This window comes from Kitasatospora sp. NPDC127067 (assembly GCF_042724755.1).
Taxonomy (GTDB): Bacteria; Actinomycetota; Actinomycetes; order Streptomycetales; family Streptomycetaceae; genus Kitasatospora; species Kitasatospora lactacystinica.
The window spans coordinates 1-57,671 of record NZ_JBHXEM010000039.1; the positions used below are offsets into that span (position 1 = coordinate 1).

Annotated in this window: 25 protein-coding genes and 1 pseudogene (1 of these 26 running past the window's edge); 5 read left to right on the forward strand and 21 right to left on the reverse strand. The window is 75.0% G+C overall.

Annotation, left to right across the window (positions count from 1 at the left end):
- Both ACFWJ4_RS18075 and ACFWJ4_RS18080 read right to left on the reverse strand, forming a co-directional pair.
- A partial coding sequence (locus ACFWJ4_RS18075) for a helix-turn-helix transcriptional regulator (protein WP_380545031.1) occupies positions 1 to 279 on the reverse strand: 279 nt, incomplete at its 3' end.
- Between the two features lie 319 nt (positions 280 to 598).
- On the reverse strand, positions 599 to 3,247 hold the full coding sequence (locus ACFWJ4_RS18080) for a BTAD domain-containing putative transcriptional regulator (RefSeq protein WP_380545033.1): 2,649 nt from the start codon (positions 3,245 to 3,247) through the stop codon (positions 599 to 601).
- 325 nt (positions 3,248 to 3,572) lie between these two features.
- Here ACFWJ4_RS18080 and ACFWJ4_RS18085 point away from each other — a divergent pair, with 325 nt between their 5' ends.
- A complete protein-coding gene (locus ACFWJ4_RS18085) occupies positions 3,573 to 6,443 on the forward strand; it encodes a BTAD domain-containing putative transcriptional regulator (protein WP_380545035.1) in 2,871 nt (956 codons plus the stop codon).
- Positions 6,444 to 6,509: 66 nt separating this feature from the next.
- Here the strand turns inward: ACFWJ4_RS18085 and ACFWJ4_RS18090 are convergent, their stop codons facing one another.
- Positions 6,510 to 7,148 carry a sigma-70 family RNA polymerase sigma factor gene (locus ACFWJ4_RS18090; protein ID WP_380545037.1) on the reverse strand — a complete coding sequence of 213 codons (639 nt, stop codon included), beginning with the start codon at positions 7,146 to 7,148 and terminating at the stop codon, positions 6,510 to 6,512.
- 274 nt (positions 7,149 to 7,422) lie between these two features.
- Complete coding sequence (locus ACFWJ4_RS18095; RefSeq protein WP_380545039.1) at positions 7,423 to 7,800, reverse strand: hypothetical protein; 378 nt, start codon at positions 7,798 to 7,800, stop codon at positions 7,423 to 7,425.
- Positions 7,801 to 8,073: 273 nt separating this feature from the next.
- On the opposite strand from ACFWJ4_RS18095, the gene ACFWJ4_RS18100 reads away from it, so the two are divergent.
- Entirely contained in the window at positions 8,074 to 9,063 is a 990-nt protein-coding gene (locus ACFWJ4_RS18100) for a hypothetical protein (RefSeq protein ID WP_380545041.1), read from the forward strand.
- Between the two features lie 208 nt (positions 9,064 to 9,271).
- Here the strand turns inward: ACFWJ4_RS18100 and ACFWJ4_RS18105 are convergent, their stop codons facing one another.
- From ACFWJ4_RS18105 to ACFWJ4_RS18125, 5 genes are all read right to left on the reverse strand, one after another.
- Positions 9,272 to 9,523, reverse strand: coding sequence for an RICIN domain-containing protein (locus ACFWJ4_RS18105; protein ID WP_380545080.1), 252 nt, complete (start codon positions 9,521 to 9,523; stop codon positions 9,272 to 9,274).
- Positions 9,493 to 10,737 carry a S8 family serine peptidase gene (locus ACFWJ4_RS18110; protein ID WP_380545043.1) on the reverse strand — a complete coding sequence of 415 codons (1,245 nt, stop codon included), beginning with the start codon at positions 10,735 to 10,737 and terminating at the stop codon, positions 9,493 to 9,495. Before ACFWJ4_RS18110 ends, ACFWJ4_RS18105 begins: the two co-directional genes overlap by 31 nt.
- The gene (locus tag ACFWJ4_RS18115) at positions 10,734 to 14,084 is read right to left on the reverse strand and encodes a right-handed parallel beta-helix repeat-containing protein (protein WP_380545045.1); all 3,351 of its coding nucleotides are present in this window, start codon (positions 14,082 to 14,084) and stop codon (positions 10,734 to 10,736) included. The genes ACFWJ4_RS18110 and ACFWJ4_RS18115 overlap by 4 nt, the downstream gene beginning before the upstream one ends.
- Positions 14,085 to 14,181: 97 nt before the next feature.
- The gene (locus ACFWJ4_RS18120; RefSeq protein ID WP_380545047.1) at positions 14,182 to 15,657 is read right to left on the reverse strand and encodes a hypothetical protein; all 1,476 of its coding nucleotides are present in this window, start codon (positions 15,655 to 15,657) and stop codon (positions 14,182 to 14,184) included.
- A gap of 92 nt (positions 15,658 to 15,749) precedes the next feature.
- Positions 15,750 to 16,187 carry a hypothetical protein gene (locus ACFWJ4_RS18125; protein ID WP_380355891.1) on the reverse strand — a complete coding sequence of 146 codons (438 nt, stop codon included), beginning with the start codon at positions 16,185 to 16,187 and terminating at the stop codon, positions 15,750 to 15,752.
- A gap of 143 nt (positions 16,188 to 16,330) precedes the next feature.
- Between ACFWJ4_RS18125 and ACFWJ4_RS18130 the strand changes: the two genes are divergently transcribed.
- A complete protein-coding gene (locus tag ACFWJ4_RS18130; RefSeq protein WP_380545049.1) occupies positions 16,331 to 16,765 on the forward strand; it encodes a DUF4259 domain-containing protein in 435 nt (144 codons plus the stop codon).
- Between the two features lie 13 nt (positions 16,766 to 16,778).
- Here the strand turns inward: ACFWJ4_RS18130 and ACFWJ4_RS18135 are convergent, their stop codons facing one another.
- Together ACFWJ4_RS18135 and eccCa are read right to left on the reverse strand one after the other, a co-directional pair.
- Positions 16,779 to 19,259 carry a hypothetical protein gene (locus ACFWJ4_RS18135; protein WP_380545051.1) on the reverse strand — a complete coding sequence of 827 codons (2,481 nt, stop codon included), beginning with the start codon at positions 19,257 to 19,259 and terminating at the stop codon, positions 16,779 to 16,781.
- Positions 19,259 to 23,221, reverse strand: coding sequence for a type VII secretion protein EccCa (gene eccCa / locus ACFWJ4_RS18140; protein ID WP_380545053.1), 3,963 nt, complete (start codon positions 23,219 to 23,221; stop codon positions 19,259 to 19,261). Before eccCa ends, ACFWJ4_RS18135 begins: the two co-directional genes overlap by 1 nt.
- 170 nt (positions 23,222 to 23,391) lie before the next feature.
- Between eccCa and eccD the strand changes: the two genes are divergently transcribed.
- On the forward strand, positions 23,392 to 24,792 hold the full coding sequence (eccD, locus tag ACFWJ4_RS18145; protein WP_380545055.1) for a type VII secretion integral membrane protein EccD: 1,401 nt from the start codon (positions 23,392 to 23,394) through the stop codon (positions 24,790 to 24,792).
- Between the two features lie 65 nt (positions 24,793 to 24,857).
- Here the strand turns inward: eccD and ACFWJ4_RS18150 are convergent.
- The 10 genes and pseudogenes from ACFWJ4_RS18150 to eccB form a co-directional block, all read right to left on the reverse strand.
- Positions 24,858 to 26,353: pseudogene (locus tag ACFWJ4_RS18150) on the reverse strand (transposase).
- A 146-nt stretch (positions 26,354 to 26,499) separates the two neighbouring features.
- Complete coding sequence (locus tag ACFWJ4_RS18155) at positions 26,500 to 27,147, reverse strand: type VII secretion system-associated protein (RefSeq protein WP_380545057.1); 648 nt, start codon at positions 27,145 to 27,147, stop codon at positions 26,500 to 26,502.
- A 25-nt stretch (positions 27,148 to 27,172) separates the two neighbouring features.
- Positions 27,173 to 51,328, reverse strand: a complete 24,156-nt coding sequence (locus tag ACFWJ4_RS18160; protein ID WP_380545082.1) for an ADP-ribosyltransferase — start codon at positions 51,326 to 51,328, stop codon at positions 27,173 to 27,175.
- 117 nt (positions 51,329 to 51,445) lie between these two features.
- Entirely contained in the window at positions 51,446 to 51,745 is a 300-nt protein-coding gene (locus tag ACFWJ4_RS18165) for a hypothetical protein (protein WP_380545059.1), read from the reverse strand.
- Entirely contained in the window at positions 51,738 to 52,187 is a 450-nt protein-coding gene (locus tag ACFWJ4_RS18170) for a YbaB/EbfC family nucleoid-associated protein (RefSeq protein ID WP_359899436.1), read from the reverse strand. The genes ACFWJ4_RS18165 and ACFWJ4_RS18170 overlap by 8 nt, the downstream gene beginning before the upstream one ends.
- A gap of 141 nt (positions 52,188 to 52,328) precedes the next feature.
- On the reverse strand, positions 52,329 to 54,641 hold the full coding sequence (locus ACFWJ4_RS18175) for a hypothetical protein (protein WP_380545061.1): 2,313 nt from the start codon (positions 54,639 to 54,641) through the stop codon (positions 52,329 to 52,331).
- 94 nt (positions 54,642 to 54,735) lie between these two features.
- On the reverse strand, positions 54,736 to 55,104 hold the full coding sequence (locus ACFWJ4_RS18180; RefSeq protein ID WP_380545063.1) for a hypothetical protein: 369 nt from the start codon (positions 55,102 to 55,104) through the stop codon (positions 54,736 to 54,738).
- Between the two features lie 23 nt (positions 55,105 to 55,127).
- Entirely contained in the window at positions 55,128 to 55,436 is a 309-nt protein-coding gene (locus ACFWJ4_RS18185) for a WXG100 family type VII secretion target (protein ID WP_359899441.1), read from the reverse strand.
- 32 nt (positions 55,437 to 55,468) lie between these two features.
- On the reverse strand, positions 55,469 to 55,795 hold the full coding sequence (locus tag ACFWJ4_RS18190) for a hypothetical protein (protein WP_359899443.1): 327 nt from the start codon (positions 55,793 to 55,795) through the stop codon (positions 55,469 to 55,471).
- A 75-nt stretch (positions 55,796 to 55,870) separates the two neighbouring features.
- Entirely contained in the window at positions 55,871 to 57,412 is a 1,542-nt protein-coding gene (eccB, locus tag ACFWJ4_RS18195) for a type VII secretion protein EccB (RefSeq protein WP_380545065.1), read from the reverse strand.
- A gap of 203 nt (positions 57,413 to 57,615) precedes the next feature.
- On the opposite strand from eccB, the gene ACFWJ4_RS18200 reads away from it, so the two are divergent.
- Positions 57,616 to 57,671: the beginning of a flavin monoamine oxidase family protein gene (locus ACFWJ4_RS18200; RefSeq protein WP_380545067.1), read on the forward strand. It continues 1,480 nt past the right edge of the window; 56 of the gene's 1,536 nt are visible here — the first part of the coding sequence; its start codon is at positions 57,616 to 57,618; the stop codon falls past the right edge of the window.

Below are 57,671 nucleotides of genomic sequence, written 5' to 3' on the forward strand. Positions count from 1 at the left end.
CGCCGGGCCCGGCCGCACCCCGCGCGGGCGTCCGGACTGCGCGGCCCGGTCCAGCGCCTCCGCCTGCACGCCGTCCAGCCCGAGCGCCTCGGCCAGGGCCCGCACGGTGCGCCGCTGCGGGCCGCGGGTGCGACCGCGCTCCATGTCCCCGAGGGCGCGCAGGCTGACCCCGGCGGTCGCGGCGAGTTCCTCCTGGGTCAGGCCCGCCGCCACCCGGTGCCCCGCCAGCAGACAGCTGAACTCGTTCGCGTCCGTGTCCGTACCGCCCCCGGCCGCCATGCCCCGCCCCCACTCACTCGGTCCTGCGCAGTTCCGCACTTCTGCCTGGAGTCGCCTCCGGCGGTTCGTTCCAGGCAGAAGTATGCCCGGGCGGACGGATTCCTCCCAGTCGCCCCTCCCTCAGGATATCCGCCCAGGTCAGGAGGGATGCGTGCGGACGGGGCGACGCAGGCGGGGGCGGTTGCGCGGGAGCGGACCGCCGATAGTTCCGCCTGTGGTTCCGCCGGCCGATCAGCGGTTTTCCGCCACGGACGGCCGGTCTCCGGCGGCGGTTTCCCGCCGCCGGGGCGGCCGGGGCAGGGCCCGGCGGGTGGCGGCCCTACACCAGGCGTCTCGCCTCCGCGCCCTCAACGGTGCGGCCGAGGGCGTCCAGCAGGTCGGCGAGCAGGCCGTGGGAGCGGGCTTCGAGAGCCGGGTCGCCGACGGTGCGGCCGAGGGCGACGGCGAGCCGGGCCGAGGAGAGCGCGGCGTCCCGGCGGCCGAGCGCGTGCAGGGCGCGGGCCCGGCTGTGGGTGGCGAGGACGGCCTCGGCGCCGCCGGAGCGGGCGGTGGCGGCGCGCACCGCCTCGTCGGCGTGGCGCAGGGCGGGCCCGGGGTCGCCGGCCAGGACGAGCGCGTCGGCGAGGTCGGTGAGCGCGCGGACCAGCAGGTGGTCGGTGGCCGGGGTGCGGGCGGCGGCCACCAGGTCGCCGAGCATGGGCACCGCCCGCTCGTACCGGCCGGTCCGCAGCAGCGCGGCCGCCACCCGGCTGCGGCAGTGGTGGCGCAGCGCCGCGTCGCCGGCCCGGTCGGCGGCGTCGACCGCCCGCTCCAACTGGTCGGCGGCGGTGCGGTGGGCCGCGCGGTCGACGTGCAGGACGGCGAGGTCGGTGCCGAGCCGGGCGACCGCCGCCTCGTCCCGGTCCGCGTGCGCGGCGCGCAGCCCGGCCTCGACCACGGCCCGCCAGTGCGTCCGGTCGTGGCCGGTGGTCTCGTACAACCGGCCGACCCGGTGGGCGAGTCGCCAGGCCGCGGTGGGCCGTCCCTTCTGCTCGGCGCAGAGCACGACGGCGCGCAGGGCGCTCTCCTCGCGGCGGAACCAGGCCGCCGCCGACCCGCTGCCCCCGGCCGCCGCGCCCCCGGCCTCCGCCCCCTCGCCCGCCCAGTCCGCGGTGACGTCCAGGTAGTGGGCGATCAGCCGGTCGAGGGCCAGGTACCGCTCCTCGCAGGCGAGTTCGGCGGCCTGCGCGGCGGCGTGGCGGCGGACCAGCTCGCGCCGGGCGTACCGGCCGGGGCTGGTCTCCTCCAGCAGGTGCACGGCGTCGAGCCGGGTCAGCAGGGTGCGGGCGGTCGCGGGCGGGAGGTCGGCGAGGGCGGCGGCGGTGTCGGTGCCGATCTCCGCGCCGGGGTGCAGGCCGAGCAGGGTGAACAGCCGGGCGGCGTCCGGGGCCAGCGCGCGGTACGTGCGGTCCAGGGCGGTGGTGAGGCCGAGCGGGCCGCGGTCGGTGCCGGTGCCGGCGCCGGAGAGGGCGGCCAGGCCGGTCTGCTCGTCGGCGAGTTCGGCGGCGAGGTCGGCCGCGGACCAGTCGGGCCGGGCGGCGAGGCGGGCGGCGGCCAGCCGCAGCGCGAGCGGCAGGTGGTCGCAGCGCTCGGCGAGTTCGGCGACGGCCTCCGGCTCACCGGCCGTGCGGTCCGGGCCGAGGATGCGGGCGAGCAGGTCGGCGGCCTCGTCGGCGCCGAGCGCGCCGAGCGGCACCGGTATGCCGCCGGTACGGACCAGCAGGTGGCGCAGCCGGCTGCGGCTGGTGACGATCGCGACCGGGGCGGGCTCGCTGTCGGTGGCCGGCGGGTCGGGCAGCAGCGGGGCGAGCTGCTCGTAGGAGGCGGCGTCGTCCAGGACGACCAGCATCCGCCGGCCGCCGATCAGTTCGCGGTAGCGGCGGGCGCGGTCCTCGGGTTCGGCGGGCAGCGCGTCCGGGTCGACGCCGAGGGCGGTGAGGAGCTCCCCGAGCACCTCACCGGGTTCGCGCGCCCCGTCCGGGTCGAAGCCGCGCAGTTCGGCGCGGAGGACGCCGTCCGGGAAGTAGGCGTCGCCGTGCCGGGCCGTCCACTGCCGGACCAGGCTGGTCTTGCCGACCCCCGCGGGCCCGGTGACCAGGATCGGCCGGCCGTCCCGCGCGGCGGGCAACACCTGGTCCAGCCGGGCGAGTTCGGTGCTCCGGCCGACGAACCGGCGGTCGGCGGCGGGCCGGGCGCCGGCCAGCTCGCCGGCCCGGCGCAGTTCGGGGCCGGGCGGCCAGCTGAGCCGGGCCACCGCCCGCTCGTAGCGCTCCCGCGCCTCGGCGCTGCGCCCGTCCTGCTCCAGGCAGCGCACCAGCCGGGCGGCCAGCGGCTGCCGGGCGGGGTGGCCGTCGGCGGCCTCGTCGAGTTCGGCGGCCAGCTCGCCGCCCCGGCCGGCCCGGAGCAGGCCGTCGGCCAGGAGCTCCAGGGCGCGCAGCCGCAGGTCGGTCAGGTACGGGAGGGTCCGCTCGCGCAGCAGGGCGGAGCCGCAGTCGGCGAGCGCCGGACCGCGCCAGAGGTCCAGCGCGGCGCGCAGCAGGGGCAGTGCCCGGTCCGGCGCGGCGCCCCGCGGCGGGCCGGCGGGCTCGGGGAGCAGCACGCCCGCCTGCTCGCAGAGCCGGGCGAAGCGCAGCACGTCGATCCGGTCGGGCTCACCGGCCAGCAGGTAGCCGGAGCCGCGGGTGTCGAGTTCCAGCCCGGGGCCGTCCAGCAGTTGGCGCAGCGCCGCGACATGGCCCTGCAGGGCGGCCCGCGCGGTGGGCGGCGCGCAGCCCTCCCAGACCAGCTCGATCAGCTCCTCGGTGGCCACCGTCCGGTTCAGCCGCACGGCGAGCGCGCTCAGCAGCGCCCGGCGCTTGGGCGCCGAGGGCGTCACCGCCGTCCCGTCCTCCCGCCGCACCACCACCGGTCCGAGCAGATCGATGTGCACGCGCCCGTTCCCCTCCCCCGTCCTCGACTCCCCGGCCCGACCGAGGATAGGGCCGGTCAGGCCCTTCGCGCCGGTCCGGGGCCGTCCTCGGGCACCGTACCGCGCGGGTACGACACGGCGCCCCGGCCGAACCGAGGGGTACGACACGGCGTTCCGGCCCGATCCCCCGCCGGCGCAACCATCGGCCGCTCCCGACGCGTCAACCGGGGGCAGGGACGACCGACCGACATGACCGGACATCTTCTCGCACTACACTGCTCCACCCCGAGGGCCGATGGCCGCTTCGGGGCGTGATGCGCGGTTCTGCGGTGAAGTGGGGGTACTGGTGCGGATTCGGCTGCTCGGGCCGGTGGAGTTGCGGATCGGGGCAGGCGGCTTCACGAGCGTGGCGGGCGCGCAGCGGCGGGCCGTGCTGGCGCTGCTGGCGCTGCGGCTGGGGCACCTGGTCACCGTGGACCAGCTGTGCGAGCTGCTGTGGGACGAGCAGCCGCCGCCGAGCGCGCGGGCGGCCGTGCAGGGCCACGTCGCCGCGCTGCGCAAGGTGCTCGCCGGCACCCCGTTCGAGCTGCACACCCGGGACTCCGGCTACCTGCTGGCCGGGCCGGCCGACGAGGTGGACGCGCTGCGCTTCGAGGAACTCACCGGCGCCGCCGACCGGCAGGCCGGCCACGGCGACTGCGCCACGGCGGTCGCGCTGCTGGAGGGGGCGCTGCGGCTGTGGCGCGGCGAGGCGCTGGCCGACCTGCCCGACACCCCGCTGCGCTCCGCCGCGGTGGACCGGCTGCGGCAGTCCCGCACCGCCGCCCTGCTCCGCTGGGCCGGGCTGCGGCTGGGCCAGGGCGCCGGGGCGTCGGCCGTGCCGCTGCTGGAGCAGGGCGTCCGGATGGACGGGCTGCGCGAGGAACTGGTGGCGCTGCTGATGCGCTGCCTGCACCAGGCGGGCCGGCCCGCCGAGGCGCTGACCGCCTACCACCGGGCCCGGATGCGGCTCGCCGAGGAGCTGGGCATCCACCCCGGCCCGGCGCTGCGGGCGGCGCTCGCCGAAGTGCTGGCCGACGACCGAACGGTGGAGCCGCCGGCCGCCGCTCCCCCGGCCGCCGAGCCGGCGCCGCAGGCCCCGCAGGCCCCGCCGGTTCCGCCGGTCCCGCTGGTTCCGCGCCAACTGCCGCGGCGCCACCCGGACTTCGTCGGCCGCACCGGCGACCTGGCCCGTCTCGACCGGGCCTGCGGGCCGGGCCCCGACGGGGGCGGCCGGGCCGGGGACGGCCCGGTGCTGGTGGTCGGCCCGGCCGGGGTGGGCAAGAGCGCGCTGGTCACCGCCTGGGCGCACCGGGTCGCCGACCGCTTCCCGGACGGCCTGCTCCACGCCGAGCTGCGCGGCCTCGCCCCGGACGGCCCGGCCCGGCCCGAGGCCGTCCTGGCCGGCTTCCTGCGCGCGCTCGGCGTGCCGCAGGACGGCATCCCCGCCGGGCGCGCCGCCCGGGCGGCGCTCTACCGCGAACGCACCGGGGGCCGGCGGCTGCTGGTGCTGCTGGACGACGCCGCCGACGCCGACCAGGTCGCCGACCTGCTGCCCGCGGGCCCGGCCGGCACCGCCGTGGTCACCGGCCGGGGCGCGCTGGAGGGCCTGGTCGCCCTGGAGGGAGCGACCCTGCTGCGCCTGGCCGCACTGCCCGAGGACGACGCCCTGGACCTGCTGGAACGCGCGCTGACGCCCGAACGGCTGCGCGCCGAGCCGGAGGCCGCCGCCCGGCTCGCCGGGCTCTGCGACCGTCTGCCGCTCGCCCTGCGGATCGCCGCCGCCCGGCTGGCCGCCCGGCCGGACTGGACGATCGCCGAGCTGGTCGCCGAACTCGCCGACGAGCGGACCGGGCTGGCCGCCCTGGACGCCGACGGCACGCTCTCCGTCGCGGGCCGCCTCCGGCTGACCCACCGCCGGCTCTCCGAACCCGCGGCCGAACTGCTGACCGTCCAGGCCGCCCACCCCGGCCGCGAGCTGGATCCTTCGGCGAGCGCCGCGCTGCTCGGCAGCGACACCGCCACCGCCCACCGGGCGCTCGGCGAGCTGACCTCCCACCACCTGCTCACCGGCACCGCCCCCGGGCGCCACGTCCGCACCGACCTGGTCCGGCGCTACGGCGCCGGGCTGCTCGCCGAACGGCCCGAGCGGCACCGGCGGCTGCTGCGCGAACGCCTGGCCGACCACTACCTCACGGCCCTGCGGCACTGCGGCTCCTTCCTCGACCCCGGCCAGGAGGACACCGCCCCGCCCGCCGGCCCGGCGCAGTCCCTGCCGGCCGCCGTCGACATCCGCACCGCGCTCGACTGGTTCGACGCCGAGGAGCCGGCGCTCTCCGCGCTGGTCGCCTCCCCCGACACCGACCCGGCGCGCGCCTGGCGGCTCGCGCTGACCTGCGGCTCGCTCTACTACGGCGCCGGCCGCTTCACCGACTGGCTCGCCTGCGCCCGGCTCGGGCAGGCGGCGGCCGAACGGTGCGGCGACCCGGTCGCGCTCGCCCTGCTGCTCAACTGCCGGGCGCAGGCCCTGGTCGCGCTGGAACGCCGGCAGGAGTCCGCGGAGGCGGCCCGGCGGGCGGTGGCCGCCGCCGAGTCCGGGACCGGGCCCGCGGCCGTGTCCGCGCACGTCCGGGCGCTCGCCACGCTGGCCATGGTCACCGCGATGCTCGGCCACGGCGCCGAGGCCGAACGGCTGGCGGCCGGCGCCACCGCGCTCGCGCTGGAGTCCGGCGACCGCCGGCGGCTGGTCGACGCCAAGGTGCACCAGGGCTGGGTGAGCCTGGCCGTCGGGGACCGGGAGGGCGCCCAGCGCCGGTCCCGCGAGGCCCGGGAGCTGCTGCCGGCCACGCCCGTCACCCAGGTCCACCTCTGGTCGCTGCTGACCGAGGCGCAGGCCCTCCCGCCGACCGTCCGCGACGTCGCCGCCGACCTCGCCTGGCACCGGCTGCTCGCCGCGTGCGAGGAGGCCGGCCTGCTGTACCTGCACGCCCTGGCCGAACAGTCCTACGCCGCCCACCTGTCGGCCCGGGGCCGGGAACCGGAGGTGGGTGCCAGGCTGCGCTCGGCGCTGGAGCGCTTCCGCTCGCACGACCGGCGCGCGGGCTACCGGAGCGGGTTCACCACCGGCCTGGAGGCGTCGCTCAAGCTCCGTACCGGGCGGCGGCCGGCGGACGGCTGACCCGGGCGGCGGCCGGCCCTGGCGGAGGCCGGCGGGCCCGTGCCGCCCGACGGGACGGCGGCCCGGTCAGCCCGCGGCCGAGGCGGCCCCGCGCTCCGTCGGGGCGTACCCGTGCTCCGCCGCCAGCACCGGGCGCAGCGCCCGGATCGCGTAGAAGTTGCGGGACTTGACCGTCCCCGGCGGCACCCCCAGCCGGGCCGAGGCCTCCAGCACCGAGCGGTCCTTGAGGTGCAGCTCGACCAGCACCTCGCGGTGGTGCTTCTGCACCCGGCGCAGCGCCAGCGCGATGTCCCGGGCCACCACCACCCGCTCGTAGGGGTCGTCGGCGACCGGCCGGTCCTCCATCGGCTCGCCGATCACCTCCTTGGCGCGGGCGGCGGCCATCCGGTAGTGGTCGATCGCGATCCGGCGGGCGACCGTGAACAGCCAGGGCCGGCTCGCCTCCGGCCCGGCGGACAGCGCCTCCGGGTGCTGCCAGGCGCGCAGCAGGGTCTCCTGGAGGATGTCCTCGGCCTTGCCGCGGTCCCCGCCCGTGGCCCGCAGCAGCGCGCGCAGCAGGTAGCCGCCGTGCAGCCGGTGGATCTCGGCGAGCGTGTCCGGGTCGAGGGTCTGACGGGCCGGGGCGGTGACGCCTTCCGGCGCGTCCGCCGGACCCTCGGACGACGGGGTGACGGACGTGGGCTGGGCGACGGACGGCTTCGACACGCGCTACCTCTCAGGTCGGGCAGGGGCGCAGCACGGGCAGGGCGTGCTGGGCAGCGACCGGACATCCCCCGGCGGTGGCTGCAACAGCACACTGCCGGAGGCCGCCAAGTCCGCACCAAGGCAGCACCAACGCCCCCGCCCGGGGCACTCGGACCGGTCCCGGGTGCCACCGTTGGCGGGCGCCGACGACTGTTGGCCGGTCGTTAGCGGCCGTGAGCCGCGGCGCCCGCGCCGCCGCCCGGACGGCGCCCCCGACCGCCCGGGCCCGGCGGTGTCAGCCCCCGCCGAGCGCCCGGAGCAGCTCCTGCACCCCGTCCTCTCCCCGGTGCTCGATCAGCACCGCGACCCAGCCCGTCAGCCGCTGCCGCTCCGCCGCCGACCACTGCGGGGCCGACGGGTGCTCGTCCACCACCAGCGCCGTCGCCATGTCCAGCAGCGCCGTCGCGGGCCGCGGCCACCACCGGCCCTCCGGCACCACGCGCAGCGCCAGCCGTCGGGCGACCGCGATCACCTCCTCCGCCTCCGCCTCGGGCACCGCCAGCGCGGCCGGCCCGTCCGCGCTCGGCGCCCCGGCCCGCACCAGGGCCGCGACGAACTCCCGCGCCTCCGGCCCGTCCGCGGCCATGCCGCGTCCCTCCCCCGTCCCGTTCACGGGACTCACGCTCCTTCCGACTCGGTGGCACTCGGCAGGCGCCGGGTGCCACCGGATGACGGTACCGATCGGTAGCCGGTGGGGCGGAGGGTTTTCCGATGCGGACCTCCCGATGCGACCAGGGGTGCTCCGTGCACCCTGCCCCGCTCAACGGGCCCCCCACCGAGGGCGGTTCAGTGAACCGGAGCGGCGCCTTCAGCCGTACTCCCGGCTGTACGGGCCGGCCGGACCGGAGGCACCGGTCCGGCGCACCCTGGACCAGGAGGTCATCCGATGGCTTTCTCCGACGGCACCGCGGGCGCGGGCAGCACCACCCCGGCCGCACCCGACTACTCGCCCGCCGCCTGGCCCGAGCCGGTCGCCCTGCTGCCCCGGCGCCCGCTCGACCCGCTCGGCACCGTCCTCATCCCGCCCGCCGAACGGCAGCTGTTCACCCGCGCCCTGACCGTCGAACCCCCCTCGGCGGCGCCCTCGGCCGTCCCTCCGGCGGAGCCGCCGGCCCGGGACACCGACACCGGCGCGGCACCCGGACCGCCGCCCGCCCCGCCCGCACAACGCCCCGGCACGGACCTCCCGCGCGCCCTGCGGCTCGTCCTGCCCGGCGGCGGGGAGGCACGGCGGCGGCGCCTGGTCGAACGCGTCCGGGTGCCGCTGCGGGCCTGCCACCGGATCGCCGTCCTGGGCGGCCCCGCCGAGGGGGCCGCCGCCGTCCTCGGCGCCCTGCTCGCCGAGCACCGGGCCGACCCGGTGCTCGTCCTGTCCACCGCCGGTCCCGCCGGGAGCGAGTGCCGTACCGGCGGCCGACTCGTACTGCGATCCGTACGACCCGACCCGGCCGCCCTGCGGGAGGCCCTCGACGAGGCCCGCGGCCACTACCCGGTCGTCCTCGCCGACACCACCGGCGCCCCGGCCGAGGTCCAGCTCGCCGCCGTCGACCGGGCCGACCAGCTGCTCCTCTGCGCCCCGGCCAGCGCCGACGGCGCCCGCACCGCCGAAGCCCTCCTCGACCACCTCACCGCCCTCGGCCACGACCGGCTGGCCCGCGGGGCGACCGCCGTCTTCACCCCCGCCCCGCCCACCGAGCGCCCGGTCGCCGGCCGCGACCTCCTCCCCCACTTCCGCACCCGCTGCCGCGGCGCCCTCGCCCTCCCGCTCCCGGGCCGCCCCCAGGCGGCCCCCGCCGCCCTGCGCCCCCGGGCCCGCCTCGACTACCTCGAACTCGCCGCCCTCGTCGGCGACGCCATGGCCGAACGCCGGGGCTGAGGGAGGCCGCAGAAGGAGCGACCCACCGGACGGGCGCAGGCCAAGCCGCTCCCTGGCCTCCCTGCGGGCGCCGGGAGGCCAGGAGGCCGAGAAGAGGACGGCGATCCGCCGCAGGGCACCGCCTCGCCCACTCACGAGGAGGCCCTCCCCCGCGGTCCACGCCGGGAAGCCCGCGCGGCAGGCCGCCGCGACCGCGTCCGGGCGCGGCTCAGCGCCACTTCCGGGTGGCGGACCCGTTGCACTGCCACTGGTCGGCGGTCGCTCCGTTGTGGGTGGCGTCGCCCCGGATCTCCAGGCACTTGCCCGAGTTCGCGTTGCCGAGCGCGCCGGTGGGATACCAGTACCACTGCTGGGTTTCCGACCCATTGCAGTCCCACTGGCCGGCGCGGGCACGTCGACCTCGCCGGTCTCCCCCGTCCCGCCGACCCGTCAGCTCTCCTCCGCCCGGCCCGGGCGCCAGCCCCGGGCGCGGGCGCGGGGGGCCACCGCGCCCGCCGCCGCGACGAGGGCGACGAGGGCGAGGGAGGACAGCGCGATCAGGCCCGCCCGGTGGCCGGCGTCGGTGGGGGGCGGGACGGGGGGCATGGTGGGGGCTGCGGCCGCGGTCGGCGGGGCCGGGGCGCCGGGCGCCGCGAGGCGGGTGACGGCGGCGACGGGGTCGACGGTGCCGTGGCCGTACTGGGGGTCGGGGCTGCGGTAGGCGGTGGCTTCCAGGCGCTGGGTCAGCTGGTCGACGGTCAGGTCCGGGCGGTAGCCGAGGACGAGGGCGGCGGTGCCGGCCACGAAGGCGGTGGCGAAGCTGGGGCCGGCGCCGGTGTAGTAGCCGCCGGGGGCCGGGCCGGGGCCGGTGACGGCGTCGCCCGGGGCGGCGAGGTCGACGCGGCCGCCGACCGGGACGGCCGAGGGGCCGTCCGGGAGCGCGCCGCCGGGGGCGAGGTCGCGGACGGCGAGCACCTCGGGGTAGGCCGCCGGGTAGACCGCCGGGACGGCTTTGGCGGTTCCGGAGCCGTCGGTCGGGACGGTGTCGGGTGCGGCCGGGGCGACGATCAGCGCGCCCTTGCCGCGCGCCGCGCGCACCGCGGCGGCCAGGGCGTCGGTGCCGTTCGGCAGTGCCACCCCGACCGCGATGACCCGCGCGCCGCGGTCGGCCGCCGCGGTGATGCCCTGGGCCACCAGGTCCGCCGAAGGGGTTCCGGCCTCGTTGGTGACCGGGACGGCGAGGATCCGGGCGCGCGGCGCGAGGCCGGCGAAGCCCGCTCCCTCGCGCTGGTCGGCGGCGATCAGGCCGGCCAGGAAGGTGCCGTGGCCGACGCAGTCCTGGGCGGGGTCGGGGCCGCCGGGCAGCTGGGCCAGGTCGAGCCGGCCGGCCAGCAGGCCGCTGCCGTCCTTGACCCCGGAGCCGAGGACGGCGACGGTGACGCCCTCGCCGCGGCTGAGCGGCCAGACCCGGTCGGGCCGCAGGAAGGTCTGCGGCCAGGGGGTGAGCTGGGTGCCCTTGGTGGACGGCGGCAGGCAGCCGGCCGACCGGCCGCTCGCGTCGCGCCGCTGCTGGCTGACGCCGGGCAGGGCGTCGGGGCCGGCGGGCGTGTCGGCGGCGGCCGGGCCTGCCACGGGCAGCAGCAGCCCGGCCAGGAGCGGTGCGGCCACCGCCCGGGCCAGGGGCGCCCGCTTCATGCGAGGCTGCCGATCCGCTCGGCCGGGATGTCCTGCGGCAGCAGCAGGCTGAGCTCGTCGAGGTCCGCGATGTCCAGCCGGGACAGCCGGCCCGCCTGCCGGGTGATCATCGCTTCCAGCACCTGCCGGGCGAACCGCCCGTTGCCGAAGGAGCGGTCGCGCGGGACGGCCGCGAACAGCGTGCCGAGCGCGGCCAGGGTCTCCGGGGTGCAGGTGTAGCCGGCGGCCTCGGCCTGCACCCGGACGATGGTGACGAGTTCGTCGTCCGCGTAGTGGTCGAAGGTGATCTCCCGGGAGAACCGGGAGGCCAGGCCGGGGTTGGAGGCGAGGAAGCCGCGCATCTCCTCCTGGTATCCGGCCACGATCACCACGACCTCGTCGCGGTGGTCCTCCATCAGCTTCATCAGGGTGTCGACGGCCTCCTGCCCGAAGTCCCCGCCGGAGCCGTTGCGGGGCGTCAGGGTGTACGCCTCGTCGATGAACAGCACGCCGCCGCGGGCGCGTTCGAAGGCGTCCCGGGTGAGCTGGGCGGTGTGGCCGATGTAGCGGCCGACCAGGTCGGCGCGGGCGGTCTCGATCAGCTGGCCCGAGGGCAGCACGTCGAGTTCGGCGAGGAGTTCGCCGTAGAGCCGGGCGACGGTGGTCTTGCCGGTGCCGGGCGGGCCCGAGAACACCAGGTGGTGGCTGATGGTGGCGGCGGGCAGCCCGGCCTCGACCCGGCGCCGGGTCTGCCGGGTCAGGTTGACCAGGTCCTCGACCTGCTCCTTGGCGGCGGCGAGGCCGACCATGGCGCGCAGCCGGTCGAGCAGGCCGGGTTCGTCGGCCTTCGCCTCGTCGGCGGCGGCCTGCTCGCCCACGTCGGCGGGCAGCAGCCGGGTGAGCGCCTCGTTGTCGAAGTGCTCCAGTTCGGCGAGCCTGGAGGCCTGCCGGTCGACCATCTCCTCGAACACCTTGCGGGCGGCCCGGCCGTTGCCGAAGTCGGCGCCCTTGGGCATCCGGTCGAAGTGCGCGGCGAGCGCCTCCCGGGTGCCCTCGACGAGTTCGTAGCCGTGCCCGGCGGCGGCGTGCTCGACGATCGTGGTGAGCTCCTCGTCGCTGTAGTTCCGGAACTCGACGGTGCGGCTGAACCGGGAGGCCAGGCCCGGGTTCGAGGCCAGGAACTCGCGAATCTCGGCCTCGTAGCCGGCGACGATCACCACCAGGTCGTCGCGGTGGTCCTCCATCAGCTTGACCAGGGTGTCGATGGCCTCGCGGCCGAAGTCCGGTCCGGTGCCGCCCGAGCCCGCCGACAGGGTGTACGCCTCGTCGATGAACAGCACCCCGCCGAGCGCCTCCTTGACCACCTCGGTGGTCTTCAGGGCCGTCCCGCCGATGATCGAGGCGACCAGGTCGGCCCGGGCCACCTCGACCAGGTGGCCGCTGCGCAGCACGCCGAGCTCGGCGAGGATCGCGCCGTAGAGCCGGGCGACGGTGGTCTTGCCGGTGCCGGGCGGGCCGGCGAAGACGAGGTGCCGGCTCATCGGCAGGGCGGGCAGACCGGCCTGCTCCCGGCGCCGGGCCAGCTTGTTGAGGTTGACCAGGGTGGCGACCTGCTCCTTGACGCCCTGCAGCCCGACCAGGGTCTGGAGGACGGCCTGCGGGCCCTGCGGTGCGGCCGGGGCGGGAGCCGCGGCGCCCTCGGCCGGGGCGTCCGACCCGTCGGCGGCGGGGGCCGCGCCGGGCTCGGTGGTGGCGACGGCCGCCGCGCCGTGGGCGTCCGGAGAGCGGTTGTCCCGGCTGTCGAGGTTCTCCACGGCGAGGCGGTCGGTCGGCTCGGTCTGCCGCAGCCCGGCGCCCTGGTTCTCGGCGGCCACGCAGTCGGTGAGCCGCACGGGCTCCACGGAGTCGGAGCGCAGCCCGTCCACGGTGTTGTCGCTGAGCTGGCAGGCGGTCAGGGTGGCGCGGGCGCCGGACCGCAGGTGCAGCCCGTGCCGCCGGTTGGTCCGCAGCCGGGTGCGGGTGGCGGTCAGGTCGCCGCCGTGCTCGACCTCGGCGCCGTCCAGGGCGTTGTCGGCGGACTCGACGTCGCGCAGGGTGGCGATGCCCTCGGCGCCGACCGAGATCCCGCAGGATCCGCTGCCGCGCACCAGGCTGCCGCCGAGGTAGGTGTTGGCGCCGTCGGCGATCCGCACCCCGTGCCCACCGGCGTCGACGACGGTGACGTCCTCCAGCCGGCCGCGCCCGTCGCGCAGCGCCTCGATCCCGTGGCCGCCGGCGGCGGTGACGGTGCTGCGGCGCAGCAGCGGGTTGGCGCCGTCGCGCACCACGATGCCGACGCCGGCCGCGTCCCGGACCTCCAGGCGGTCGAACTCGGCGGCGCTCTCCCCGGTGAGTTCGACGCCGTCCGTCCCGGCGTCGCGCACCACCGCCCGCACCAGGCTGGGCCCGGCCGACTCGCCGACGTGGATGCCGGCCAGGGCGGGGGCGGTGACCTCGCAGTCCTCCAGGGTGCCCCGGGCCCGGCCGGCGATGTGCAGGCCGTGGCCCTGGGGGCGGACGGCCCGGCAGCGGCGCAGCAGCGGGTCGGTGCCGTTGGTGAGGACGTAGCCGTGGGCGCGCACGGCGGTGACGGTGCAGTCCTCCAGCACGACCCGGGCGGTGGAGCCGATGAAGACGCCGAGCGCGCTGTCCCGGATCTCGGTGCGCAGCAGCCGGGTGGTGCTCTGCTCCTCCAGGGCGACGGCGGGCTTGTCGGTGGCGGAGATCTCGCAGTCCTCGACGAGGCCGCGCGCCTCGCCGTTGGCGCACAGGCCGTTGCCGCGCGCGTCGCGCAGCACGCAGCGCCGGACGGTCGGGTTGGACCGCTCGCCGATGACCACGGCCGAGGTGCCCAGGTGCTCGATGACGCTGTCCTCGATCACGCTGGTGCCGGTGGAGGTCTCCACCAGCCCGGCTCCGGCCGGGTTGGTCACCCGGCTGCCGCGCATGGCGAGTTCGCCCTGCTGGCGGGTGAGCACGGCGGTCCACGCGTTGCCGATCACCTCGCAGTCCTGCATGGCGAGTTGGCCGCGCGGGACGTCGACGGCGGGCAGGTCGTCGTCCTGCCCCTGGAGCACCAGGCCGGTGAGCTGGACGGCCTCGGTGAGCACCTGGACCACCGAACCGCGGCGGGGACTGATCCGCACGCTGCCCCGGACGTCCTCGGCGGTGATGCTCACCACCTTGGTGAGCACCAGGTTCTCGTCGTACCGGCCGGGGCGGACCGAGATCACCGCGCCGCTGCGGGCAGCCTGGAGGGCTTCGCCGATCGTGCGGTAGGAGCCGGGCTCCCGCTGCTCCGCGCAGACCGTCAGCACCGGGCGCGACATGCCTGGGGTTCCCTTCGTCGTGGGGCGTTGTTGTTCGGGTTGTTCTGGTGGTTCGGGTTGTTCTGCTGGTTCGGGGGTCGGGCGGCTTCGGGCGGGGTCAGGCCGTGCAGGTGGCGCGGACGGCGGCGGCGGCGTGGTGGGCGAACGTCTCGGTGCTGCCCGACCAGTCCAGGCCACGGCTGTGCAGCGTCACCGAGATCGGGCCGCGGTAGGAGAACGGGCCCTGGTTCACCCAACTGCCCCTACTGGCCGTCTGGTTGATGGAGAACGAGCCGATCTGGCCGCCACCGCTCTGCACCGTGTAGAGGCTGGGGTTGCCGCCGACCTGCTTCACGTCGCCGCTGGCCGGGATGTAGACGGACAGGGTGCAGCTGCTGACCTTGTCCACGGTGAAGGTCCAGACCACCGAGTTGCTGTTGTCGTCCTTGTTCGCGTCACCGGACATCGGCATCGAGGCGTACGTGCCGTTGCAGCCGTCGCCGCTGTAGCCGCCCGAGTTGTTGCGCCAGCCCTTGGTGCCCTGGTCGTACCAGCCGTTGGTCTTGTACTGGCCGCCGCCCGAGCAGTACGGGCCGGCGATCACGGTGACCGGTGCCGGCGGCTTGGCGGCGGCCGGCGGCGGCGCGGGCTGCTGGGCCGCCGGTGGCGGCGCGGCCGGCGGGTTCGCCGGGGGCTGGTTGGGGGCCGGGTTGGCCGCGCCGCCACCACCCGTGCCGCCGGAGGCCGAGCCGCCCGAGGCGGCCGCCGCACCGCCCTGGGAGCGGTCCGTCCCGCCGCCCGGGGCGGGGTTGGCCGCGCCGCCGGGACGGGCGGCCGTACCGGCACCGCCGGCGCCGTTGGGGACGACGGCGCCGTTGGGAGCCGAGGCCGCCTGGTCGCCCGGCCCGGGTGCGGCCGAACCGTCGGGCAGCGGGACCACCGCACCCGGCTGCCCGTCCGGCGGGGCGCCCCCGCCGGTGCCGCCGTGCTCGTCGAAGCCGGGGACGTAGCCGTTGCCGCCGTCCCCGCCGCCCTGCCCGTAGCCGGGCGGGACGTCGGCCTGGGCCGGCCCGTGCTTGGGGTCGTTGCCGCCGAGCTGGGTGACCACCACGGAGGTGCCGACCAGCACCAGGCCGACGGCGACGGCCGCGGCGATCATCGGCCGGGAGACCCGGCCGGGGCGCGGCCCCGGGTCCGTGGCGCCGTCACCGGCCGGCTCGGCGGACGCGACGGCGGCGAGTGCCACCGCCTCGGGCGCCCCGGGGGCGGTCGAGGCCGCGACGGGGGACGGCAGCGGCGCCGGCCCGATACCCGTCGGCGCCGCAGACTCGGCCTCGGCCTCGGCCTCGGGCTTCGGTCCGGCCTCGGGCTTCGGTCCGGTCCGGGCCCCGCCCGTCGTGGCGCCCGCGGCACCGGCACCCGCACCGGCACCCGACGGCGCCGGGAGCACCGCCGTCGCGGCGCTCGCGGGCTCCTGCGCCGGCTCCGCCCGCTCCCCGGGGTCCGCCTCGGCCGCCAACGCCCAGTTCACCGCCGGGAGCTGGAAGCCGCCCGCCCTCCGCTCCGGCTCGCCGCGCTGCTCCTCGCCCACCATGCATCCCCTGCGTTCGACGACACTCCTGTGGGGAGCTACGGCCCGCGTGGCCGAACCGGTTCAGCCGGACCGGTTCGGCCGGCCGGCGCGCTTCAGGTCCCGACCGTCCAGACCGGCTCCGCGGCCGCCTCCGGCGGGGACAGCACGAAGGACACGGCCTGCTCCAGCACCGCCGCCGAGGGCTGCGTCCACGGCTCGTCGAGCTGCTCGCGCACGTGGGCGAGCAGCTCGGGGTCGGGCGCCAGCCCGTACTCCTCCAGGTAGTACGTCACGGTGTCGGTCCAGATCCACCGGCCGTCGGTGCGGAAGCCCATCGGCACGACGCCGCGCCGCCCCGGGTCGACCACGTCGTCCATCAGCATCGGCGTCAGCAGCACCGTCGCCCCGGCCCGCAGGTACCGGGCGACGGCCTCGCGATCCGCCCCCGCCGCCAGCCGCGGCCGGTCCGGTGCGAACCCGGGCCCGGTCACCGGATCCACCGCGTCGAACACCGCCGCCAGCCGGAACCCGCCGTTCACCGTCTCGCCCATCCCCGTACTCCTCCTGCCGATCACCACAGCCCTACGTTCCGTCCGACGGCCGACCGGCGGCCCGGGGTTCACCGGGGCACGCGAGGCCGCCGCTGTCGTTGCCCTCTGCGAGGATCACCGCGCAGTGACACGAGGAGACCGCCATGGGCACCTGGGGCATCGGCCCGTTCGAGAACGACACGGCCGCGGACTTCGCCGACGCCCTGGACGAGACCGCCGAGGGCGCACGGGAAGCCCTGGTCCGAGCGGCGCTGATCCGCACCGTCCGGACCCGGGACCACCTGGAGTACCGCGAGGGAACGGAGGCCGTCGCCGCCGCGGCCCTCATCGCCGCCCAGTGCCCGGGCGATGGACCGGTCACCACGAGTTACTGGCCCGACCGGGCGCTTCCCGTCCTCGCCACCGACCTGCGGCCGCTCGCCGTCGAGGCACTCGACCGCGTGGTCGCCGGGGCGTCCGAGCTCGCCGAGCTCTGGGACGAGGCGCCCGACGGCACGAAGTGGCGCCAGGCCGTCAGGCGCCTGCGCGCCGTGCTCGCACCCGATCCCGAGCCGCAGGACGCACTGTTCGACCTCTAGGAACGGTCGACCGTCAGGCGGCGCCCAGGGCGAGGGCGTAGCGGGAGGGGTCAGCGGGGCGGACGCGGTCGGCGGGGGCGACGGCGTCGCGGCGGGCGAGCCAGGTGCGCAGCCGGTCCGGGCCCGGGCGGACGCCACCGATCTCGTGGAGCAGCACCCGGGCCGGACGGCCCTCCTCCGGGGCGGCCGGCTCGACCTCGACCACCTCGAACTCCGTGCCCGGGGCGAAGATCACCGTCGGCTGGTCGCCCGGACCGCCGAAGGCCGAGCTGCGGCGGCCGCTGACGGACCAGATGGCGAACTCGATCCCGATGTCCTCCCCCAGATCCGCTCCGGGCGCCGCCAGGCCGGTCACCGGGGCCCGCTCGGTCAGCACCGCGCCCGGGGCGTACGCGGCGAGGTCGCAGTCCTGCGCCGGGCCCGCGACCAGCACGCCGCCGTAGTGGCTGGGCAGCCGCCGCAGGCCCGCGGCCAGGCAGCGCAGGTACGGGCCGTAGGGGCCGGGCGCGCCGGACCGGGCCGCCGCGAGGAGTTCGGCGCGCGGGGCCAGCGGGCCGCAGTCGCCGTGCTGCAGCAGGACGGCGACCAGCTCGGGGCCCTGCTCGCCCTCCTCCGCCCGGGCGCGCAGGGCGGGCAGCCGGGAGGCGACGTCCTCGGCCCGCCGCGCCAGGCGCTGGTAGGCGGGGCCGAGCCGGGCGGCCAGGGCCGCGCCGTCCTCGGCAGGGGTGGCGGGGTCCGCCTCGGTCGGCGCCGCCGTCACGGGCGGGGGCGTCACGGGCGGGGGCGGGGGCGTCACCGGCGTCACGGGTTCGGGGACCGGCTCGGGCTCGGACTCGGGGACCGGCTCGGACTCGGGGACCGGCTCGGGCTCGGGGACCGGCTCGGGCTCGGGGACCGGCTCGGGCTCGGGGACCGGCTCGGGCTCGGGGACCGGCTCGGGCTCGGGCTCGGGAGCCGGACCGGCCTCGGGGGCCGGGGCTTCGGGGGCCGCCTCGGGCTCCTCACCGATCGCCTCGGGGAGCAATATTGTTCCTTCGCTGGTTTCCCCCGAGGTCTCCGCCACGAAGGCCCCGCCCGAGGTCGACACCCTGGCAGCGGGCGCCGGCACCGTCACCGGTTCGGGATCGGGATCGGGCACAGCCACCGGCACAGGCTCCGGCTCCGGCTCCGGCTCCGGCTCCGGCTCCGGCTCCGGCTCCACCGCAGCCTCGACCGCGACCTCGGCCTCGGCCTCGGCCCGGGACCACGGCTCCACCACCGCACCCGCCGCCACCGACTCCGCCCCGATCCAGTCCAGCCCGTACAGCCGCGCGCAGAACCGCCCCACCGCCGCCGACTCCACGTCCAGCGTCCCCGCCACCGCGAGCGCGAGCCGCGCCGCCCCGGTCGGGAGCGAGCCCAGCAGCGCACCGAGGTGGTCCCAGACCGTCTCCGGCACCGGCCGGCCCGGCGTGCCGACGACCAGCACCGGCCGCGCCGGGTCCGGCCGGCGCAGCCGGGGTCCGCGGTCCGCGGCGGCGGCCGGGCGCAGCCACAGTCCGGCCGCCACCGCCTCCAGCTCCCAGCCGGGGAAGGCCGGGTAGCGGGCCGTCCCGGGGGCCGGGGGCAGGTCGGGGCGGGTGCGCCAGCCGACGGCGGTGACGGTGCGTTCGCTCGGGCGGGCGACCAGCTCGGTGAGGTACGGTTCCCAGCCCTCGCCGCCGTCCGCCGCCACATGGACGGTCCGCACGTCGGGCCCGGCGGCCCCCGCCGCAGTCACCGGCACGCCGATCGCCGCCCGCACCTCCTGCCCGAGCGAGGCCGCCAACACCGCGGCCAGTTCGATGAGTTCGACCGGTGCGGCCCACGGCGCGCTCAGCACGAGGTGGTCCGCCCGTCCGGCCGTCTCCTGCAGCAGCACCGCCGCGTTGGCCAGTTGGGCGCCGCTGGGCAGTGGTCCGGCCGGCTCGCCGATGATCAGCAGCAGCCCGTCCCGCGGTGCGGCGGCCCGCTCCAGTACGGCGGGCAGGGCGGGCCCCACCGGCGCCTCGGTGACCCAGAACGCCCCGCCGGCCAGCGGGGTGATGGTCGCGGCGGCGGGCCAGCGGCCGCCGAGCGGTTCCGCTCCCCCGCCGGGCCGGCAGCGCCACCACGTCCCGTTCAGGGCCGGCAGGGTGCCGTCCGGTTCGACGCTGACCACCGCGTCCGGCGCGACGACCGTCAACCCGCAGCGCCTGGCGAGCAGTTCGGCGGGCCGGCGGCCGTCCGGGCCGAGCGCCGCCAGCCCGGAGGCGGCCAGCACCAGCACGTCGGCGTCGCGTTCGCGCGCGGCCCGGGCGAGTTCGTCCAGCGAGGCCAGCAGCACGGGCGCCGCGTCCTCGGCGGCGGCGAGCAGCAGCAGGGCCCGCGGCTCGACCCGTACCGGCGCCAGCGCCTCGGCCAGGCCGTGCGCCTCCGCGCCGGGCGGTGCGATCACGTAGTGCGGGCCGAGCGCCCGCAGCGTCGAGGCGCCCATCACTCCTCCTCCGCCAGCTGCCCGGTCTGCACCTGCACGGTCCGCCGCCGGGTGATGTACAGGCCGCGGCCGGCCGGGAACTGGCGGGGCTTGAGGTTGCCGAACAGGTAGCCCTCGGAGGGCGGGCAGGACATCAGCAGGGTGGGCGAGTTGACCTCCTGGAGCTTGCGGATCAGCGGGTCGCCCAGCGACCGCCCGATGCCGTTGGCGCCGCGTGCGACGACCACGTGGAGGCCGATCTCGGTGCCCTGGGCGAGGTCCTCCAGCAGCACGTTGAAGGGGTGGCCGCCGCTGCCCGAGCCGACCAGGTCGTAGTCGTCGACGAGGATGAACAGCTCGGGGCCGGTCCACCAGTCGCGCAGCCTGAGCCGGGCGGGGGTGATGTCGGCGGGCGGGACGCGGTTCTTCATCGCCCGGGACGCGCCGTCCACGATCTGGCGGAGCTTGTCGACGGCCACCGCGTAGCCGAGCCGGTACTCCTCCGGCACCGCGTCGTACAGGCCGCGCCGGTAGTCGACCAGCATGATCCTGGCCTCGGCCGGGGTGTAGGCGGTGGTGATGGCCTTGATCATCAGCCGCAGCAGGTTGGTCTTGCCGGATTCGCTGTCGCCGACCACCAGCAGGTGCGGGTTCTCCTCGAAGTCGTGCCACAGCGGCGAGACCTCGGTCTCCTCCAGGCCGATCGGCACCCGCAGCCGGCCCTCGGGGGCGGGCAGCCGCTCGGCGTCCAGGACGAGCGGCAGCATCCGCACCTCGGGGGCGCGCGGCCCGGTCCAGTGCGCGGCGACGGCGTCGACCAGGTCGGCGACGCCCTCGCCGAGGTCGTCGGTGTTCCCGGAGCCGTCGATCCTGGGCAGTGCGGAGAGGAAGTGCAGCTGCTCGTCGGTGAGGCCGCGGCCGGGCAGCTTGGGCACCTTGGCGGCGGCCCGCATGTTGATCATCGAGTCGACGGAGTCGCCGAGCCGCAGCTCGAAGCGGGTCTGCAGCTGGTCGCGCAGACCGCCGGTGATCTCGCCCCAGCGGGTGGTGCCGACGACCAGGTGGACGCCGTAGTTGAGGCCGCGCTGGGACATCAGGGTGAGCGGCTGGACGAGGTCGTTGAACTCCTGGCGCAGGGTGTTCCAGCCGTCGACCACCAGGAAGACGTCGCCGTGCGTCTCGTCGGGCAGCTCGCCCGCGGCCCGCCGGCGGCGGAAGGACGCGACGGAGTCGATGCCGAGCTCGGCGAAGTACTTCTCCCGGCGGGTGATGATCCCGTTGACCTCGGCCACGGTCCGCAGCACCCGCTCGCCGTCGTGCCGGCCGGTGACTCCGCCGACGTGCGGCAGGCCGCGCAGCGCGGAGAGCGTGCCGCCGCCGAAGTCCAGGCAGTAGAACTGGACCTCGCGCGGGGTGTGGGTGAGCGCGAGCCCGGTGATCAGGGTGCGCAGCAGGGTGCTCTTGCCGCTCTGCGGGGCGCCGGCGATGCCGACGTGGCCGCCGGCGCCGGAGAGGTCGGCGGTGAGCAGGTCGCGCAGCTGGTGGAAGGGGCGGTCGACCACGCCGACCGGCAGGCCGAGGGTGCCGTGCCGGGCCCGGTCCTCGGTGGTGAGGCCGCGCTCGGGGTGCGGTACGAGCGGCGGCAGCAGCTCGTCGAGGGTGGGCGGGACGTCCAGGGGCGGCAGCCAGACCCGGTGGGCGGGCGGCCCGGCGTCGCGGAGCCGGCCGGACGCGATCTCCAGCAGCGAGCCGGCCGAGACCTGCTCCTCCTCGGTCTCGGCCGCCGCCACCGGCAGCTGCCGGGGCATCACGTACTCGGTGCCGTAGGCGACGACCTGCCCGGCGATGGCGGCCTGCTGGGCGGCACGGCGCTTGGGGCGGTACGGGCCGGAGACGTACGCGGCCTTGAACCGGGTGAGGGTGGAGATGTCGCTGCGCAGGAAGCCGTTGCCGGGCTGGGAGGGCAGCTGGTAGGCGTCCGGGACGCCGAGCACGCCGCGGCTCTCCATCGCCGAGAAGGTGCGCAGGCCGATCCGGTAGGACAGGTGGGACTCCAGGGCGCTCATCCGGCCTTCGTCGAGCCGCTGCGAGGCCAGCAGGAGGTGTACGCCGAGGGAGCGGCCGAGCCGGCCGATCATCACGAACAGCTCCATGAAGTCCCGGTGCGCGGACAGCAGTTCGCTGAACTCGTCGACCACCACGAACAGCGTCGGCAGCGGCCGCAGCGCGGTGCCGGCGGCGCGCGCGGTCTCGTAGTCCAGCAGCGAGGCGTACCCGGCCTCGCGCAGCACCTCCTGGCGGCGGACGAGTTCGCCGTGCAGGGCGTCGCGCATCCGGTCGACCAGGGCGGCCTCGTCGGCGAGGTTGGTGATCACGGCGGAGGTGTGCGGCAGGGTGTCCAGGCCGAGGAAGGTCGCACCGCCCTTGAAGTCGACCAGGACGAAGTTGAGCACCTCGGAGGAGTGGGTGACGGCGAGCGCCAGCACCAGGGTGCGCAGCAGCTCGGACTTGCCGGAGCCGGTGGCGCCGATCAGCATGCCGTGCGGGCCCATACCGCCCTGGGCGGACTCCTTGAGGTCCAGGTCGACGGGCCGGCCGTCCGGGCCGAGGCCGAGCGGGACGCGCAGCCGCTGCGGGATGCCGCGCTGCGCCCAGAGCGCCTCGACGTCGTGGGCGTGCAGGTCGGGGATGCCGAGCAGGGCGGTGAGGTCGAAGTCGGTGGCGAGCGGTTCGGCGGCGTCGACGCCGTCGGCGATCCGGTAGCGGGCGAGCCGGGCGGCGAGGCGGGTCGCCGCGGGCAGGGGGAGCCCGTCGGGGCGGCCGAGGTCGGTGACGACGTCCTTGCGGTTGCGGTCGGCGCCGACCATGGTGAGCCGGCCGTCCTCGATCCGCAGCCGCAGGGTGGTGCGGGCCGGGCGCCACTCCAGGGAGTCGGCGAGGTCGATCAGGACGGCGTTGCGGTAACCGGCCAGCGCGGCGCGGCTGCCGGAGTGGGCGCCGGGGCCGTCCAGGACCAGGACGGTGAACGGCTCGTCCCGGGCCGGTACGGCGTCCGGCTCGAAGCCGGGACGGCCGGTGAACTCCTCGCCGAGCAGCTGCTCGACCTCGCCGAGGCTGCCGGCGACCAGCCGGACCGGGCCCGCGCCGTCGGTGTCGGTCGGGTGCAGGGCGTGCGGCAGCCACTTGGCCCACTCCCACTCGGCCCGCCGCTCGGGGTCGGTGACGACGGCGATGCACAGCTCGTCCGGGCCGTGCACCACGGCGAGCTGGGCCAGCACCGCCCGCACCAGCGAGCGGGCGGCCTCGGGGTCGTCGGAGCGCAGCAGCAGGTGGGCGAAGCCGCGCAGGTGGATCGCCATCGGCTGGTCGGCGAGCGTGCCGTAGGCGTGGATGAAGCGGCGCAGCGCGTGGGCGCAGAGCGGCTCCAGGTCCTCCACCGGCTTGGTGGCCAGCGGCGCGAGCGGGGTCGCCAGGCGTTGGGCGCCGAGCGCGATCCGGACGTCGCTGAAGTCGGGGTGGGAGGCCCGTCGCTCCCACAGCCGGGTGGTGCCGACCAGCGAGCCCAGTTCGGACGGTGCCGGGTGCCGCCAGGCCAGGGCCTTGCGCTGGGCGTCGATCGAGCGGCGCACCTGACGGCGCATCTGGGAGAGGTAGCGCAGGTAGTCGCGGCGTTCGGCGCGCAGCTGCTGCTTGCGGTCGCTGGAGCCGCGGATCAGCTGGGTGACCAGCATCCCGACGGCGGACAGCGCCATCATGCCCATCGCGACGTAGCTGAGCATGCCGCCGCCGCCCTCGCCGCCGCCCGGGTGCAGGAACATGAACACCATCGACAGCGAGCCGAGCGCCATCGGCGCCATGCTGATCACGCTGGCCATGCCGCTCTGCTTCTCCGGCAGGCCCGGCGGTTCCTGGAGCTGGATCTCGCCGTCCGGCATCTCGGGCCCCGGACGCCGGGGCGTCCGGTTGATCAGCTCCACGCTCACTCAGGGCTCCTTCTCACCACGGCCGTTCCCTCTGGGTGACGGACGGCGCGGCACCGGAGGTTCAGCGGTGCGGGGTTCGGCCGCGGCACACCGGTTGAACGCAGCACGCCGGGCAGGCCGTTCATCCGGGCGGAGAGGCGGACCACCGCCCAGCGAACCGGAGGACCGGCGTGAGCAGCAGTGTCGTGGCAGGACTGTGCCGATTGAGGTTCCATGCGCCGGGGACGGCCTTCGAGCTGGCCGTCCCCGCCGATGTGCCCCTGGCCGACCTGCTGCCCGCCGTCCTCGGGCACGCCGGGCCCGGGCTCGCCGAGGAGGGCCTGGAGCACGGCGGCTGGGTGCTCCAGCGGCTCGGCGAGGAGCCGCTGGACGAGGAGCGCACCGCCGAGGCGCTCGGCCTGCACGACGGCGACGCCCTGTACCTGCGGGCCCGCCACGAGGCCCTGCCGGAGGTGCACTTCGACGATCTGGTGGACGGCGTCGCAACCGGCATGAACGAGCGCGGCGACACCTGGCGCCCGGCCCTCACCCGGGTCCTCTCGCTGGCCCTGGCGCTGACGGCGCTGGCGGCCGGCTGGGTGCTGCTCGCCCTGTCCGGCCCGGCCGCCCCGCGCGAGGCCGCCGCCGCGGCGGTCGCCGCCCTGCTGCTGCTCGGCGCGGCCAGCGCCTCCCGGGCGATGGCCGACGCGGGCGCGGGCGCCGCGCTGGGCGCCGCCGCCGTCCCGTACCTGGCGCTCGCCGCGCTGCTGCTGCCGAACGGGCCGGGCGGGTCCGGCGGGTCCGGTGGGGGCGAGCTGCTCGGTGCCCGGATCCTGGCCGCCTCCTCGGCCGGGGCCGGGGCGGCGGTGCTGGCACTGGCGGCGGTGGGGGCGGCGGCGCCGCTGTTCCTCGGGGTGGCGCTGGTCGCGCTGCTCGGGGTGCTGTCGGGGGTACTGGTGCTGGCCGGGATGACGCTCGCCCAGCTGGTGGCGGTGGTCGGGGTGGTGGCCGTGCTGGTCGGCGCCTTCGTGCCCTCGCTGGCGTTCCGGCTGTCCGGGCTGCGGCTGCCGATGCTGCCGCGCAACGCCGACGAGCTCCAGGAGAACATCGAGCCGGTCCCGGCCGCCGCCGTGCTGCCCCGCGCCCTGGTCGCCGACGACTACCTGATGGCCCTGCACACCGCGATCGGCGCCGTCTGCGCCGTCTGCCTGACCGTGCTGCCCTTCGCCGACGGCTGGGCCGGCCCGGCCGAGGCCGGTGCGCTGAGCCTGCTGCTCCTGCTGCACGGACGGGCCGTCGGCAGCATCCGCCAGCGCCTGGCCGTCCTGCTGCCCGGCGTCCTCGGCGGCCTGGTGCTGCTCACCCGCGCCGCCGCCGGCGCCTCCACCACCGACCGGCTGCTCCTGCTCGCGGTCCTGCTGACGCTGACGGCCGCCCTCCTCGTCGCCGCCTGGACCGTGCCGGGCCGCCGTCTGCTGCCCTACTGGGGCCGCCTCGCGGACGTCCTGCACACCCTGTGCGCGCTGGCCCTGCTGCCGCTGGCCCTCCAGGCCTGCGGGGTCTACCACACCCTGCGCGGCCTGGCCGGCTGAGCCGGGCGGGGATCCGCGGGCCCGTCACCGTCCCCCGGGACGCTGTTGGCGAATCCCGGGCCTCGCTACTTCGCCCTGCCGAGTTGTTGTTCGGCGGGGCGAAGCCGTGCGAAGTGGCTGGAGCGGGTGCGGGCCCGTGGTGTGTCGGTGAGGTGGGCGTCGATGCGGGCAAGGTTGATCGCGGCGCCGGTGAACTGGTGCTGGAGGCTGGTCTTCGCCAAGCCCTGGTAACGGGATCTACGCAGGCCGCAGCGGCCGACGCCCTGGGAGATGGTGCCCTCGACACCTGCCCGGATCCGGTAGCGCTCTTTCCACTCATCGGTCTGTTGTTCGGTGCGGGCCTTGCGGACAGCCTCGTGCTCGGCCCGGGGCCGCAGGCTCAGCTCACGGCGCCCGGCCTTCGATGAGTTCACACAGTCACTCAGGGCGGAACAGGGCCGACAGTCTGCAGAGCTGAAACGGACCCGGATGACCGGCAGGCCCTGCTGGGAACGGCCCTCGCGCCAATACGTGCTGACGATGCCATTTGGGCAGGTCACCTGCCGTGTGTCCCAGGCGATGGCGAACGCCTCCTGACTGAACGGGCCGCCGCTCTGGGCAGCGGTGCTGGCCGCCACGGGGCCCAGCAGCTCAACCCCGTGGTCCCTGCGAGCGGCCACGATCTGCGAGGCGGTGGGGTAGCCGGCGTCGACCCAGTGCTCGGCCGGCAGGCACTCGCGCGAGGCCAGAGCCCCGTGAATACGCGCGCTCATCACCTGGTCCTGGACGGTGGAGTCGGTGGTGACCACGTTCGTGACCAGGTTCGGGCAGTCGGGTTCGCAGGTCTCGGTGAGATGGACCCGGTAGCCGTCCCATGCCGTGTCACGTTTGATGCAGCCGCGCGCGTCCGTGTCATACGGATTGACCAGCAACGTTGCGCCCGGCGGACGGTCGTTGCCGTCCCGCCGCCGCACTGCACCGTCGACCGAATGGAAGCACTGCACCCACGTCTGCCGCAGGATCTCGACCTCGCCCAGCGCGCGAAGTCCGTGTGGTGCTCCGGGAGCGAAGGCCGCTTCCAGCAGCCGCATCCCGTCCGCCCCGATCCGCAGTCCCACCTCGCGGCGCCGGACGCGGTCCTTGGGGAAGCGGGAGTCCTCGGCCCGGGTTGCGTAGTGCCGAAACCAGTCCGGTTCGGCTATGTCCACCAGCCATTCGGGCTCGGCACGGGCTATCGCGTTCAGCGCCGAGCGAAGCGTCTCGCAGACCCGCTCCAACCAGTTCATCTGCCGTGCCGCCGACAAAACGTGCGTGGAGTCGGTGCGGGCCCGGCCCGCACTCTTGAGCAGGCCCTTCTCACGGGCCGCGGCCAGGACGCCGTCCAGCATCCGCTGCCCCGCGTCGGCCTGGACCAGGCGGGCCTGCCCCGCACCGGGAACAGGTCCGCGAACTCGGCATCGCTGAACAGCAGCCCCAGCTCGTCCCTCACCCGGATTGCCAGGCTCCCCTTCGGGAACGCGGCCCTGGCCACCCGCACCGTCTCCGCCGGGATCTCCCCGGCCCCCTTCGGCTGCATCGACATCAACACCCACCCCATACGACAACGTCGGCCTTCAAGACCACAACCAGGTCTTGAAGGCCGACGTCACGCACCACCTCCGGATTCGCCAACAGCGTCCCGTCCCCCGGTGGCGGGCCCTTCCGCTGCCCGCCCCGGTACGGGCCGGCTCAGCCGAACGGGCGGAGCGGGCCGCCCCGGTCGCCGGCCCGCTCCCGGGCGTCGAGGGCCGCCCACAGGGAGCCGGGCTCCAGCCTCATCGCGGCCGGGGCTCCCGGGTTGACGACGATCCCGAGGCCGGGGGGCAGCCGTTCCAGCAGCGTGCCGGGGCCGACCACCGCGTGCCCGGGACTTCCCGCGGCCTCCAGCCAGGAGCGCGCGGAGAACACGACCACCGCCGGTTCGCCGTCCGGGAGTCCGAAGCCGCCGACGGTGCCGAACTCGTCCAGCAGTACGGCGACCCGGGCCGAGGCGAGCGCGCGGTAGACGTCGTCGCCCGGCCCGTACCCGGTCGCGGCCAGCTGGACGGCGGCGTCGACCGGGTCGGTCGGTGCGGGCCACTCGCGCGCCAGCGGCGACGGGCGGTACTCCGCGTTCGGCGCGAACTCCTCGACGGAGCCGTCCTCGCCCGCACGCCACCGGCCGATCACCGCCCAGCCCGGTGGCTGCCCCTCGCCCTGCCAGTTCGGGTCGACCAGCCCGATCCACTGCCCCGGCGCGGCCCGGGCGGCGGCCAGGATGCGCTCGGGCACCGGCGCCGTCTCGGGTGGCGGCGTGGCGGCCGTCGGTTCGTCGTGGCCCTGTCCGGGAGCGGTCATCGCGGTCCTCGCTGTCTGGTGGCTGTCAGTCGTCGGTCAGGCCGTAGTCGGGGTTCGGGGCGAACTGCTCCGCCGTTTCGTCCCCCATCGGCTCGAAGTCCTCGTCGGCGTCGTCGTCCGGCGGCTCCACCCTGCCGTAGACGATCCACTGGCTCTCCGGGGGCACGTCCGCCTCCCCGCCGTCCAGGGCGCCCTGCTGCAGGGGGTGGTCCGGGGGGATGATCCGGACCGGCCGCCAGCGCAGTCCGGCGCCGAGCAGGATCTCGTTCTCGGCCGGGCTGTGCGAGACCTCCCGGAGGAACGCCCCCGGTGTCCGGTCGGGCAGCATCAGGTACAGCCGGATGAGCCGTTGGCCGAAGGCCCCGTGCAGCCGGCTGCCCGCCGAGACCGAGACGTAGGTGGGCTCGGTGACGACCTGCCCGACCTCCAGGGTGCCCGGGTGCAGCCCGGGTCCGACGTACGGCGCTCCCCTGCTCACCACGAGGTCCCCCGTCACCGGGCTCTGCTCGATGGAACTGTCCAGGTTCCCGACGACCTCCCGCACCGGGCCCGGGGGCAGCGCGGTGTGGTCCCGGCCCGCCATGGTCAGCTGCCACCGGATCTGCTTGACCTCGTAGTACGAGAACTGCTCGGCGACCTCGCCGTCCCCGGTCTCGCTCGGGGCCGTGTAGAACTCCAGTGCCCCGCGTTCCTCGTCGCTCAGCCCGCGGACGAGCTCCGCCATGGGTTCGAGCCCCTGCCGGTCGTAGTAGGCGTCGCGGCCGAGCCTCTGCTGGTCGGTCCCGAAGAGCTCCAGTTGCGCGAGGCGCTCCCGGAACGCCCGCGGCATCGCGTCGAACTCGGCCGTGCTCATGGTCCAGCCCCCGTCGCGCCAGAACAGGTCGGCGGCCCGGGTGCCGTCGATGCCCGCCAGGGCCCAGCCGGACGGGTCGGCCCAGACCTCCGGGTCGTGCTCCGGGAGCTGGTGGTGCCAGCCTCCGGGCGGCGCCGCGCTGTTGTCGGAGTCGGACCCCACCGAGGAGTCGTCGCCGTTCACGATGCTCAGCCCGCCCAGGCCGTTCAGGACGCTTTCGATGTCGTCGGCCGTGTGGTCGCCGACGTGCCCGCCCGGGTTCCCGTCCGCTTCCGCGGCGGGCTCCGTCAAGCCCATCGCCGCGGTCTGCTCCGGGGTCCGGTGGTCCGGCCGGTAGGCCTCGTTCGGGACGAACTCAACCGCTTCCGCGTACCGGCCGCTCTCGTGGTCCAGTTCGGTGCCGCGCACCAGTTCGACGCCGACGATGTACCGGCCGTCGATGCCCCCGGGGAACGCGACCTCCTGTTCCTCCTCCGAGAGGCCCGGACGGTTCAGGGTCTCCCGGACGTCGATGCCTCCCGGCGCGTCGATCACGTAGCGGTGCCAGGTCCCCCAGTCGACGTGCTGGGCCGTGCGGGAGCGCGTCGTGCTCACCAGGGCCGACGCCTCGTTGCTCCCGACGTAGTCCTGGAGGTCGGGGTAGCGGTCCTCCTGCCTCGGCCGCATTCCGCCCTCGAAGACCTCGGGGTAGTCGACCATGTCGGAGCGGCTCCGCTCCCACCGGTACAGGTGGCCGGAGTCGTACCGCCACATCAGGGGCACGGACTGGGCCTCCCGCAGCGCGTCCAGGTCGACGTACCGGCTCGTCGCGACCGGGTTCGGGGGCTCCTGCGCGGCGGCGTGCGGGACGTCGTCCCTCGGCACCAGCGGGACCTCGGGCGCGCCGAACCCGGTGTCCAGGTAGGCGTTCCGCTCGTCGAGGGCGACGTCCAGCGGGCGCAGGTCGGGCCCGTGGTGGTGGTCCTCCGGCGCGCGGTACCGCTCGACCAGCCGGCCCTCCCCGTCGTAGGTGTCCACCCGGCCGTCGGCGAGGTAGTGGGTCTCCCCGCCGCCCGGGAAGCGGTGGATCTCCGTCCCGTCCGGGTGGCGGTGGATCTGCGTCCCGTCGGCGAGGTAGTGGACCTCGCGGTCCGCCAGGTAGTGGACCTCCCGGTCCGGGAGGAAGTGGATCTCCCGGTCCGCGAAGCGCTGGATCTCCGTTCCGTCCGTGAGGTGGTGGACCTCGCGGTCCGCCAGGTAGTGGACCTCCCGGTCCTGGAGGAAGTGGACCTCCTCCCCGGTGGCGTAGCGGTGGATCTCCACACCGTTCTCGTGGCGGACCTCGGGGCCGGACCGCGAGGAGCCCTCGCCGTTCCCCGTGTTGTCCAGCGCGCGTCGTACCGGCGGCGACTGTTCGAGCCGGCCGGCCGCCGGGGCGTGCGACGGGGGCGTCCCGCCCGGGGCGGCGCCGGCCGGGTCCGGGTGGAACGTCCGGAACAGCCCGGTCGACCCGTCCGGGCCCGGTTTGACGTACACGCTCGCGGTCGACGGACCGTCGGGGCCGCCCGGCCTGCCGCTGACGCCGGTACGGCCGGTCGGCGCGTGGACCGGCAGTCCGGTCTGCCGGGCGACGGCCTGGGCGTGCTCGGCGGACTCACAGCTGAGCAGCGTGATCGAGGCCGGACCGCGGCTCGGGCCGCCGTCCGTGTCGCCGTCCGCGTCGGCGTTCACGTTCCGGTGCGCGTCGGCCGCCTTCAGCGCGAGGTCGGCGAGCCGGCGCTTGAGCAGGGCGCCGACCTCGGTGCCGGTGACCCCGTGGGCCTTGGTGCCGTCGGTCAGCGGGAGGTCGAATCCCTCCGAACGGCCGTGCGCGGCGAAGAAGTAGGTGTGCTTCCCATCCCACGGCACCTGCTGCGGCACTCCGGTCGCGAAGCCGTCGGTGGAGCGCGGCACGAAGCTCGTGACCTCGCTCAGCCCGGGGTACAGCGTCGACCGCTTCGCCCAGTCGGCCTCGTCGAAGAGCGCCTGCCCGGTCTCCCGGCCGGTGGCGTCGGTGATGGTGTGGGTGAGCAGCAGCTCGTCGGGGACGGTCCGTCCGTCCGCCAGGCGCACACCGCCGGAGGCCGGCCCGGTCTCCTCGGTGAGGTCCGTGGCGGGCTCGTCGCCGGCGCGCCGGGGCGGCGGCACGGCGGCCGTGTTGTCCGTCTCGTCGGACGCCGACTCGCGGGCCCTGAGGCGGACGTACGTGACGCCGTCCTCCGTCCGCGTCAGCGTGCGCTCGGTGACCCGCATCCGGGCCCCGGGCAGGAAGAGGACCTCTTCCTCCTCCATGTGCGAGGAGAACGGCGCGATGTCGCGGCCGTTGAGGCCGGTCGCCTCCAGCTCCAGCAGGACCCGGTACTCGTCCTGGCCGTCGTACTTCTTCATGAAGCCCAACGAGGTGCTCTCGTTGCTGCTGAAGCTCGCGAACGTCCGGTGCAGGATGACGTCGCCGCCGTACTCGGGCCCGGCGGGCCGGCCGGTCGGCCGCATCGGGTCCTCCAGGGTGCCGTCGCCGCGGAACAGCGTCCCCCTCGCCGCGGGCAGCAGCCGCAGCGCGTCCGCCAGCAGGTGGCTGTGCAGCTGCATCTCCCGCTGGATGCCCGCCAGTTGCTCGGCGGTCAGGGAGTCGGCGAGACTCCACGGTTCGGTCCTCGCCCGCATGCCCTCGTGCAGCTCGGGGATCCCGGTGATCGAGCCGGGCAGCGCGGTGCCCGGGTCCCGGTAGTGCTTGGCGATCAGCGCCGCGATCTTCCCGCGGAGCGCGGGGACGGCGCCGGGACCCGGGTTCTTGAGCAGCACGTTGATCAGCGAGTAGGCCGGGCCGGTGTAGGTGTAGAGCGCCACGAAGTGCGCGGGGCCCAGCAGGTCGGTCACGTCCGTCGCCCTCGCGACGCCGTTGCGGGCCATCCACTGCAGGTACGGGGGCGCCCCGAGTCCCTCGTCCGGGTTGGTCTCGGTCAGCGACTCCCAGCGCCGCCGCGTCTCCTCCAGGACCGTGTCGTTCACCTCCTTCGAGGTGAGGGCCCACTCCAGGTAGGTGCGCTCGTGCGGCAGTCCGGCCGTCAGCTCCGCCGGTGCCGGGTGCTCGAAGGCCGGCCTGACCGGCCCGTCCCAGCCCTCCACCGGCGGGCGCAGCTCCGCCGGCGGGACGCCGGGCACGTTCCGGTACAGCTCGGCGCCGTCGGTGTACCGGTGGCCGGGGAAGGCACCGGCGAGCCGCATGCCCGCCACCACCTCGTGCAGCGAGTGCTCCCCGCCCGTCAGCAGCCAGCCGTACAGCGCCCGGGCGAACAGGTCGTGGTCGCCCTGCCCGAGGAGCCGGTACGCCTGCATGGCCTCGGCCGCGACCCGGGAGGCCGCGCCGTCCACCGTCCTGATCCCCGGCTCCCGCAGGTCCGCCTGCCGGACGGCGTCGGCCCGCAGGGCCGCGGAATCGTCGAGCCGGAACCGCTCGTCGCGGGCCAGCCGGTGGAACTCCCGCATCACCTCGTGCAGGCTCCCGCCGGTGACGAGGTGGGCGGTGCCCTCCGCCCCGGTGGCCTCGGCGATCCGGCGCAGCGCCGCACGGGCCCGGTCGACCACCCGGGGGTCGCCCGCCGTCCACGCTCCGAGCTCCCGGTCGAAGGCCTCCGCGTGGTGCCGGTACCGCGGCTCGTCGAAGACCGTGTGCCGTACGACCGCTGCCGTGGGCGGCGGCTGGGCACCGGGGAGCACGACGGGCGGGGAGCCGTCGCCGGGGTGGAGCTGCTGGTCGAGCGGCGTGGCGGGGTCGAGCGGCGTGTCGACGCCGAACTTCACCGCTCCGTCGATCCCGCCGTGGACGTCGCCCCGGTCGGCCTCCGGGTACGCCGCCCTGCCGTCGTCGTTCAGGTAGGCACCGAGGTCCACGGTCCCGTCCTGGGCGATGCGCTGCCAGTTGCCGCCGCGGACGATCACCGGACGGCCGTGCGCGTCCATCCCAACGCCGGAGGTGACCACCAGGTGGCCCCGGCCGCCGCCCGCCGCGCCGCCCGCCGCGCCGGCCGCGGGAGCCGGCGGGACGAACCAGACCTGGCCGTCGGCGGCGTAGGCCACGGCCTTGGGCAGCCGGGCCCACACGTGCTCCATGACCTCGCGCACGTACTCGCGGTCCGGCCGGACGTTGAGGTCGCAGGCGACGAAGCGCACCGGCTTCTCGCCGTCCCAGCCGTCCTCCTCGTAGAGCTTGAGCAGCCCGCCCGCGACGTCCGCCGGGGCGACCATGACATGGCCCATCACGGGCACGCCGTCGGCGGTGTGCATGGCCAGGGTGAGGTAGTCGTTCGCGTGCGGGAGGTTCGGGAAGACCGACTCGGTGAGCGTCCGCCAGTCGGCGTGCCGGTCGCCGACCCAGTACAGCGCCTGGGACTCCAGCACGGTCAGCTCGGGGGCGGGTTCGTACCCGGGGTCGCGCCAGCGCTGCTCGACCTCGGTGACGGCCACCGCGCGGCCGGGGCGCTTGAGCTTGTCGACCACGTCGACCAGGGTCCTCAGGTCACCCGCGTCGACCTCGCCGCCGCCGTCGCCCTTCAGCGTCCGGACGTAGTCGACCAGGTCCGCCCTGGTCACCTGCTGGTCGGCCGGCAGGTGCAGGGCCTCGCGGACGAGGTCGGCGGTGCGGCGCAGCCTGGTGAGGTGCGCCAGGGTGATCCGCTCGGTGCCCTGCTGCAGTTCCTGGGCGAGCTTGGCGGTGCGCCAGGCGTTCATGCTCGCCTCGCGGCGGGCCGCCTCCCCCGCGACCAGGTCGGTGACCCGGTCGGCGAGCGGGCGCCCGTGGTCCGCTCCGATGTACTCGGCCAGTGGCCACAGGTCGTCGTGGGTGCGCAGCTCGGGGACGTTGGCGAGCCCGGCCAGGGCCTCGTGCAGCCGCTGGTCCGCGTCGCTCGCCTTCGGGAACGGCGAGGGCGTGGTCCGCTCGGTGGCCTCGATCTGCACGTACGGCTCCCGCAGCGGGGACTGGAGGAGTTGCCGCCCGCCGAGGTCGAAGGTGCTGCCGGGCCGGATCAGGACCTCGGCCTCGCCCTGCTTGTCCGAGAACGGCTGGATGTCGAAGGCGCTGCCGCCGCCGCGCACCGAGAAGTGCAGCAGGGCGCGGTAGGTGAGCGGGAGTTCCGTGCGGGTCTGCATGAACATCATCGCCGTCTGACGGTCCATGCTGGTGCTCACGAAGTCGGGGTTGCGGAAGGTCTCTCCCCCGTAGGAGGGCGACAGCCGCCTGCCGACCGGTCCCGGCAGGCCCAGGACCCGGTCTCCGCGCCAGAGCTCGCCGGAGTACGGGGGGAGCTTGGCGAGCGACTCGGAGATCAGTTCCGCGTGTGCGATCAGCTCCCGCTCGATCTGCGGGAGCCGCTCCTTCACGGCGCTCTTCAGGGCCTTCCAGTCGTCGGCGGTGCGGTTGCGGGGCAGCTTGGTGAGCAGTGGTGCGAGCACCTGGTCGTGCTTGAGGATCGACGGCAGACGGGCCGGGTCCGGTGTGCGCAGCAGCCCCGTGATCTGGACCTCCAGGGCCCGCTGCCGGGTGAGCGGACCGAACCTCAGGGCCACGTTGATCAGCGCGTAGGCGGGGCCGGTGTAGACGGCCAGCGCGTCGAAGTGCGCGGGGGTCAGCCGGTCGAGCACCTCCCGCGCGCTCAGCGGGTTGCGGCCCAGCCACTCGGCCACGACCCGCGAGGCCCGGGTCGGGTCGTTCGCGGCCAGCGTGAACCCGTCGCGGTTGCGCTGCGCGTTCTCCACCACGTCGTCCCGCCAGCCGCCGTCGGCGCGCGGCTTGTGGAGCAGGTCGTGGTAGGCCGCCTCGTGGGGCAGCATGCCGTCCTCGCCCAGCAGCGCGCGCACCTGCTGCTGCGGGATGCCCGGGATGTGCTGGTACAGCGTCGAGACGTCGTCCAGCGCGTTCGGCGGGAGCGGGGGCAGTTCGTCCAGCAGCTGCGCGCCCTTGAGGATCTCGTACAGCGAGTGGTCGCCCAGCGGCAGCATCCAGCCGGTGAGGGCCAGCAGCATGTCCTGCGGTGCGCTGTCCACGACCTTGAGCAGTCGGAAGGCGTTCAGCATCTTCGCCGTGGTGGCCGAGATGCCGGTGCTGAGCGGCATGCCCTTGTCGCGGTGGGCCTCGCCGTACCAGGCGGACTTCTCGTTGAGCATGTAGTGCGCCCGGCCGGGCTTCCACGTCAGCGCCTCCCCGTCGCCGACGCCCTGCTGGTACGCCAGTTCCCGGGGGCTCAGCGGCATGCCGCGGTCCTGGAGGCCCTGCGCCGTCAGGTCGTTCGGCGGCACCGGCTCACGGGCCTGGCGGGCCTTCAGGCTGGCCAGGTACTCGGCACCGGCCTTGAGCGGTTCCGCGCCCTGCTTGATGACGGTGCCGGTGCCGAAGTGGTCCTTGGCGAACATGGTGTTGAGGCCGGGCAGGATCTCCAGCACGGAGCGGGTCCCGCTCCGGAGGAAGTCCTGCTGGGCCGCCAGCTCGCGCAGGTCCAGCCCCATCGCCTCGGCCGTCGCCGTGGGGTCGGGGGACTCCAGCATCCGCTGGAGCACCTGCTTGAGGCCGAACGGGGAGTCCTTGACGTAGGCCGCGTTGTAGAACGCGGTCAGCAGTTCCCGGGTGTTGCCGGTCCGCATCATGGTGCGGAACTCCGCCAGGCCGAGCTGTTCGCCGACCTGCCCGGCGGAACCCTCCTCCGGCTTCCTGTCGGTGTTGAGGAAGACCTGGTAGAGCTCCCCCTCCGGGGTCTCGGGGTGGGCGGCCCGCAGGGCGTCGTAGAGCCGCTGGACGGCGTTGCGGGCCGCGGCCTGCGCCTGGGGGTGCGCGAAGGCGTAGGCACCCAGCCGCGCCTCGAACTCCTCGGCGCGCCGCCGGTGTTCCGGGGTCGCGTGGAGCGCCTGCTTGGGGACGCCGAGGGGCTGGAGGTCCCGCTGGTCGACGACCGGGTGCTGCGCCGTGGCCTCGGCGAGCGGCTGCGGGTCGTGCAGCTGCGGGCCGTGGACCTCGACGACCTCCACGACCGGCCCGTGGGCCGGCGGCGGGGCGTGCTCCGGCGGCGGGGCGTGGACGCCCGCCCCGTTGTCGACGGTCGGGGTGTGCGCCCCGGCGCCCTCCACGGGCAGCCTCAGGTGGAGCCACTGCCCGCCCGCCTCCAGCCGGGGCCGGCCCGAGGCGTCCCAGCCGACCCGCGAGCCGACCACCAGGTGGGTGCGGCCCTGGTCCTGGACCACCCAGAGCTTGCCGTTCCCTACGTACGCCTGCAGCTCCACGCCGGGAAGCCGCTCGCGCAGGGACCGCAGCACCTGGGTGACATACTCCTGGGCGTCGCAGGCGACGAACCGCAGCGGGCGGCCGTCCCACTCGCCGGTGGCGTGGAGCTCCGCCAGCGACTGGGCCAGGTCGTCCGGGTGCAGGGGCCAGCCGTTCCAGCCCGGCGCTCCGTTCTCCGTGACGGCGTGGTAGGCGATGGTGAAGTAGCGCGGGTCCTCCTCGATCGACCGTACGCTCCGCTCCAGGTTCTCGTGCGTGGCGTGGTCGGCGAGCGGGTCCCGCAGGACGCGGACGCCGCCCTCGTGGTGCGGGGTCAGGGCGCGTGCCACCTGGATTCCGACCTGGCGCCGCGGCACGGTCAGGCCGTCCGGGTGCTCGGGCGTGAACTGCGTCCAGTGGTCCGCGGGCGAGACGCCGGCCTTGGTGTCGGCGTGCGGGATCTCCAGCTCGACGGGCAGCAGCCCGGACAGCGACCGGTTGTCGCCGGAGCCCTGGTCGGCGGGGTCGCCGCCCTTGTGGAAGGTCAGTTCGAGCTGGATGTAGCCCGTGTAGCGGGCCATCGGGGTGTTCGCCTTGGCGTTGGCCACGTACCGGCCGCCGGCGTCCGTGACGGTGCCCGTCCGCCCGCGGTAGGCGCCTCCGAACAGCAGCGAACCGGTGCCCTCGACCAGGGCCCCGAGGTCGGCCTGGGCGCCGACCTGGCCGCGGAGGTTCCACTGCCGGCCGGTCAGCTGCGTGCTCCGGTTGCCGCCGCCCGACTCGTTCGCCGGGCTCAGCGCGGCCCCGGTGCTGTCGCCGTGGTGCTCCAGCTGGACGAGGGAGGCCTTGACCGTCACCTCCGCGTCGTCGACGAACCAGCGCCGGCCGGAGGAGGGGGTGCCGATCGCCCGCTGCGGGCCGATCGCGGCGCCGGCTCCCGGGTGGGCGCCGACCGCCGGGGCCAGCAGGGAGGAGAGCTGGGCGTGGCTCAGGCCCGCGGTGACGACGGGCTCCAGCCGCTTCCAGGTGCCCCCGCCGAAGAAGCGCGGCCCCTCGGTCCGCAGGAGGCTCCGCAGGCCCGCGGTGTCGCCGACCCAGCGCAGCACGTCCCCCGGGCGCAGGCCCGAGGTGAAGACCTCCGCCGGCGGCACCCGCAGATCGCGCGGGAGGGAGGGGCCGCGCCGCTGCCCGGGCCCGGTGGGGTCCGCGGTGGCGCGGTCCGTCTCGGTCAGCACGTCGGCGTGGATGACGGCCTCCGCGACGGTCCGGCGCAACCGCCACTGCGGGACGAGCGCGTTCCCGGCCTCGGCCAGGCTGCGGACGACCCCCCGCGTCCCGGAACCGCCGGGTTCGGGGACGGTCGGCACCGGCCGGGCGTCCAGGGGCAGCGGAACCGCGGGACGCCGCTCCATCACCACCGACAGCCGGATCGTGGCCCGGTGCGCCTCGGCGGCGAGCTTGGTCTTGACGGCCGTTCCGGTCACCAGGACGTCCCGGCCGTACTCCAGTGCGTCCGTGCGCCGGGTGTGGGTGACGCCGCCGCCGATCACGGCGGACACGCCCGTGCCCACGGTCCCGAGCACGGTGAGCCCGAGCGAGTCGGCGTGCCCGCTGCCGGAGTTGGTGCCGGCCTCGGAGCTGGTGAAGGCGGTCTGGGCGCTGGCACCGATGTTGAACTCGACCTGGGGCGCGTCGCCGGACTTGGTCATCCGGTCCACCGAGGCGGTGATCCGCACCGTGCTGCGGCCGTGCGTCAGGACGATCTCGTGGCCCGACGTCATGGGCTTCAGCAGCGGGTGCAGCCTGTCGAAGTCGAGGGCGTCGAGGAGCCGGGTCCGCATCCCCTCCCAGTCCCGGCCGAGCACCGCCCGGCCCTTCGGCGCCAGCTCGGCGACCACGTCGGCCACCGCCCGCGGCCCGGTGCGCACCGTTCCGTCCCCGGCCTCCAGGTGGACCCGGGTGACGATGTCCGAGGAGCCGAGCCGCTTGTCCGGGAGCTGCAGGACCGCCGGGTTGTCGTCGGCCGGGGGCCGGACCACCTCGCGGTGCGGGGCGGCCACCAGGACGGGCGCCTCCGCGGTCGCCTCGGCCAGCGACCGCTGGAGCATTCCCGGCACGAACCGGACCGTGAACACGGCGTCCCCGTCGAACAGTTCGGCGGTCTCCACGCTCTTGCCGCGGCTTCCGGTGCCGCCGGTGCGCTCGATGGTGAGGCCGCGCGCGCTGTCCCGGGTGTGGGCGTACTCGCCGGTGACGCTCACGTGCGGGACGGTGCCCTTGAGGGAGACCCCGCCCCGCCAGCGGCTGAGCCGGTCCCAGCTGTAGCCGACGACGGTGCGCTGCTGGCTCCCGAGCTCGAACTCGAAGCCGTCCACCGTCCGCCGGTGCCGCAGGGCCAGCGGGGCGACGGTGACCTCCACCGTCCCCTTCCAGTTGCCGGTGTCCACCGCCACCTTGAGGCTGCCGCCCCGGCTGAGCCGGGACAGCGAGGCGGTCAGGCCGGCCGTGTCCAGCCGGGCGGCGAGCCGGGCCGACGCGTGGACGGAGACCGGGCCGGCCGTCCCGAGGACGCGGTGGACCTCCTCCAGGACGGACGGGCCGCGCCGGCCGACGCTGAGCACCACGTCGGAGTGGCCGAGCTTGTCGGGGACGCTCAGGTGCTCGGGGGCCTGCCCCGCGGGCTGCGGCTGCGGGGCAGGCGGGTCGGCGGGCGGGGGCACCGCTTCGTCGAAGGGGTTGGCGATGACCCGGTCGGGCCGTTCCCGGGGCTCGGTGTGCGCCTGCTCCATGCTCAACGCGGCGTCCAGCGCGACCGGTTCGCCGTGCGGCCTGCCGTTCAGCGTCAGCCGGAGCTCGAACGTCGCGTCGTACAGCACCTGGGCGCTGCGGTACTTGCCGTTCGCGTAGCTCTTGGCCGAGGCGCCGCCCCGCCAGCCGTCCCGGTCGCGCACCTCGTGCTGGACCGTGGCGGTGCCCTGGAGGGTGTCCGTGAACGGCTTGCCGTTCCCGTCCAGCACGTTCTCGCGGGTGTGCACCGGCCCCTTGCCGAAGGCCTGGGCCGAGACGTTCCTGCTGTCGGAGTTCAGCAGCCGCTTCGACTCGAAGGTGGTGCTCTCCCGGACGGGGTTGAGGTCCGCCGACTCCTGCTCCCGCCGGTACGTCAGCGAGGTGACGTGCGCGGTGACGCCGATGCCGAGCTTGCTCAGCGGGCCGAGCGTGACGGCGGGGCCGCGCAGCGGGACCTCGTGGGTCATGCCCACCAGGTGGGCGCCGACGGCCGCCTGCGAGAACGCCCGCAGGACGTCCTCCCTGACCCCGCGCCACGTCTTCGCCCCCAGTTGGGCAAGGCCGATCTCGTCCAGCCGGGCGTGCAGCGGTGCGACGCTGTGCACGTCACGGACGACCGTGGTCACGGGCAGGCCGGTGTAGGCGGCCGAGCCGTGCCAGATCCCGGTCGGCGGGTGCGGGACCAGGGTGCCGGGGGGCAGCGGCGCGTGGTCCGGGTGCGGGGCCGGGTTCTCCTGGCCCGGAGTCGGCGGGGAGGTCTCCGCCCGGTCGACGACCACCCGGAAGCCGAGCCCGGCGTCGACGGAACGGGCCGGGCCGGGCCGCCGGGTGCCGAAGGGGCCGAACTCGACCTGGATCCGCGCCTCGCCCTCGAACACCACCGCCGCCGTCTTCACCTTGGTGCCCAGCGACAGTTCGTCGCCGCCACCGTTCAGCACCACCCGGTCCCGGCCGGTCCCGGCGCCGGCACCGGCGCCTCCGCCGCCGTTCTTGGCCGACCCGGTCGCGCTGAGCGGCAGCGGGAACTGCCAGCCGGTGCTCGTGGTGTCCTGCTGGACGTGCGAGCGGGACGTTCCGGTGGCGATGTTGAACTCGGTGGCCGGCAGCTCCGCGGTCTGCCCGATCGTGTGGATCCGGGCGTTCTTCAGGGTGATGACGGCCTTGGGGCCGACGAGGCCGTCCACCTCGACGGTCAGGGTCTCGCCCGACATCAGCGCCTTGAGGTCCTGGTGCAGCGCGCCCAGGTCGACCTCGTCCAGCAGCTTGGCCTTCAACGCGGGCCAGGCGCTGCCGAAGTGCTCCCGCGCCTGGGTCTCGAAGCCCGCGACGAACTCGGCGATGCCCTTGCCGCCGGCACCGGAAGCGTTCAGGTCGGGGAGCTGGATGCCCTCGGGCCCTTCGACCGGCTCCGGCCGGTGCCGCAGTGCCCACACGTCCGTCACGATGTGCGAGCCGGACAGCCGCCCGCCCGGGCCCGCCCCGGGCGGCGGGAGGAGCGGAAGGTCGACCGGCCCCGGAGCACCGGTCTCCCGGAGCGGAACGGCGACCTGGGCCCGCACGTCCACCGGTCCGATCGGTCGCGGGACGGCTTCCGGGGACACGTCGGTGCCGCGGTGGGTGAGGTCGAGGAACCGCGCCGACAGGTGGAAGACGGTGTCGAACAGCGCGGCGGTCTCCGAGGTCTTGCCGCGGGCCACCGTCCGGCTCGCCTGGGCGTCGGTCGTCCCGTGCTGCCGGCCGTACCGGTAGCCGACGGTCTCGGTGAGGTCGGCCGGCTTGCCGAACTTGAACTTCGCCTGGCCGCCCACGTTCCCCTGGAGCAGCCGGTCCCCGGTCACGCCGACCGAGGTCTGCCGCTCCGAACCGTACTCGAACTCGAAGTTGTCGGCGGCCCTGAGGAAGGTGCTGTTCCCGAGGTCGGCCCCGACCCGGACGGTGCCGGTCCAGGAGCCCGCCGAGAACGGCACGTCCCACACCTCGCCCCGGGACAGCGCCGTGAGCTTCGCCTGCAGGGTCTCCGCGCCGAACAGGCTCTCGGCGAGCGTCCTGGCCGCCGGCTCCTCACCGTGCAGCACCGCGGCGAACCGGCGGGTGAAGTGGTCGAGGAGCTGGGTGCGGGTGCTGCCGAGCCCGATCAGTACGTCCGAGGCCGCCAGGCCGTGCTCGTCGATCCGCGACGGACGGGCGGGCAGCTCCGGGCCGACGACGGTGCGCACGACACCGTTCAGGTCGGTGACGGTGTCACCCGGCTGCAGGACCTCCACGGGAGCGTGCTGCCCCTGGTCGTGCTGCTCGACGACCGTCTCGTCCACCGGCGCCACGGATTCCATGAACTCCCGGAACCCGGTGAACAGCTCCTCCTCGCTCGGCCGGACGACCGTCGCGCTCTCCCGCGTCGCGGAGTCCATGAACTCCCGGAAGCGGCCGAACAGGTCCTCCTCGTCCAGTCGGGCGACGGTCCTGCGTTCGCGGACCGCGGAGTCCATGAACTCCCGGAACCCGGTGAACAGCTGCTCCTCGGCCTCGGTCCGGCCGACCTGGTTGGCCGGCTCCGGGTGGTCCGCCCGCGGGTCCGTCCCGAAGAGGCGCTCCAGCAGCGGCACCAGCTCGGGCACGTTCTCCCGCACCCACGGCGCACCGTTGTTGCGCGGCGCCCCGGTCGACGGGTCACTGCCGTGGTTGTGCCCGAAGTACGCCGTCACCAGCTGCGCGAAGAACTCGTGCTCGTCGCGCGCCGAGTAGTTCCCGACCCGCTCGCCGTTCCCGTCCCGCAGACCGCCGTCCGGCCAGGCCGTCACGGGCTCCGCGCCGAACAGCTCCGCCAGCGCGTCGGAGACGCTCCGGTCCCGGAAGGCCTGCCCGACCAGCTCCCGCTGCGCCTCGGTCAGACCGAACTCGTGGATCGCGTGCGCGAGTTCGTGCGCCGACGTGGAGTACCCCTCGGCGTACGCCGGATGCTGCCCCACCGGCGTCCGCGCACCGAGCAGGTTCTCCTCCGTGATCAGCACGGTCCCGTGCCCGCTGGAGCCCCGCACCACCGACCAGTCACGCCCGTCACCCGTGCCGTGCCCGGACGCCGCGAAGCCCGGGACCTCCGTCATCGGCACGTCACGCGGCACCACCCCGACCCGCAGGCCCGCCGCCACCAGCCGCTCCGCGACCTCCTTGTTCGCCAGCATCCGCGCCACCAGGTCCTCGGCCGTCCGGCGCGCCGCGACCGGCTGATGCGTCCGGGGGTCGACGTCGACGAGCAGCCTCGCCGCCGCCTGCGCGAAGTCCTCCGGCCCCAGCTCGTCCCGCAGACCCGCCATGAAGGCCTCGTCCGCCGCGAGTTCGCGCCGGTCCTCCGACGAGAGGTGCTCCAGCACCTGCACCCACTCGTGCAGCGGCCCCGGCACCGGCATCTCCCCGCCGCCCAGGCCCACCGGCGGCCGGCCCACGACGACCTGCCCCTCCTGCCCGGACGGCCCGGTCGACGCCGGCGGCGGCAGCGTCGCCGACGGCGGGGACGGCGGCTGCTGCATCGCCGTGTCCGTCGGCGACGGCGGCCGCGTCACCGTGCCGGGCGGCGGCGGAATGGGGGCCGGTCCGGTGAGCCGCAGGTCCGAGGAGAGTTCCGTGGCGACCTGGTCGGCGGGAACCCCCGAGTAACCGGCCGGCATCTCGATGACCACGGGCACCATCTGCACGCTGCTGCCGCTCTGTCCCGCATCGGACTTGACCATCATCCACGTACCACCCGTGGCGACCACCGGGAAGCCGTGGGAGTCGTAGCCGGTCGAGGTCGAAGCGACGAAGGTCCGGCCGCCCCCGGGAGGCAAGGGATCGCCGATGTGCCGACCGGGGAACGGCACGAACCAGAGGTCCTCCTTGGGTGCCCGAATGGTGACGTGCACGTCCCTCATGGAGAGGTACACGTGGAGTGTGGCCAGGTACACGCCGGCCTGCGTCGCACCGAGGCGGGGGACGGCGAGCTCGATGTCCCCCGTCCCGCTCCAGTACCCGTGCTTCTTGAGATCCGCGATCAGGCGGGCCATCTCCCAGGAGGTGACCTGGTGCCCGTCGACCGTCGGGAAACCGTCCGCATCGGCGCGGCCCACGATCTCGAACGTCCTGGACGAGCTCTCGACGTACCCGAACTCCGGCAGCACCGTGCCGTCCAGCACCCAGCCGTGGAACCCGCCCGAGGTATCCGTGAGCGGCCGGCCCTGCTGGACCCAGTCGTCGCCCGGCAGTCGGTGCACGACCGGACCGGACACCGGCGGCAAGGTCGGCGGCACCTGAGCGCCCGGTCCCGTCTGCTGCCCCGCCGCGGCGTTCCCGTCCACCTCCGGCGATCCGTGCGCGGTGTTCCCGCCGTCCTCCAGCAGGTCGTCCAGCTCGATGATCCTTCCCTCGGACTCCTGCCCCGGCCCGTGCACCGGTTGGTCGTCGGCCGGGTCCGGATCGAGGTGCGTCTCCCAGGAGGTGACCTCGGTGCCGAGCCCGACGGTGTGCGGTGCCGGGCCCACGAGCGGCAGCCCTTCGCCGTTGCTCACCCTGAACTCGGTCTTCTCGTCGGCGAAGTACGGCCCGAGCTTCTCCGGCCGGCTCCCGTGCTCCAGCCAGACCCAGTTTCCGGGACCGGCGTACACCCGCTCCCCGGCGACGGACAGGCCGACCTTCTCGGCGACGAGGAGGTGCGTGGTGCCGAGCGGCGAGGCGGTGATCCAGACGTTTCCCGCCGCCGCGAGCGCGAGGATCCTCCGGTCCATCCGCCACAGGTGGTTCAGCATCTGATCGGCGTACGACCGGTGGGCGTCCGACGCCAGGTCGGTGGCCAGCAGGCGCAGGGGCCGGCGGACGTCCCAGCTGCCGTCCTCCACCAGCTTGAACAGGGCATGCGCGGCCTCGGCCGGGGTGAGGGCGGTGCCGTGCAGAGCGGGGCGCCCGCCGACGGTGTCCAGCACCACGGTGAGGAAGTCGCCCCGGAACTGCAGCGTGGTCAGGAGCGGCACCAGGGCGTCGTGCTCCGCGGGCCGGTCCCCCAGCAGGTACAGGCCCGCTTCGCCCGGGACCGCCGGCTCCGCGTCGGCCCGCCCGACGGCCTCCCAGGCCGTCCGCAGGGCGGCCACGGCCGAGGCGTGGTCGGTGTACTCCACGTCCTGTGCGACCGCCAGGATCCGGCGCAGGTCGTGGTCGCCCGTTCCGGTCCTGCCGGTCACCTGTCCGGTGAACCGCTGCAGGTCGTCCTGGGTGATCCGGTGGTCCGGGGACAGACCGAGTTCGGTGCGGGCCAGGGTGGCGACCAGGGACGCACCCGTGAGCTCGGCGAGGGTGTGCCCGACGGCGTCGTGCAGGGTGGCGGTGATCCGCGCGGCGTCCCACAGGTGCTCGGTCGCCCGGCGGACCAGGACGTCGTCCGGAGCGTCCGCCTGGGCCCGGCGCGCGTCCGGCAGCCCGACGTGGGCACCCGCGGCCTTGGCCAGCTGCCAGAGGTCCCGGTGGAACCGCGCCTCGGACGTGTTCGCCAGGCCGGCCAGCTGGGACCTGAGCTTCTCGTGGAGCCGCTGGGGCCACTGCGGCGAGTCGTTCTGCCACTCGAACGGCCGCGCGGATCCGTTCTCCATGTAGTCGATCCGCTCGTACGGTCCGGTGCTCGCGCTGCCGGTGCCGCTGCCCGTGACCGTGAGGACCGCACCGGGCTTCATCAGGATCTCCCGCTCCCCGTCCCGGTAGCGGGAGAAGGGCGTGATGTCGACACCGCTGTCGCCCGCCAGGCGGATCCGGGCCAGGACCCGGTGGGCCAGTCCGTACTGGGCGAGCTTCTCGTCGGGCGCCAGGAATTCCTGGGCCGTCTCCTCCAGCCGGCTGGTGCTGAGCAGCCCCGCGCTGCTCTGCTTGTTGCCGGGCCTGGCCGCCGTGAACACGCTCTCCGGACCGTCCAGGCGGCCCAGCCCCCACTCTCCCCGGTACACGACCCCGGTCACCGCCGGCAGCCGGTCCAACGCCTCGATGATCATCTCGGCGTGGATCCGCAGCTCCTTCTCGATCTCGGGCAACAGTTCCCTGGCCATCCGGGAGAGTTCCGCGGTGTGCTCGGGCGTCCGGTGCTTCGGCCCGGGAGTGGCGATGAGCCCGCCGAGCACCGGGTGCTCCAGGAGCATCGACGGCACCGCCTCGACCTTCCCGGCCAGCAGGGCGTCGATCTGCTTGGCCAGCGCGGTGTGCAGCAACGGTCCGTCGTACTTCAACAGCGCGTTGATCAGCGGGTACGCCTTCCCGGTGTAGATGTTGAGCGCCTCGACGTGGGCCACGCTCAGCCGCGCGCCGAGTTGCTCCCGCGTCAGCCCGTTGTCGGCCAGCCACTCCCGCTCGAACGGGTACGGCACCTTCCCCGGCTCGACCATCCGCTGCCACACCCGGCGCACGGATTCCAGGCCCTCCTCCTCGAAACCGCCGTTGCGGCGGGAGCGGCTCGCCAGGGCGTGGTACACCGACTCGTGCGGGAGCATCCCGAGCTCCCGGCGCAGAGTGCCCTCGGGCAGGCCCGGAACGTGCCGGTACATCGCGGCGGCCTCGGTCAACAGGTGCGACGGTACCGGCGGGAGCTCCCCGGCGAGTTCGGCGCCCTTGAGGATCTCGTAGAGCGAGTGGTCGCCCAGCGGCAGCATCCAGCCGACCAGCGCGAGCAGCATGTCCTCTGCCGCAACGTCCGGGACCTTGAGCGCGCGGAACGCGCCGAGCATCTTCGCCGTCGTCGCCGAGACGCCGGTGCTGAGCTGCATTCCCTTGGTGTTCCGGGCCTCGCCGTACCACTTGGAGGCCGTGTTGACGTCGTGCTTGAAGTTGCCGGGCTCCCACTGGAGGGCCTGGGAGGGGTCGGCGCCCTGGAACGTCTTCTCCCGGGGGCTCAGCGGCATCCGGAGCTCGATGAGCTTGCGGTCCAGCTCGAGCGGATTCGTCTCGGTCCGCGGCGTGCGGGCATCGGAGCTGGCCCGGAACTCCCGCTGCAGTGCCAGCGGGGCCCGGTGCGCGACCGCACCGGTGGCGAAGTAGTCCTTGTCGAAGTAGCCGGCCCCGCCGGTCAGCGCGTGCGAGACCTTCCGGGTGGAGCTGTTGAGGTAGTCCAGCTGCTGCGGCACCCGGGTACTGTCCAGTCCCAGCTCACGCAGCCGGGCGGCCGGATTCCCGTGCTCGGCCAGGCCGGTCAGCAGCTGCTTGAGACCGTACGAGCCGGGTGGCTGCGTGGCGTCGTGGGCGTAGGCGGCGTTGAAGAAGGCCGTCATCAGCTCGCGGAGGTTGCCCGTCGCCAGCAGCTCGTGGAACTCGTCCCGGGTGAGGTGCTCGCCGACCTGCCCGGCCGAGGTCAGGTCCTTGCTCAGGAAGACCCGGTAGACCTGCTCGCCGGTCGGGTCGCCGTGCGCCGACTTCAGCGCCTCGTACAGCCGGTACGCGCTCCCCCGGGCCGCTTGCAGCGCCCGTTCGTCCCGGTAGGCGAGCAGGCCGACGGACCTCTCGAAGTTCTGCGCGACGGTCTCGTACTCCGGTGCGTTGTACAGGTGCTTGCGGCCCGCGCCGAACTCGTGTGCCTGCGGGTCCGGCGCGACGATCCGGTGCTCGTGCGTGGCGGTCAGCGGTGCGGACCCGCCGTCCTGGTGGGCCGGCAGCTCGGTGGCCACCACCTGGGCGTGCTCGTCCGGGGCGTGCTCCGCCGGGGTGTGCTCGGCCGGGGCGGTGAGCCGGACCCAGTGGCCGCCCGGCTCGACGCGCGGGAGCCCGGCGCTGTCGAAGCCGACGTCGCGGGTGACGACCAGCCGGCGCGAACCGTCGCCCGCGACGCGGTCGGGCACCAGCCACAGGGTGCCGCCCGGGGCGTCCACCTCGACCTTCAGCGCCGGTCGCTGCTCGCGCAGCGCGGCGACGAAACGGCCCGCGTACGAGTCCGCGCCGCCGCGGCCGACGTCGCAGCCGGCCAGGCGCAGCGGCCGGCCGTCCCACACGCCCCGGTCGTACAGGTCGAGCGCGGTCCGGGCCAACTCGCGGGGCGGTACGGGCTTTCCGTCGACATGCGGCGCGCCGTCCGGTCCCTTGCCGTGGAAGACCAGGGTGAAGTGGGACGGGTCGGAGGGGAAGTGGGCGAGCGCCTCGTCGGTGGCGCGCGGGTCGGAGCCGCGGTCGGCCAGCCAGTGCACGCCGGGGCGGACCTCGGTCGTGGCCGGCGGTCGCTCGTGGAGGGCGCCCGGGGCGCCGGGCTCCGGGGCCGTGGGCACCGGCAGGTCGTGCTCGCCGGGCAGGTCGGCGGTGTCCCGGGCCCGGACGGCACCTCCGCCGTCGGCCCCTCGGTCGTCGGCCCCTCGGTCGTCGGCGCCGCCGTGGTCGCCGCCCGTGGTCCGGATCAGGGCCCCTGCGGCTCCCCCGTCCGGGGAACGGTCGCCGCCCTCCTCGGGCTGTGCCTCCGTCCGGCGGCCGAAGGCGTCCTCGTGTGCGCGCTGGTGGGCCTTCCAGCCGGCCGCGTCGAAGTGGGCGAGCGTCCACAGTTCGCGGTAGTGGGCGATGAAGTCGTCGCCGTACTCGCGCTTGAGGTGGTCGGTCAGGGCCTCGTTGAGGTCGTGGCGCGCCGCGAGCCCGTCGAAGCCCTTGGCGGCCTCGCGCAGGGCGGGGGCGGCCTCCTTCTCGAAGGCGGCGTGCTCGGCCAGTTCCCCGGTGAGCTCGCGACGGCTCTCCTCCCAGTGCTCCTGGCGGCCGGCGAGGTCCTCGTGGGAGCGGAAGGACTCGTCGAAGGCGCGGGCGATCCGGTCGCCGTGGCCCTCCGCCAGGCGCTCGGCGGCGTGCGTGGACAGGCCGTGCTCGCGGGCGACGGCCTGGGCCTCCGCGGTGGCCTGCCGGCGGACGGCGAGGCGGGCGGCCTGGTGGGTGAGCCGGTCGTGCAGGGCGGCGGGGTCGGTGAGCCGGTCGAGGGCGCCGCGGAGCGCGGCCGGCTCGCCGACGCGTTCGGCGGCGGCCCGGTCCGCTTCCGCCGCGAGTTCGCGGAGCACCGTGTCCCTGGCCCGCAGCACGTCGGACTCGCCGGCGCCGAACTTCTCGGCGAACTCCTTGCGCGCGGCGTCCTCGGCCCAGGATTCGGCCGCCTTCTCCGTCTCCGCGACGGCCCGGCGGATCGCCGCCTCGCGGACCGCCTGGACGGCGAACTCGTGCGGCAGCGCCCGGTCGTGCCCGGCCAGGGACCGGGTGAACAGCTCCACGGCCTCGTCGCGGTCCCGGCGCTTGCCGGTCGCCGCGTCGAGCGGGCCGGCCGCCTTCTCGAAGTCGGCGGCGAGGCGGTCGCGCAGCCGGTCCCGGACCGCCTGCATGCTGCTCGACGACAGGTCGGGGCGTTCCGTCACCCCGGCGGCGTCGAGCAGTTCCCGGTCGGCCGGGGAGAGCCGCTCGTACCAGTCGTGGGCGGCCCGCTCGACCCGGTCCTTGGCGAGGGCCAGGGCGTTCGCCCGGTCGGTGTGCAGGGCGAGTTCGTCGCGCGCGTGCTCGGTGAGCCGCTGGAGGGCGTTCCCTGCCCGGGTGTTGGCCTCGGTGGTGAGGCTGTCCGCGTCGGCGTAGATCCGGGCGACCTCCGCCTCCGCCCGCGCCTTGAAGTCCTGCCGGACGAGGTCCACGACGGGGGCGGGGGTGCGGTCGGGGGTGTGGGCGACGCCGGTGTCGCCGTCGGTGATCCGCGGGGCGTTCCAGGCGGCCGCCGCCCGGTCGAAGTGCTGCACCGCCACCCGGACGGCCGCCTCACGGACGGAGGCGACCCGCACCAGGCCGTCGAGGTCGCCGAGGATCCGCTCGCGCTCCCCCGGCCGGGCGGCCAGCTCCTCGTACATCATCGCCCGGGCGCGCTCGTGGACCGCTCCGCGCAGGTTCGCCGGCGCATCCTCCGGGAACCGGCCGGGGGCGTCGAGGGCCTCGTTCAGCAGCCGCTCGGCCTCGTCCTCGCGCCGGTGGCCGCTGCCGTCCGGGTCGGCCCGCAGCTCCTCGGCCGCATCGGTGAGCTTGGCCTCGTACTGGTCCTGGAGGTCGCGCTGGGTCCGGCGCCACTGCTCCGCCCGCTCGCCGTCCGCCTCGGCGCGGATGTGCTCGGGGGCGTCGGTGTAGTGGTAGGAGTCCGGTTCGGTGCCGAAGCGCACGGCGGTGTCCATGGGGCGCAGGTCGCCCTCGGACTGGTGCTGGTACTCCGTCGGCTTCGTCGACGCGGTCGTGGTCACGATCGGCCGGTCGCCGTCGGGCGACTTGGAGTACGTGTGCCATTCGCCGCCGCCGACGACCGCCGGGCGGCCCAGCGAGTCGAAGCCGACCTTGTCCGCGACGATCACGTGGCCGGTGCCGGAGGCCGTCCTCATGGTCGTACCGTCGAACCCGGGCGCCACCCAGACCGGCCCGTTCGCCGCGACGGCCTTCAGGTCGGCGAGCTTCGGGTGCGACCAGACCTCGGCCATCACCTGCCTGATGTAGTTCGGGTGCGCGCTGTCGAGGTTGCAGGAGACGAACTCGATCGTGCGGCGACCGCCCGACAGGTGTCCGAGGCTGTCCAGGCCCACGATCACGGCGGCCAGGTCCGTGGCCGACACGGGCACGCCGCTCTCGTCGGTGTGGATCGCGACGGTGTAGCGGTCGTTCCGGACGGGCAGCAGCGACAGCACGTCCGGCAGGTCGGCGCCCGGCTTGCCGGCGACCCACCCGGGCTGCCGCCCCTCGCCCTCGGGCAGGAAGTTGCCGCGGTCCCACGGGACGTCGCCGGCGCCGCCCGTGCGGAGGTAGTCCAGGCGCTCGTGGACGACCGGCTCGGGCTTCGGCTGTGCGTCGGGCTTCGGCTGCAGGTCGGGCTGTGGCTCCGGCCGGGGCTTCGACGGCCCGTCGGACCCGTCGGACCTGTCGGACCCCTTGGGCTCCTTGGGCTCGTTCGGGTCCTTGGGGTCCTGCGGGCCCTTGGGGTCCTTGGGGTCCTTGGGGTCCTTGGGGTCGTGCGAGTCCTTCGGCTTCGGGTCGAGTTCCTGCCGCTCGCGAGTGCCCTGGTTCCCGCCGTCGTCGTGCTGCCGGGGCGGTGCGGCCGGCTGCTCCGCCGTCATCGGCGCCTCGGCCGACGACTCCGTCCTGGACCGCGTCACGGGCGGGGCGGACCCCTCCGACGTCTGCTCCGCCGTCCTCTGCTCCGCGGTCGTCTGTTCCGCGGTCCTCTGCTCCGCTTCGTGCCTCGGTGCCTGCTCCGGCGTCTCCTTCGGGCCCCCCGTCGTGTTGGCCGGCTTCGGCGCCTCCGGCCTCTCGTTGTTCGAGGAGGACTTGGGCACCTCGGACGACGTCCTCGTCGAGCCGTCCCCGCCGGTCGTCCTCGGACTGCCCGCCGGGGGCTTCGCCGACTTGTCCCCGGCCGGGGCCGCGGAGCCGTCGGAGTCCGTCCTCAGGTTCTCCGGCCGCGAGGCGTCCAGCGGGCCGGTCCCGGGCAGCTTGCCGCCGATTCCCTCGGGGCCGCCGCCCACCGCCCCCGCCCCCTCCGGGCGGGAGACCCACAGGGAGGTCGGGTGGCCCATCAGGGTGGACACCACGGCCAGCGGGAAGCGCGCGTAGTTGGGGAGGTTGATGTCCTCCATCCGCAGTCGCAGCGGGCCGCCGGCGATGTGCCCGAGGTGGCCGAGCGCGCCCATGGCGACGCCGCCGTAGAAGCTCTCGACGCTGACGGTGAACTTGTGGTTCTCGCCGAAGGCCAGGTTGTACGCGCCCTCGGTGACGATGTTCTGGACGCCGCCCTTGAGGTAGTTGCCGACGCCCTCGCCGAACCGGTACAGGAACTGCCCGGCGGTCTGCGGGTGCAGGCCGTCCATCAGGCTCACCGCGCGCCCCGCGAGGTCCTGGGTGGCCTGGATGGTCTCCCGGAGGTGCTGCTGCTCCGCCTGGAGGAACTTCAGGTCCCTCATCCCGCTGTCCAGCGCGCCGCCGCCGAGCTGCTTCAGCTCGTTCTGCATGTGGCCGATCTGCTTGGTGATGCCCTGCAGTTCGGCCCTGAGCGTGCCCGACTCCATCCTTCCGCTGGCCGCGACGAGCGTCGACACCAGCTTGTTGACGGTTCCGAGGTCGATGGCGTAGCGGGCGCCCTGGGTGGCGAGCCGCGAGGCGATCAACCGGCCCGCGGCGTTGGAGAGTTCCTTGTCGATGCCGAGCTCGACGAGCTGCCGCTCGAAGGTCTCCCCCATCTTCTGGGTGAGCTTCTCGACCTTGCTGAGGTGCTCGGCGACGTTCTCGATCCCCTTCTCCCCGGCCTCCTTGCCGAACTTCTCCCCGACCTTGTCCGCGAGCTCCTTGAGGGCGTTGTCCTGGACCTTCTTCTCGGTGTTCTTCGCGACCTCCTTGGCGGTGTTCTTCGCGGCTTCCTTGGCCGTCTTCTTCGCGAGGTCCTTGGCGACGTTCTTCTCGGCCTGCTCGATGGCGGTCTTGAGCGTGAGGCTGCCCTCCTTCCGCATGAGGTTGAGGGCCTCCTTCAACGTGCCGGTCGGGAGGTTCTTCAGCAGGCCCTTGAACTCGGAGCCGGCCAGCGCCTTGAGGTCGGCCTGCAGCCCCTTGCTGACGCCGCGCCCGAAGATCCGCCCGAAGGCCTTGCCGAGGCCGAAGGTGAACAGCTCCAGCGGACCGGTGAGCAGGCCGTTGATCGCGCCCATCTCGATCGACTGGATGAAGGATTCCTTCTCCCACTTGTCCTTGTGGCCCTGGCCGATCTGGATGCCCTGGATGATCCCGTCCATCAGCATGGCGGTGGTGATGGAGAGGAACTCGTGCAGCAGGAGCTGCTTGAACAGCCAGATGAAGACCTGCTTGATCACCGCGCCCGCGGTCTCGTAGGCGACGAAGATCCCCGCGAGCGAGCCGCCGAAGGTGATCGGCGACATGGCGATCGCCCAGGCGATCTGGGCCACCAACTGGATGAGCTGGGCGATGATCATCCACTTGGCGTACTCGACCTGGTTGGCCACCTTGTGGGCGAAGTCGCCGAGCTGCTTGGCCATCTCGCCCGCCGCCGAGACGTAGTCCGTGCCGCCGGTCTCGCCGATCAACTGGCGCATCTGCTCCATGAAGGCGTCGGCCGCCTGGCCCTCGAAGCTCTCGCCGCAGAGCTTGACGAGCTCGACCAGGTAGCCGCGGAGCTCGGGGACCTTCTCGTGGATGGCCAGGTAGTCGTCGCCCGCCGTCCGCAGGTGGTCCTCGTTCGCCTCCGGCCACTTCATGCCGGTCACGATGCTGAAGAACTTCGCCAGGCCCGGCGGCAGCATGATCGACACGGTGGTGCACTCCTGGCAGTGGACGAGCGGGGAGGGGGGTGCCCGGCGGCGGAGGTCCGGCGGACCGGTGGGGCCCGCCCGGGCGCGGGGCGGGCCGGAGGGGCCTCGTCAGGCGTTCTTGGCGTCCTGGTCGGCGTCGTTGAGGATGTTGGAGGTGTTCGTCCCGCCCCTCCCGGCGCTCTCGACCGTCTTCCGCACCTTCTTGAACAGCTCCGTGATCGACGTGGTGGGCTCGTCGACGTTGTCGTGGTACGTCGTGCCGATCTCGTCGTGGCCGGCCGAGTTCTTGTTGTACTCGTTGATCTCCCCGGTCTTGACCTCGAACTCATGGAAGAGGTCGGACAGTTCGGGGTACTTGGAGAACTTGTCGGTCAGGTCCGACAGCGCGGTCAGCTTCGGCTTAGCCACGGAACTCCTCCTGCCGGTCGCGCTTGCGCCGCTCCTCGGCCGCCGCCGCGTCGGCGAACCCGGGCCGCATCTGCCGCAGCGGGGCGAAGAGGTCGTCCAGTTCGGTGCCGCCGGTCATCGAGGCCGCCAGGGTCTCGCCGAGGCCGCTGAACCCGCTCATCGTCTCGGCCACCCGGTCGCCCATGTCGGCCCGCGCGGTGTTGAGCACGTCGATGAGGGCCTTGGACAGCTCGCCCGGGGCCATCGAGCGGTAGGCGGTGGTGTGGAAGGTCAGCGACACCACCTGTCCCTGCGCTCCGACCACGGCGGTGACCAGCCGGTCCTTGGAGGTCACCGAGGCGGTCGCCGTCTCCAGCTCCTTGGCCGCCGCGGCCATCCTGGCCTGCTGTTCCCCCAGCGCGGCCATCGCCTGCTCGATCTGTGCGGTGAACGGGAACTCCACGCCCGCACCTCCCTCTCTTCCCGAGGGTGCGTCCCGGGCCCGGAGGTGTCGGGCCCGGGACGCACCGGTCCATGGGGTCGTACGGTCCTCTCTACGGCTGCGCCCGCCCGCCCGGTTCGACTCCGGCCGCGAGCGCCCCGATCAGCGGCCGATGACCCCCGTCACCGCACCGGAGTCGGTGCCCCAGACCTCCTCGTCCTCGGACAGCCAGGTGGTGCGCTGGCGCTCCTTCTCGCCCTGGCCGCCGGCGGCCCCGGCGCCGGCGCCGGCACCCATCGGCGGCATCATCGGGCCGCTCATGCCGCCGCTGCCGCCCGTGGTCGAGATGCCCCGGCCCATCAGCTGGGACTCCTCGGCGGCGGCCGTCGCGGCCCGTCCCGCGGCGGAGCGGCCGGCCTGCGCCTCGGCGGCGAGTTCGGCGGCCTTGGCCGCGTCGCCCATCACTGCCGACCGGCCGCCGATGCCGATGGTCGGCGGGCCGGACGCGCCGATGCCGCCGATGCCGCCGCGGCCGCCCGAGCCGCCGAACGACTGGCCCGCCAGGTCCGGGCCGCCCTTGAACGAGGTGGTGATGCCACCCGTCCCGGTCCCGGTGGAGATCCCGCCGAACGACGGCAGCCCGGTCCAGTTGCCTCCGGTGGAGACTCCTCCGCCGGGGTAGCTGACGCCGGTGCCGGGGCGGCCGGCGATGATGGCGTGCGCCTGGTCGTTCATCAGCTGCTCGAACTGGGAGACCGGCCTGCCGTCCGACCCCCGGACGATGCCGTCCTTGTCGATCGTGTCGTCCTTGCCGAGCACGACCGTGTTGCCGTTGGCGTCCTTCAGCAGGTTGCCGTCCGGGCCGGTGACGGTGCCGTCGTCGTTCCGTTTGGAACCGACCGGCACCTTGAACGCGCCCCCGCCGGTCGTGTTGTCGGTGCCCGGCACGGTCGTCGGCTTGCTGACCGTCGTCCCCGGGGGAACGATGATCGGCTTGCCGTCCTTGCCGAGCACCGGCTTGCCGTCCGGGCCGATCACCTCGCCCTTGCCGTTGACGGTGCTGCCGGGCGGCACGGTGATCGGGTTGCCGTCCTTGCCGAGGACCGGCTTTCCCTTTCCGTCCAGCAGCGTCGACTGGCCGCCACCGGGGCCCTTGTTGCCACCGATGCCGCCAGGGTTCCCGGGCACCGTGGTGGGCGGTGGAGGCGGGATCTTGCCCGTGCCGGAGCCGCCCCCGGGTCCCTTCTTGTCCTTGTTGTCACCGATCCCGCCGATCCCGCCGGTGCCGCCACCGCCCGCACCGCCGCCCGCACCGCCGTCACCCGCACCGCCGCCGCCGGTACCGGGCGGCGGCTTGGGGCCCTCCTGGGTCGGCGGCTTGTCGGCCGGCAGCCACTTCTGCGGGGGTTCGAGCTTCTGGAGGACGGCGGCGGCGTGCGCGTACGCCGTCTTGAAGGTGGCCATCACCTCGGTCGCCTGCTTGTCCAGGACGATCTCGATCCACGAGGTCCAGATCTTCTTGGAGATCTCGTCGATCCAGGCCTTCAGGGCTTCCTTGTCGTCCGGTGACGGAGCCGCTCCGGTGGCCGCGAACTTGAAGGTGCGCGTTCCGTCACCGTTCTTGGTCATCGTCGGCGTCACGTAGGCCGTGGCCGCGCCGAAGGCCGAGTGGACGCACTCGGAGGGCCAGGAGAACGACACCCCCTTGCCGTCCTTGTCCAGGTCGTCGTTCTTGAGCTTCCACTGCGTCCCCGACTCGAGCCGTTTGTCCGGGACCGCCCTCCAGGCGGCGTAGCCGCTGTACAACCCCTTGTACGCGGCGCGCAGCGCCTCCGCGGTCTCGCGCAGGCACTTCGCCTTGGCGTCGGCGTCGTCGCCGAGCTCGACGTGCACCTGGATGAGCTGGTTCCGCAGCCCGATGAGGACTTCCTTGAACCGGCCCGCCGCGCTGCCCTGGAACTCGCTGCCGGCACCCTCGACGCTGTCGGCCCAGCCCTGGACGATCCCCTGCTGTTCCTTGACCCAGGTGTTGACGGCCGAGATGACCGTCGCCGCCTGTTCGAAACTCGGGGCGCTGGTGCGGTCGTTGTACCCGTTGCCCCAGATCAGCGGTCCGAGGATGTTGTCCGCGGCGTGCCCGAAGTGCCCGAGCGGGGTGTCGGTGTCGCCGGCGGGCGGCTGGAGCTGCCAGAAGTTCCAGTCGACCGTGACGCCGACGATCGTGCTCCACTCGTAGGTGTCGTCGCCCTTCGGGTAGAGCCACTCGGCCCACATGTCGAAGCCGGCCTGGCCCTCGTCCTTCTTGTACGGCTTCAGTGCGTCGTTCGTCGACTTGAGGGTGCTGCTGACCTGGATCCCGGTGATCCACGGTTTGCCGATCACCGTGTCCCGGCTCATGATCGAGCTCTGCGTCGAGGCCGCGAACGCCGTCAGGCCGTCTTCCCACGGATAGTGCTTCGGTGCTGTTTCTGCCATGACTTCCTCCCGGAGGCACACGGGGCGGAGCGGGAACGGAACGGGTGTCGGTCCGGCCGCCGGACGGATGGTCCGCCCGACGACCGGGGGGCGCTCAGCCGGTGCTGGTCGGGGGCTTGGGAGTGCCGCCGCCCAGGACGTCCTTGAAGAGCTCCATCGTCTCCGCCTCCGTCAGGCTGTGGTCCTCGCCGTCCGCGAACATGACGCCGGCCATCTCCAGATCCAGCTTGGTGTGCTTGGCGTCGAGCTGGATCGTGGTCAGTGCGTCCTTCACACTGCCCATGAAGGCGTCGACGCCGGTCTTCAGCGTCTGGATCTCCAGCACACTGGTGTTGCCCGGCAGCACGGGCGGACAGGTCTGCACCGTGTTCGCCTCCGTGCCGAGGTCGATCCGGAAGGTCTCCAGATTCGTGGCGAACGCCTTGAGGCCGCTGGTCGAGACCTTGATCGTGGTTTCACCCATGGGGAGCGCCTCCGCCCTCTCGACTAGCCGAACTGCTTGCGCGCGCTCTGGTCGGCCTCGTTCATGATGTGGTGCATGTTGGTGAGCTTCCCGCCGGCGGCGATGATGTCCTGGTTCATCTGTCCGGCGTTGGCCGTCACGGCCTGCTTGAACTCCGTGAAGGCGTCGGCCGCGGCACCCTGGAAGTTTCCGCTCTCGGTCAGGGAGTTGAGCTTCCGCTCCACCTCCCACAGGGCGTCGTCCATCAGCTGGCCCGCCTGGCCCAGCTCGCTCGCCGCCTGGGCGACGGTCTCGTGGTGGAGCTGGATGCTCCCGAAGTTGTCCATCGACATGAGCTCGTTCCTTTCCTCTCCGTGGCGCGCCGTCAGGCGCCGTTCAGCGCGTCGACGATGCCGTCGGCCGCGTGCAGCCGGGCCTCTTCCTCGGCGTGGCTGAGGACCTGGTCGGCGACCTTGGTGGACTCCGCGAAGCGCTCGAACGCGCCGATGACCGTGTGGTAGCGCGTCATCCAGTCCTCGACCTTCTGCTGGAAGGTCGAGCTGGCCCCGGAGATGTATCCGCTGGCCAGTTCCTGCTTGATCCGCTCGACCGTGCGGCCGGCGGTGATCATGCCCTCGATCTGCTGCTCGATGTCGGACAGCGCCTTGCGGATCGCCTCGTCCTGTTTGTTCAAGTTCGCCGGCGTGCTCACCAGGTGCTCCTTTCTCTCCGCGCGCCGGTCGCGCGCGGCTCTGATCGACTCAACGGGACCGCCGCGACCGGCGGTTCAGCCGCAGGTCGCCGTCGTGGCGGCGGACACGGCGGCGTCGAGCGCAACCCCTGCGACGGGCACGGCGGCGGTTCCGGGAACCCCTGCGGTGACCGCCGCGACGGTGGGCGCGCCCGAGGCCGCGGCGTCCGCCAGGGCCGCCGGGTCGAGGCTCGGGCCGGCCGGCAGCAGGGCCACCACCGCGGCCGGGACGGCGACCGGCGTCGCGCCGCCGTAACCGAGCTGCTTGACGACCGCCGCCGAGGGCAGCGGGTAGCGCACCCCGGCCTCGGTGACCAGGTACTCGGTGCCACCGGCGCCGGCGCCCGACAGGGCGCGCACCAGGGCACCGCGCCCCGGCCGGACGGCGATCCGGTCGGCGACGGTGCAGGCCGCACCCGCCGTGCCGCCCGCCGGACCGGCCGGGGCCGCCGGGGGGCGGCCCTCGTAGGCCCGGCCGGCGGGCAGCACGGTGACGGCGGTGGTCGGGGCGCCGGCGCCGGCGTGCAGGTCGGCGCAGACGCCCTCGCCGTGCAGCGGGGCGACCAGCGTCGGCGGCGCCTCCGGGAGCCCCGGGGGCGGCGGTCCGCCGGGCGCGGTGTGCCCGGCGAGGTCCAGGGCGCCGATCGGCGCGGGCGCCGGGGCCGCGCTGCCGTACGCCTCCTTCTGGGTGCGCGGGTCACCGAGCAGCAGGGCGTACAGGGTCGGGGTGAGCGGGGCGAGGCCGTCCTTGGTGAGCAGGTAGTGCGCGCCGCCGGGGGCCTCGAAGAGCTGGCCGATCCGGGTCGGCTTCCCGCCCAGCGCCGGGCCCGCCTCGCCGCGCCGGGCGACGGCGGGCGCCGCGAGGTCGGGCCCGGCCGGCAGCGCGTTCAGCACCCCGGCCGGCACCGGGAACGGCGTCGCACCGCCGTAGCCGAGCGCCTGGAGCGCCTGGTTGGCGGTGTCGACGCGCAGCCGCTGGCCCTGCCAGAGCAGATGCGTCGAGCCGTCCGGGGCGGCGACCAGCAGACCCTGGCCGGGCGCCAGCGCCCGCCCCTCGGCCGCCGGGTCCACCAGCAGGGCGAGCTTCGGTACCGGGGTGCCGGTCGGGCCGGGCTGGGCGGTGGCGCAGACCAGCCAGGTGCCGCCCGCCAGGTCGGCGGCCGGCGGCAGCCCGTCCGGGGCGCCGACGATCCCGACCGGGGCGCCGCGCGGCGCGTCCGCGATCGACGCCCGGCTCACCTGCCGCACCGTCATCTGCTCACCGGCCAGCAGCCTGGCGCTGGTGTCGTTCAGCACCGGGTGCAGCTGCCCGCCGATGGACAGGTACCGGGCACCGGTCTCCTCGACCACCACCAGCGTGCCGGGCTTGGCCCAGCCGTCACCGCCACCGGGCCGGATCACCCCGTACACCGTGACGCCCAGCCCGATCAGCACCCCCACCGCCAGGCCCGTCATGGTGCCCCGGGTGGTGCGCCCGGTGGGGGTGTCCGGCGCGTCGGGCTCCGCCCGCAGCATGCCCGAGGCCAGCCTGCTCATCACGAACAGGTGTGCCTGCACCTGGTCGCGTCGGGACTGCATCCAGTTCCTCCCCGGTTCCTCACGGACGCACCCGCTGCTTCGCGGCCGCACCGCTGCGCGCGCCCACTTCGGTCCTACGGCCCCCCGCACCGGCCGGGTTCACCGCCCCCACCCGTCACTCGCATCGGCGCCGCGAAGTGGCATGCCCGGGGTGCCTGGCCGAGGCTGGGGCGGGGGTCCCGCCTCAGAGGGGTACGGTGCCGATGTTCGAGACGAGCTTTGCCTTCCCGCGTTCGCTGGAGGAACCGGTGGCCGGCGC

What these genes read in the sequence shown, in the direction of transcription:
- ACFWJ4_RS18175 (WP_380545061.1), bottom strand. Translation starts at nt 54,641, where the DNA reads ATGGCAGAAACAGCACCGAAGCACTATCCGTGGGAAGACGGCCTGACG.
- ACFWJ4_RS18180 (WP_380545063.1), bottom strand. Translation starts at nt 55,104, where the DNA reads ATGGGTGAAACCACGATCAAGGTCTCGACCAGCGGCCTCAAGGCGTTC.
- ACFWJ4_RS18110 (WP_380545043.1), bottom strand. Translation starts at nt 10,737, where the DNA reads ATGAAGCGGGCGCCCCTGGCCCGGGCGGTGGCCGCACCGCTCCTGGCC.
- ACFWJ4_RS18115 (WP_380545045.1), bottom strand. Translation starts at nt 14,084, where the DNA reads ATGTCGCGCCCGGTGCTGACGGTCTGCGCGGAGCAGCGGGAGCCCGGC.
- ACFWJ4_RS18125 (WP_380355891.1), bottom strand. Translation starts at nt 16,187, where the DNA reads ATGGGCGAGACGGTGAACGGCGGGTTCCGGCTGGCGGCGGTGTTCGAC.
- ACFWJ4_RS18155 (WP_380545057.1), bottom strand. Translation starts at nt 27,147, where the DNA reads ATGACCGCTCCCGGACAGGGCCACGACGAACCGACGGCCGCCACGCCG.
- ACFWJ4_RS18120 (WP_380545047.1), bottom strand. Translation starts at nt 15,657, where the DNA reads ATGGTGGGCGAGGAGCAGCGCGGCGAGCCGGAGCGGAGGGCGGGCGGC.
- ACFWJ4_RS18100 (WP_380545041.1), top strand. Translation starts at nt 8,074, where the DNA reads ATGGCTTTCTCCGACGGCACCGCGGGCGCGGGCAGCACCACCCCGGCC.
- eccB (WP_380545065.1), bottom strand. Translation starts at nt 57,412, where the DNA reads ATGCAGTCCCGACGCGACCAGGTGCAGGCACACCTGTTCGTGATGAGC.
- ACFWJ4_RS18130 (WP_380545049.1), top strand. Translation starts at nt 16,331, where the DNA reads ATGGGCACCTGGGGCATCGGCCCGTTCGAGAACGACACGGCCGCGGAC.
- ACFWJ4_RS18185 (WP_359899441.1), bottom strand. Translation starts at nt 55,436, where the DNA reads ATGTCGATGGACAACTTCGGGAGCATCCAGCTCCACCACGAGACCGTC.
- ACFWJ4_RS18160 (WP_380545082.1), bottom strand. Translation starts at nt 51,328, where the DNA reads ATGCTGCCGCCGGGCCTGGCGAAGTTCTTCAGCATCGTGACCGGCATG.
- ACFWJ4_RS18135 (WP_380545051.1), bottom strand. Translation starts at nt 19,259, where the DNA reads ATGGGCGCCTCGACGCTGCGGGCGCTCGGCCCGCACTACGTGATCGCA.